The 55,549-nt window shown below is 69.3% G+C and carries 59 protein-coding genes, 1 tRNA gene and 1 riboswitch (2 of these 61 only partly in view); of the genes, 31 read left to right on the forward strand and 29 right to left on the reverse strand.

Translation table 11 applies throughout. From position 1 onward, the window contains the following. On the reverse strand, positions 1–1,227 hold the 5' portion of the coding sequence (gene cysS / locus ASF68_RS05320; protein WP_056007753.1) for a cysteine--tRNA ligase. It extends 228 nt beyond the left edge of the window; the window shows 1,227 of its 1,455 coding nt (coding positions 1–1,227); the start codon lies at positions 1,225–1,227; its stop codon lies off the left edge, out of view. 40 nt (positions 1,228–1,267) lie between these two features. Between cysS and ASF68_RS05325 the strand changes: the two genes are divergently transcribed. Beyond that, entirely contained in the window at positions 1,268–2,380 is a 1,113-nt protein-coding gene (locus ASF68_RS05325) for a winged helix DNA-binding domain-containing protein (protein WP_056007756.1), read from the forward strand. 28 nt (positions 2,381–2,408) lie between these two features. Here the strand turns inward: ASF68_RS05325 and ASF68_RS05330 are convergent, their stop codons facing one another. After that, a complete protein-coding gene (locus ASF68_RS05330; RefSeq protein WP_056007759.1) occupies positions 2,409–3,701 on the reverse strand; it encodes a bifunctional 2-C-methyl-D-erythritol 4-phosphate cytidylyltransferase/2-C-methyl-D-erythritol 2,4-cyclodiphosphate synthase in 1,293 nt (430 codons plus the stop codon). Between the two features lie 46 nt (positions 3,702–3,747). Continuing rightward, entirely contained in the window at positions 3,748–4,230 is a 483-nt protein-coding gene (locus ASF68_RS05335; protein ID WP_056007762.1) for a CarD family transcriptional regulator, read from the reverse strand. 209 nt (positions 4,231–4,439) lie between these two features. Here ASF68_RS05335 and ASF68_RS05340 point away from each other — a divergent pair, with 209 nt between their 5' ends. After that, positions 4,440–4,985 (forward strand): hypothetical protein, encoded by a 546-nt coding sequence (locus ASF68_RS05340; protein WP_056007765.1) that lies wholly within the window; start codon positions 4,440–4,442, stop codon positions 4,983–4,985. A gap of 85 nt (positions 4,986–5,070) precedes the next feature. On the opposite strand, the gene ASF68_RS05345 is transcribed toward ASF68_RS05340, so the two are convergent. Both ASF68_RS05345 and ASF68_RS05350 read right to left on the reverse strand, forming a co-directional pair. Beyond that, positions 5,071–5,754, reverse strand: coding sequence for a response regulator transcription factor (locus ASF68_RS05345; protein ID WP_056007768.1), 684 nt, complete (start codon positions 5,752–5,754; stop codon positions 5,071–5,073). Next, complete coding sequence (locus ASF68_RS05350) at positions 5,751–6,917, reverse strand: cell wall metabolism sensor histidine kinase WalK (protein WP_056007771.1); 1,167 nt, start codon at positions 6,915–6,917, stop codon at positions 5,751–5,753. Before ASF68_RS05350 ends, ASF68_RS05345 begins: the two co-directional genes overlap by 4 nt. A 166-nt stretch (positions 6,918–7,083) precedes the next feature. On the opposite strand from ASF68_RS05350, the gene phoU reads away from it, so the two are divergent. Continuing rightward, positions 7,084–7,752 carry a phosphate signaling complex protein PhoU gene (gene phoU / locus ASF68_RS05355; protein WP_056007773.1) on the forward strand — a complete coding sequence of 223 codons (669 nt, stop codon included), beginning with the start codon at positions 7,084–7,086 and terminating at the stop codon, positions 7,750–7,752. Between the two features lie 76 nt (positions 7,753–7,828). On the opposite strand, the gene ASF68_RS05360 is transcribed toward phoU, so the two are convergent. The 3 genes from ASF68_RS05360 to ASF68_RS05370 all read right to left on the reverse strand — a co-directional run bounded on the left by ASF68_RS05360 (position 7,829) and on the right by ASF68_RS05370 (position 11,211). Beyond that, positions 7,829–9,310 carry a chaplin family protein gene (locus tag ASF68_RS05360; RefSeq protein ID WP_056007776.1) on the reverse strand — a complete coding sequence of 494 codons (1,482 nt, stop codon included), beginning with the start codon at positions 9,308–9,310 and terminating at the stop codon, positions 7,829–7,831. Positions 9,311–9,420: 110 nt separating this feature from the next. Next, positions 9,421–10,299: a hypothetical protein gene (locus tag ASF68_RS05365; protein ID WP_056007778.1), complete on the reverse strand. Its 879-nt coding sequence runs from the start codon at positions 10,297–10,299 to the stop codon at positions 9,421–9,423. A 162-nt stretch (positions 10,300–10,461) separates the two neighbouring features. Further along, positions 10,462–11,211 carry a phosphoglyceromutase gene (locus ASF68_RS05370; RefSeq protein ID WP_056007781.1) on the reverse strand — a complete coding sequence of 250 codons (750 nt, stop codon included), beginning with the start codon at positions 11,209–11,211 and terminating at the stop codon, positions 10,462–10,464. A 72-nt stretch (positions 11,212–11,283) separates the two neighbouring features. On the opposite strand from ASF68_RS05370, the gene ASF68_RS05375 reads away from it, so the two are divergent. After that, positions 11,284–12,108, forward strand: coding sequence for a class I SAM-dependent methyltransferase (locus ASF68_RS05375; protein ID WP_056007784.1), 825 nt, complete (start codon positions 11,284–11,286; stop codon positions 12,106–12,108). Between the two features lie 20 nt (positions 12,109–12,128). Here the strand turns inward: ASF68_RS05375 and ASF68_RS05380 are convergent, their stop codons facing one another. The 4 genes from ASF68_RS05380 to ASF68_RS05395 form a co-directional block, all read right to left on the reverse strand. Continuing rightward, a complete protein-coding gene (locus tag ASF68_RS05380) occupies positions 12,129–13,250 on the reverse strand; it encodes an aromatic acid exporter family protein (RefSeq protein ID WP_056007788.1) in 1,122 nt (373 codons plus the stop codon). A gap of 8 nt (positions 13,251–13,258) precedes the next feature. After that, positions 13,259–14,425: a folate-binding protein YgfZ gene (locus ASF68_RS05385; RefSeq protein WP_235526758.1), complete on the reverse strand. Its 1,167-nt coding sequence runs from the start codon at positions 14,423–14,425 to the stop codon at positions 13,259–13,261. Position 14,426: 1 nt separating this feature from the next. Continuing rightward, positions 14,427–15,128: an FABP family protein gene (locus ASF68_RS05390; protein WP_056007791.1), complete on the reverse strand. Its 702-nt coding sequence runs from the start codon at positions 15,126–15,128 to the stop codon at positions 14,427–14,429. 132 nt (positions 15,129–15,260) lie between these two features. Next, complete coding sequence (locus ASF68_RS05395) at positions 15,261–15,551, reverse strand: hypothetical protein (protein WP_157579818.1); 291 nt, start codon at positions 15,549–15,551, stop codon at positions 15,261–15,263. A gap of 110 nt (positions 15,552–15,661) precedes the next feature. Between ASF68_RS05395 and ASF68_RS05400 the strand changes: the two genes are divergently transcribed. The 8 genes from ASF68_RS05400 (at position 15,662) to pstB (ending at position 24,771) form a co-directional block, all read left to right on the forward strand. Next, on the forward strand, positions 15,662–16,351 hold the full coding sequence (locus ASF68_RS05400; RefSeq protein ID WP_194669391.1) for a response regulator transcription factor: 690 nt from the start codon (positions 15,662–15,664) through the stop codon (positions 16,349–16,351). Continuing rightward, positions 16,323–17,228: a mycothiol synthase gene (mshD, locus tag ASF68_RS05405; RefSeq protein ID WP_056007800.1), complete on the forward strand. Its 906-nt coding sequence runs from the start codon at positions 16,323–16,325 to the stop codon at positions 17,226–17,228. Before ASF68_RS05400 ends, mshD begins: the two co-directional genes overlap by 29 nt. 91 nt (positions 17,229–17,319) lie before the next feature. Next, positions 17,320–19,515: an RNA degradosome polyphosphate kinase gene (locus ASF68_RS05410; protein ID WP_056007803.1), complete on the forward strand. Its 2,196-nt coding sequence runs from the start codon at positions 17,320–17,322 to the stop codon at positions 19,513–19,515. Between the two features lie 52 nt (positions 19,516–19,567). Next, positions 19,568–20,506 carry an NUDIX domain-containing protein gene (locus ASF68_RS05415; protein ID WP_056007805.1) on the forward strand — a complete coding sequence of 313 codons (939 nt, stop codon included), beginning with the start codon at positions 19,568–19,570 and terminating at the stop codon, positions 20,504–20,506. A gap of 199 nt (positions 20,507–20,705) precedes the next feature. Then, on the forward strand, positions 20,706–21,797 hold the full coding sequence (gene pstS / locus ASF68_RS05420) for a phosphate ABC transporter substrate-binding protein PstS (protein ID WP_082456058.1): 1,092 nt from the start codon (positions 20,706–20,708) through the stop codon (positions 21,795–21,797). Positions 21,798–21,926: 129 nt separating this feature from the next. Further along, the gene (gene pstC, locus ASF68_RS05425) at positions 21,927–22,871 is read left to right on the forward strand and encodes a phosphate ABC transporter permease subunit PstC (RefSeq protein ID WP_056007810.1); all 945 of its coding nucleotides are present in this window, start codon (positions 21,927–21,929) and stop codon (positions 22,869–22,871) included. Next, positions 22,871–23,971: a phosphate ABC transporter permease PstA gene (pstA, locus tag ASF68_RS05430; protein ID WP_056007812.1), complete on the forward strand. Its 1,101-nt coding sequence runs from the start codon at positions 22,871–22,873 to the stop codon at positions 23,969–23,971. The genes pstC and pstA overlap by 1 nt, the downstream gene beginning before the upstream one ends. Before the next feature lie 20 nt (positions 23,972–23,991). Then, entirely contained in the window at positions 23,992–24,771 is a 780-nt protein-coding gene (pstB, locus tag ASF68_RS05435; protein WP_056007815.1) for a phosphate ABC transporter ATP-binding protein PstB, read from the forward strand. A gap of 101 nt (positions 24,772–24,872) precedes the next feature. On the opposite strand, the gene ASF68_RS05440 is transcribed toward pstB, so the two are convergent. The 3 genes from ASF68_RS05440 to ASF68_RS05450 all read right to left on the reverse strand — a co-directional run bounded on the left by ASF68_RS05440 (position 24,873) and on the right by ASF68_RS05450 (position 27,288). Then, positions 24,873–25,727, reverse strand: a complete 855-nt coding sequence (locus ASF68_RS05440) for an anti-sigma factor domain-containing protein (protein WP_056007818.1) — start codon at positions 25,725–25,727, stop codon at positions 24,873–24,875. Then, positions 25,724–26,395, reverse strand: a complete 672-nt coding sequence (gene sigK / locus ASF68_RS05445) for an ECF RNA polymerase sigma factor SigK (RefSeq protein WP_082498499.1) — start codon at positions 26,393–26,395, stop codon at positions 25,724–25,726. Before sigK ends, ASF68_RS05440 begins: the two co-directional genes overlap by 4 nt. A 263-nt stretch (positions 26,396–26,658) precedes the next feature. Continuing rightward, positions 26,659–27,288 (reverse strand): hypothetical protein, encoded by a 630-nt coding sequence (locus ASF68_RS05450; RefSeq protein ID WP_056007821.1) that lies wholly within the window; start codon positions 27,286–27,288, stop codon positions 26,659–26,661. A 131-nt stretch (positions 27,289–27,419) separates the two neighbouring features. On the opposite strand from ASF68_RS05450, the gene ASF68_RS05455 reads away from it, so the two are divergent. Further along, positions 27,420–27,492: transfer RNA gene (locus tag ASF68_RS05455), tRNA-Lys, on the forward strand. 85 nt (positions 27,493–27,577) lie between these two features. Here the strand turns inward: ASF68_RS05455 and ASF68_RS05460 are convergent. Beyond that, a complete protein-coding gene (locus ASF68_RS05460; RefSeq protein ID WP_157580205.1) occupies positions 27,578–28,891 on the reverse strand; it encodes a site-specific integrase in 1,314 nt (437 codons plus the stop codon). Beyond that, entirely contained in the window at positions 28,888–29,523 is a 636-nt protein-coding gene (locus ASF68_RS05465) for an RsbRD N-terminal domain-containing protein (RefSeq protein ID WP_056007826.1), read from the reverse strand. The genes ASF68_RS05460 and ASF68_RS05465 overlap by 4 nt, the downstream gene beginning before the upstream one ends. Before the next feature lie 53 nt (positions 29,524–29,576). Between ASF68_RS05465 and ASF68_RS05470 the strand changes: the two genes are divergently transcribed. The 6 genes from ASF68_RS05470 to ASF68_RS05495 all read left to right on the forward strand — a co-directional run bounded on the left by ASF68_RS05470 (position 29,577) and on the right by ASF68_RS05495 (position 32,971). Then, positions 29,577–29,816, forward strand: coding sequence for an AlpA family transcriptional regulator (locus tag ASF68_RS05470; protein WP_056007828.1), 240 nt, complete (start codon positions 29,577–29,579; stop codon positions 29,814–29,816). 123 nt (positions 29,817–29,939) lie between these two features. Next, positions 29,940–30,401, forward strand: coding sequence for a hypothetical protein (locus ASF68_RS05475; protein WP_056007831.1), 462 nt, complete (start codon positions 29,940–29,942; stop codon positions 30,399–30,401). Beyond that, positions 30,386–31,594, forward strand: a complete 1,209-nt coding sequence (locus ASF68_RS05480) for an AAA family ATPase (protein ID WP_056007834.1) — start codon at positions 30,386–30,388, stop codon at positions 31,592–31,594. The genes ASF68_RS05475 and ASF68_RS05480 overlap by 16 nt, the downstream gene beginning before the upstream one ends. Continuing rightward, positions 31,591–31,809, forward strand: a complete 219-nt coding sequence (locus ASF68_RS05485; RefSeq protein ID WP_056007837.1) for a hypothetical protein — start codon at positions 31,591–31,593, stop codon at positions 31,807–31,809. Before ASF68_RS05480 ends, ASF68_RS05485 begins: the two co-directional genes overlap by 4 nt. Next, positions 31,806–32,015: a hypothetical protein gene (locus tag ASF68_RS05490; RefSeq protein WP_056007840.1), complete on the forward strand. Its 210-nt coding sequence runs from the start codon at positions 31,806–31,808 to the stop codon at positions 32,013–32,015. The genes ASF68_RS05485 and ASF68_RS05490 overlap by 4 nt, the downstream gene beginning before the upstream one ends. An 86-nt stretch (positions 32,016–32,101) precedes the next feature. After that, on the forward strand, positions 32,102–32,971 hold the full coding sequence (locus ASF68_RS05495; protein ID WP_157580207.1) for a hypothetical protein: 870 nt from the start codon (positions 32,102–32,104) through the stop codon (positions 32,969–32,971). Between the two features lie 88 nt (positions 32,972–33,059). On the opposite strand, the gene ASF68_RS05500 is transcribed toward ASF68_RS05495, so the two are convergent. The 4 genes from ASF68_RS05500 to ASF68_RS05515 form a co-directional block, all read right to left on the reverse strand. Then, complete coding sequence (locus ASF68_RS05500) at positions 33,060–33,320, reverse strand: hypothetical protein (RefSeq protein WP_056007846.1); 261 nt, start codon at positions 33,318–33,320, stop codon at positions 33,060–33,062. Beyond that, on the reverse strand, positions 33,317–33,565 hold the full coding sequence (locus ASF68_RS05505; RefSeq protein WP_056007849.1) for a hypothetical protein: 249 nt from the start codon (positions 33,563–33,565) through the stop codon (positions 33,317–33,319). The genes ASF68_RS05500 and ASF68_RS05505 overlap by 4 nt, the downstream gene beginning before the upstream one ends. After that, positions 33,552–34,040 (reverse strand): hypothetical protein, encoded by a 489-nt coding sequence (locus tag ASF68_RS05510; RefSeq protein WP_157580209.1) that lies wholly within the window; start codon positions 34,038–34,040, stop codon positions 33,552–33,554. The genes ASF68_RS05505 and ASF68_RS05510 overlap by 14 nt, the downstream gene beginning before the upstream one ends. A gap of 93 nt (positions 34,041–34,133) precedes the next feature. Then, positions 34,134–34,577 carry a hypothetical protein gene (locus ASF68_RS05515; protein ID WP_157580211.1) on the reverse strand — a complete coding sequence of 148 codons (444 nt, stop codon included), beginning with the start codon at positions 34,575–34,577 and terminating at the stop codon, positions 34,134–34,136. Between the two features lie 63 nt (positions 34,578–34,640). Here ASF68_RS05515 and ASF68_RS05520 point away from each other — a divergent pair, with 63 nt between their 5' ends. Continuing rightward, entirely contained in the window at positions 34,641–35,192 is a 552-nt protein-coding gene (locus ASF68_RS05520; RefSeq protein WP_056007858.1) for a hypothetical protein, read from the forward strand. Between the two features lie 323 nt (positions 35,193–35,515). On the opposite strand, the gene ASF68_RS05525 is transcribed toward ASF68_RS05520, so the two are convergent. After that, complete coding sequence (locus ASF68_RS05525) at positions 35,516–36,319, reverse strand: hypothetical protein (RefSeq protein WP_056007861.1); 804 nt, start codon at positions 36,317–36,319, stop codon at positions 35,516–35,518. A gap of 4 nt (positions 36,320–36,323) precedes the next feature. Beyond that, entirely contained in the window at positions 36,324–36,935 is a 612-nt protein-coding gene (locus ASF68_RS05530; protein WP_056007864.1) for a TetR/AcrR family transcriptional regulator, read from the reverse strand. Between the two features lie 106 nt (positions 36,936–37,041). Here ASF68_RS05530 and ASF68_RS05535 point away from each other — a divergent pair, with 106 nt between their 5' ends. After that, positions 37,042–38,538: an MFS transporter gene (locus tag ASF68_RS05535; RefSeq protein WP_082498649.1), complete on the forward strand. Its 1,497-nt coding sequence runs from the start codon at positions 37,042–37,044 to the stop codon at positions 38,536–38,538. A gap of 82 nt (positions 38,539–38,620) precedes the next feature. On the opposite strand, the gene ASF68_RS05540 is transcribed toward ASF68_RS05535, so the two are convergent. Next, on the reverse strand, positions 38,621–38,977 hold the full coding sequence (locus ASF68_RS05540; RefSeq protein ID WP_056007869.1) for a DUF2200 domain-containing protein: 357 nt from the start codon (positions 38,975–38,977) through the stop codon (positions 38,621–38,623). Positions 38,978–39,113: 136 nt separating this feature from the next. On the opposite strand from ASF68_RS05540, the gene ASF68_RS05545 reads away from it, so the two are divergent. Then, positions 39,114–40,202, forward strand: coding sequence for a CPBP family intramembrane glutamic endopeptidase (locus tag ASF68_RS05545; RefSeq protein WP_056007872.1), 1,089 nt, complete (start codon positions 39,114–39,116; stop codon positions 40,200–40,202). Here the strand turns inward: ASF68_RS05545 and ASF68_RS05550 are convergent. Further along, entirely contained in the window at positions 40,144–40,659 is a 516-nt protein-coding gene (locus ASF68_RS05550) for a YbaK/EbsC family protein (RefSeq protein WP_056007875.1), read from the reverse strand. The genes ASF68_RS05545 and ASF68_RS05550 overlap by 59 nt on opposite strands. Positions 40,660–40,724: 65 nt before the next feature. After that, positions 40,725–41,537 carry a DeoR/GlpR family DNA-binding transcription regulator gene (locus tag ASF68_RS05555; RefSeq protein ID WP_056007878.1) on the reverse strand — a complete coding sequence of 271 codons (813 nt, stop codon included), beginning with the start codon at positions 41,535–41,537 and terminating at the stop codon, positions 40,725–40,727. 83 nt (positions 41,538–41,620) lie between these two features. Between ASF68_RS05555 and galT the strand changes: the two genes are divergently transcribed. Beyond that, positions 41,621–42,772 carry a galactose-1-phosphate uridylyltransferase gene (gene galT, locus ASF68_RS05560; protein ID WP_056007881.1) on the forward strand — a complete coding sequence of 384 codons (1,152 nt, stop codon included), beginning with the start codon at positions 41,621–41,623 and terminating at the stop codon, positions 42,770–42,772. Next, entirely contained in the window at positions 42,769–43,929 is a 1,161-nt protein-coding gene (galK, locus tag ASF68_RS05565) for a galactokinase (protein ID WP_056007884.1), read from the forward strand. Before galT ends, galK begins: the two co-directional genes overlap by 4 nt. A gap of 68 nt (positions 43,930–43,997) precedes the next feature. On the opposite strand, the gene ASF68_RS05570 is transcribed toward galK, so the two are convergent. Together ASF68_RS05570 and glyA are read right to left on the reverse strand one after the other, a co-directional pair. After that, a complete protein-coding gene (locus ASF68_RS05570; protein ID WP_056007886.1) occupies positions 43,998–44,876 on the reverse strand; it encodes a bifunctional methylenetetrahydrofolate dehydrogenase/methenyltetrahydrofolate cyclohydrolase in 879 nt (292 codons plus the stop codon). Between the two features lie 11 nt (positions 44,877–44,887). Further along, positions 44,888–46,159 (reverse strand): serine hydroxymethyltransferase, encoded by a 1,272-nt coding sequence (gene glyA / locus ASF68_RS05575; protein WP_056007889.1) that lies wholly within the window; start codon positions 46,157–46,159, stop codon positions 44,888–44,890. Positions 46,160–46,201: 42 nt separating this feature from the next. After that, a riboswitch (ZMP/ZTP riboswitch) is annotated at positions 46,202–46,319 on the reverse strand. Positions 46,320–46,485: 166 nt separating this feature from the next. On the opposite strand from glyA, the gene ASF68_RS05580 reads away from it, so the two are divergent. Together ASF68_RS05580 and ASF68_RS05585 are read left to right on the forward strand one after the other, a co-directional pair. Beyond that, positions 46,486–48,003, forward strand: a complete 1,518-nt coding sequence (locus ASF68_RS05580) for a family 20 glycosylhydrolase (RefSeq protein ID WP_056007892.1) — start codon at positions 46,486–46,488, stop codon at positions 48,001–48,003. Positions 48,004–48,405: 402 nt separating this feature from the next. Beyond that, the gene (locus tag ASF68_RS05585; protein WP_162239341.1) at positions 48,406–50,658 is read left to right on the forward strand and encodes a sigma-70 family RNA polymerase sigma factor; all 2,253 of its coding nucleotides are present in this window, start codon (positions 48,406–48,408) and stop codon (positions 50,656–50,658) included. A 16-nt stretch (positions 50,659–50,674) separates the two neighbouring features. Here ASF68_RS05585 and ASF68_RS05590 read toward each other — a convergent pair whose 3' ends face one another. Then, the gene (locus ASF68_RS05590) at positions 50,675–51,901 is read right to left on the reverse strand and encodes an MFS transporter (protein WP_056007896.1); all 1,227 of its coding nucleotides are present in this window, start codon (positions 51,899–51,901) and stop codon (positions 50,675–50,677) included. Positions 51,902–52,085: 184 nt separating this feature from the next. Between ASF68_RS05590 and ASF68_RS05595 the strand changes: the two genes are divergently transcribed. The 5 genes in view from ASF68_RS05595 to ASF68_RS05615 are tightly spaced (at most 40 nt apart) and all read left to right on the forward strand, a layout consistent with a single transcriptional unit that may run on beyond the window. Continuing rightward, on the forward strand, positions 52,086–52,478 hold the full coding sequence (locus ASF68_RS05595) for a MerR family transcriptional regulator (protein ID WP_056007899.1): 393 nt from the start codon (positions 52,086–52,088) through the stop codon (positions 52,476–52,478). Between the two features lie 27 nt (positions 52,479–52,505). Continuing rightward, positions 52,506–53,402 carry a formyltetrahydrofolate deformylase gene (gene purU, locus ASF68_RS05600; protein ID WP_056007905.1) on the forward strand — a complete coding sequence of 299 codons (897 nt, stop codon included), beginning with the start codon at positions 52,506–52,508 and terminating at the stop codon, positions 53,400–53,402. A 40-nt stretch (positions 53,403–53,442) separates the two neighbouring features. Further along, positions 53,443–53,799, forward strand: coding sequence for a YrdB family protein (locus tag ASF68_RS05605; RefSeq protein WP_235526759.1), 357 nt, complete (start codon positions 53,443–53,445; stop codon positions 53,797–53,799). After that, a complete protein-coding gene (gene nagA / locus ASF68_RS05610; RefSeq protein ID WP_056007911.1) occupies positions 53,796–54,950 on the forward strand; it encodes an N-acetylglucosamine-6-phosphate deacetylase in 1,155 nt (384 codons plus the stop codon). Before ASF68_RS05605 ends, nagA begins: the two co-directional genes overlap by 4 nt. Continuing rightward, positions 54,947–55,549, forward strand: the start of a protein-coding gene (locus tag ASF68_RS05615) for an FAD-binding oxidoreductase (protein ID WP_056007914.1). It continues 759 nt past the right edge of the window; the window shows 603 of its 1,362 coding nt (coding positions 1–603); the start codon lies at positions 54,947–54,949; its stop codon lies beyond the right edge, outside the window. Before nagA ends, ASF68_RS05615 begins: the two co-directional genes overlap by 4 nt.

Below are 55,549 nucleotides of genomic sequence, written 5' to 3' on the forward strand. Positions count from 1 at the left end.
GGTCATGTCGAGCACCGCGACACTGCTCTCCCGGGCGACGTCGTGATCGTCGCCGCGGTCGAGGGCGGCGTTGCCCACGCGGACGGCTTCGTGCAGTGCCGCCAGGGCACGAGGGATGTTGAGGTCGTCGTCCATCGCCTCGACGAACGCGGCCGGGAGCGTCGCGCGATCGGGTGCGCGGTCCGCCTCGTCGAGGAGGCCTGCGCGACGAGACCGGTCCAGGAAGCCCTCGATACGACCGAGCGCCGCCTCCGCTTCGGCGAGTGCGCCGTCGTGGAATTCGAGGGTGGAGCGGTACTGCGCAGCACCCAGGTAGTACCGCACGACCAGAGGCCTCGCCTCGGCGAGGAGGTCGGCCGCGTAGACGGAGTTACCGAGCGACTTGGACATCTTCTGTCCGCCGGACACCGCGACCAGGCCGTTGTGCAACCAGTACCGCGCGAACGGGTCGCCGGCCGCACTCGACTGGGCGAGCTCGTTCTCGTGATGGGGGAAGCGCAGGTCGAGTCCGCCGCCGTGGATGTCGAACTCCTCGCCGAGGTACTTCGTCGACATCGCCGAGCACTCGATGTGCCAGCCGGGTCGGCCTTCACCCCAGGGCGACATCCAGCTCGCCGAGCGTGGCTCGCCGGGCTTTGTGCCCTTCCACAGCGCGAAGTCGCGCGGATCGCGCTTCCCGCGGGGATCCGCGTCGGTCGCGGCCTCCATGTGCTCGGCGCTCTGACGCGTCAGCTCGCCGTACCGGCTCCATGATGCGGTGTCGAAGTAGACGTCTCCGGACTCGTCCGGTGCGGGGTACGCGTGCCCGGCGTCGACGAGTCGCTCGATGAGCTCCTGCATCTCCGGGATGCTCGCGGTGGCGCGCGGCTCGTAGCTCGGCGGCAGGATGCCGAGCGCGCGGTAGGCCGCGGTGAACTCCAGTTCGTACCGGTAGGCGAGCGCCCACCATTCCTCCCCGGGCAGGGCGAAGCCGCCCTCGGAACCCGCGGCGGCGTTCGCCAGGATCTTGTCGTCGATGTCGGTGACGTTGCGGACGAGCGTGACGCGCAGCCCTGAGGCGGTCAGCCAGCGTCGGAGTTGGTCGTAGACGAGCGCGCTGCGCAGGTGGCCGATGTGCGGCGAGGACTGCACCGTGGGTCCGCAGACGTACAGCCCCGCCTCGGCTTCGCGGAGCGGCACGAAGTCCCGGAGGGACTGCGTTTTCGAATCGTAGAGTCGGAGGGCCACGAGACCAGACTAGCCGCCGCCGTCGCGGCATGATGGTCGCATGACGACTGGGCCGAACGAGCCGCGCGTTCTCGAGGCGCGCCTCGGCGCGCAGCTCCTCCAGGGAGGGCCGCGGCGGTCTCCGGCCGCGGTCGTGTCCCGACTGCTCGCCGTCCAGGCGCAGGACCTGGCCTCCGGACTGTGGGCGATCGGCGTCCGCTCGCCCGGTTCGACCCTCGCCGAGGTGCTGACCGCCCTCGAGGACGGGTCGGTGGTCCGGTCCTGGCCCATGCGGGGCACGCTCCACCTCGTCGCCGCCGAAGACCTCGGCTGGATCCTCGGCCTGGGCGTCCCCCGGGTCCGTTCGACGATCGCCGCGCGCCACCGCCAACTGGAACTCGACGCCGAGACGTTCTCGCGATCCCGCGACCTCACCGAGGCGATGCTCGGCGGTGGGCGCCGAGCCGGTCGAGACGAGCTGCTGGCCGCCCACACGGCCGCGGGCATCCCGGTCACGGGGCAGCGCGGCTCCCACCTGCTCATGGAGCTCGCCATGCGTGGCGTCGTCTGTTGGGGACCGCCGGCGGGCAAGCAGCAGTCACTCGTCCTCTCCGAGGAGTGGATCCGCTCACCGCGGGTACTCGAACCCGACGAGGCCCTCGGCGAGTTCGTCGTCCGGTACCTCGCTGGCCATGGACCGGCGACCGTCGCCGACCTCACCTGGTGGTCGAAGCTCACGGTCGCCCAGGTCAACCGCGGGCTGAAGATCGCGGGCGACCGGGTCGAGGAGCGCGAGCAGGAGGGTGTGCTGCGTTGGTCGGCCGTCGAGACCGCGTCGGCCCCGCACCCCACCGGGGCGCCGTCGGTCCTGGCCCTGCCCGGATTCGACGAGCTGCTCCTCGGCTACCGGGATCGTGGACTGTCGCTCCCCGCCGAGCACGCGGAGCGCGTCGTCCCAGGGGCGAACGGGATCTTCCTCCCGATGATCACCGTCGACGGTCGGATCGTCGGCACGTGGCGACGACGGATCGGGCCGAAGACCGTGACGATCACGCCGGAGCCGTTCACCCCGCTCGGCCGACGCGTCGAAGCCGGCTTCCGCCGCGCGGTGACCGCCTACGGACGGTTCCTCGGGCTGCCCGTCGAACTCGTCGGCCAGACGACCTCCGATTGACGCGGTGGCCGCGATCGGTCACCGGTGGTCAGCGGCGCTCGATCAACGCCGTCGCCACGGCGGTGACACCCTCGCCACGACCCGTGAAGCCGAGCGAGTCCGTCGTCGTCGCCGCGATGCTGACGGGTCCGCCGACGAGCGCACCCAGCACCGACTCCGCCTCGAGGCGACGGGGCGCGAAGCGAGGGCGGTTCCCGACGAGCTGCACCGCGACGTTCACGACCTCGTACCCGGCGGCGCGCAGTCGCTCGACCGCCGCCTCCAGGAAGACCGAGCCTCGAGCTCCGGCGAAGCGCGGATCGTCGGTGCCGAACATCGAACCGATGTCGCCGAGCCCCGCCGCGGACAGGAGCGCGTCGACGATCGCGTGGGCGACCGCGTCACCGTCGCTGTGACCGGCGAGCGCCCGCTCCCCCGGCCAGGAGAGGCCTGCGAGGTGCAGCTCGCCCGCCTCAGCGAAGGCGTGGACGTCGATACCGATGCCGGTCCGGATCCGGCCGGGCTGCGGCGTCGGTGACGACGACGGTGACGACGACGGCAAACCGGTGTCGGCGCGGTCGGCGAGGGCATCGGCCGCAGCCGGTTCGGTCAGGAGCCGTTCCGCGCGCTGAGCGTCCCACGGCGTCGTGATCTTGAACGCGGCCTCCGAGCCCTCCACCGTCACGACCGGATGGCCGGCGTCAGCGTAGAGGGCCGCGTCGTCGGTCGCGGCGGCGAGCCGTTCCGCGGCGACGCGGAACGCCGCCACCAGGGCGTCCCTCGGGAACGCCTGCGGCGTCTGGACGGCCCGCAGCTCGGCACGGTCGATCGTCCGCTCGACGACGGCGCTCGCGTCCACCTGTTTGATCGTGTCGGTCACCGGGAGCGCGGGCACGACACCCCAGCCGGTGCGCGCCGCGGCCTCGATCACCCGCTCGAACTGTGCCGTCGGCGTGAGCGCACGGGCCGCGTCGTGGACGAGCACGGTGCGGACCCCGGGCCACAGCGCGGCGAGCCCGTTGAGCACCGACTCCTGTCGCGTGCCACCGCCGACGACCACCCTGAGGTGGTCGGAGGCACGCCCGGCCGCCCTCCGCCCGATCGTCTCGGCCTCGCCCACGCGGTCGGCCGGCACGACGAGGACGAGCTGCACCGGCTCGCGGAGCCGGAAGACCGGTGCGAGCGCGTGCTCGAGCACGGTGCTGCCGGCGAGGGACACGAACGCCTTGGGGATCCCGGCACCGAGACGCGTCCCGCTCCCGGCGGCGACGACGATCACCCCGACGGCGGGACCGTCCAGAGAGGTCTCCGCAGCGGCACTCGGTTCGTAGATCGCAGCCATGTGCCGAGCCTACTTCTCCCGTGCGATCCGCGAGCAGCGGGCCGGCTCAGGACGCGAGGACCTCGTCGAGGACGGAGGACGCCTGTTCCTCGTCCGTCTGCTCCGCGAGCGCCAGCTCGGAGACGAGGATCTGCCGCGCCTTCGCGAGCATGCGCTTCTCGCCCGCGGAGAGACCGCGGTCCTGGTCGCGACGCCAGAGGTCGCGGACGACCTCGGACACCTTGATGACGTCTCCCGACGCGAGCTTCTCGAGGTTCGCCTTGTATCGACGGGACCAGTTCGTCGGCTCCTCGGTGAACGGCGCGCGGAGCACGTCGAACACGCGGTCCACACCCTCCTGGCCGATGACGTCGCGTACCCCGACCAGGTCGACGTTCTCGGCCGGGACCTCGATGACGAGGTCTCCCTGGGTGACACGGAGCTTCAGGTAGAGCTTCTCCTCGCCCTTGACGACGCGGGTCTTCACCTCGGTGATGGTCGCGGCACCGTGGTGCGGGTAGACGACGGTCTCGCCAACTTCGAAGATCATGGGTGTCGGTCCCTTCGGCGTCTCCCAGAATACCATAGGACCCCTGGTCAGAGCCGGGTACGGTGCCCGCGGCAGCACCGACAGACAGCGCCTAGATCGGTACTCCGCACCGACCGCGTCCCTGTGCGGGGGTGGGCTAGACTCGAATCCGGATCCCGGGACACCTGTCACTCGTCTGCGCCCGGGGCCACCACATCTTGGAGGGTTCTGTGAAGGCGCGTCTCATCGCTTCCATCGTCGTCGCCGGTGCTGTCGCACTCGGCATGAGCGGGTGCAACCTGATCGCCCCGCAGGCGACCCTGAAGCAGTACGACGCCTCGGACGGCGTCGGTGTCACCGTCGGCTCGGTCGCGGTCCGCAACGCGATCGTCATCTCCGACGACGGCGAGACCGGCAACCTGGTGTTCAGCGTCGCGAACCGCGACGACCGCGCACACACCGTGCTCGTCGAGGTCGAGGGCATCGACGAGCAGTTCCAGGTCCTCGCCGAACCCGGTCTCACGAGCTTCGACGGCACCGGGGCGAACGACCCCCTGCGCATCGAGTCGCTCGGTGTGCAGCCGGGCGCGATCCTCGACGTCTTCTTCCAGTACGGCGAGGAGACCGGCGCCACTGCGAGCGTCCCGGTCCTCACCGGCGAGCTGCTCGAGTATTCGACGCTCGTCCCCACGCCGCAGCCGACCGAGGAGCCGACGGTGGAGCCGACCGACATCCCGACCCCGCTCGCGACGCCCACGACGGAGCCGACCGAATAGTCGAGCGACGATCACCGCTGGCACGACCGAACGCCCCGCCTCTCCTGAGAGGCGGGGCGTTCGTCGGTGTTGCCGGACGACGCGGTCAGGCCTCGAACCGGTAGCCGAGTCCGCGGACGGTGACGAGCATCACCGGCTCCGACGGGTTCGCCTCGATGCGCGAACGGATGCGCTTGATGTGGACGTCGAGCGTCTTGGTGTCGCCGTAGTAGTCACTCCCCCACACGCGGTCGATCAGCTGTCCGCGGGTGAGCACGCGCCCGGCGTTCCGCAGCAGCAGCTCGAGCAGCTCGTACTCCTTGAGCGGCATGGGGATCGGTGCACCGTTGACCTCGACGACATGGCGCTCGGTGTCCATCCGGACCGTGCCGGCCTCGAGCAGCACCTCCTCCTGGGCCTGGTCCGCATCGACACGGCGGCGCAGGACCGCACGGATCCGTGCGAGCAGCTCGCGGGTGGAGTACGGCTTCGTGACGTAGTCGTCGGCTCCCAGTTCGAGACCCACGACGATGTCGACCTCGGAGTCCTTCGCGGTCAGCATGATGATCGGCGTGCTCGACACCGCGCGGATCTGCCGGCAGACCTCCGTGCCCGGAATGCCGGGCAGCATGAGGTCGAGCAGTACGAGATCGGCGCCGCGAGCGGTGAACGACTGGACCGCCGACGGACCGTCCTCGGCCACCTCGACCTCGTAGCCCTCCCGCTCGAGCAGATAGCTCAACGGTTCACTCAACGATGCTTCGTCTTCGACGAGCAGGATGCGGGTCACAGGGTACTCCTTGCCGTGCCGGTGGAGAGATCCTCCGGCGGGGTCGTTGCTCTGGGCAGGCGGATGGTGAAAGTCGAACCGCGGCCGAGTTGCGACCAGACCTTGACCTCCCCGCCATGGTTGTGGACGGTGTGCTTGACGATACTCAGCCCGAGGCCGGTGCCGCCGGTGTGCCGGGACCGAGCCTGGTCGACGCGGAAGAACCGTTCGAACACGCGGTCGCGGTCCTCCTCGGCGATCCCGACCCCCTGATCGGTGACGGCGATCTCGACGACGTCGTCGACCGCGCGGACCCCGACCCCCACCTGGGCGCCGGTCGGCGAGTAGTGGATCGCGTTCGAGATGAGGTTGTGCACGGCGACGACGAGCATCGCCTCGTCGCCGTAGACCTCGAGGTTCTTGCCCCCGCGGACCGACAGGCCGACGCCAGTGGCGTCCGCCGGGACGCGGTTCTGGTCGACCGCGGCGGCGATCACGCGGTCGAGCCGCACGAGCTCCGGCTGATGGAGCGCGTCGGCCGCCTGCAGCCGGGACAGGTCGATGATCTCCGCCGTCATCCGCGTGAGTCGATGGGACTCGGTCGCGAGTCGGCTGGCGAACCGCTTGACCCGTTCCGGGTCGTCGGCCGCGGTGTCGAGCGCCTCGGAGAGGAGGCCGATGGCACCGATCGGCGTCTTCAGCTCGTGGCTGATGTTCGCGATGAAGTCCCGACGGACCTCGTCCAGGCGGCGCGCCTCGGTGTGGTCTTCGGCGAGCAACAGGATGAAGCGGGAGCCGAGCGGCGCAGCGCGCACCCGGAGGTGTCTCGTCGCCTCACCGAACCGGCCGAGGGCCAGTTCCAGGTCGCTCGTCACGGCGTCTCCGGTGCGGCGGACCTCGAGCGCGAGGTCGATGAGTTCCTGATTGTCAAGCACGCGGTCGCGGACCAGGCCGAGCGCGAAGGCTCCAGGCGACGCCTTGAGCACGTTGTTCGACGGGTCGACGACGATACCGGCGCTGTCGAGGGCCTCGAGCACCTGGTCGACCCCATCCGGCACGACCGGGTTCACGACCGTCGCAGCGCGCTCGCCACGGCGGAGGGCGAGGGTGATGAGGGCGACGAAACCGCCCCCGACGATGAGGCCGAGTGCCAACGCGATCAGCACCAACCACATGGTGTCCATGGGTACTACGTTACTCAGTCCGCTGGAGGCCGAACTCGCGAATACCCCGCCACTTCGACGACTGTTCACGCGCGGGGCCCCAACTGTTAACCTTGGTTCGGCATCATCGGCGGAGCGGGCATCTGCCTGCCCACCGCCAGGTCACGGAAGGACGGCACCCAGAGCCATGCGCGAGGTATTCCAGCAGTCACTGCGAGAGGTCCAGGATCGCCTGGTCGAGATCGCCGAGCTCGTCACGATCTCCATCGAGAAGGCGACGCAGTCCTTCGGCAACTCGGACGTCGCCGTGGCCGAAGAGGTCATCGCCAACGACAACCGCATCGACCAGCTCGCCATCGAACTCGACGAACTCGCGATCGACATCCTCGCCCGCCAGCAGCCGGTGGCCCGCGACCTGCGCATCGTCGTCAGTGCCCTGCGGATCAGCGCCTCGCTCGAGCGGATGGGCGACATGGCCGAGCACATCGCCCAGCTGTCGCGCTACCGCTTCCCCGACAAGGCCGTCCCGAAGGGGCTGCGCACGACGTTCGCCGAGATGGGCCGCCTCGACGTGTCCATCGCGCGCAAGCTCACCGAACTGCTCCGCACGCAGGACCCCCGCATCGCGGACGAGATCCGGAACGACGACGACGACGTGGACGAACTCCACGCGAGCGTCTTCGAGAAGGTGCTCGGCGACACGTGGAAGGGTGAGCCGGTCGCGACCGTCGACGCCACCCTCGCTTCGCGGTACCACGAGCGCTTCGCCGACCACGCAGTGTCCATCGCCAAGAAGGTGCAGTACCTGGCCACCGGCGACTGGATCCCCGAGACCACGACGCCGGTCCACCACTGAGCGACGTCCACCGGACACCCCGACGAGCGGTGTCGACCCGGATCCGGGTCGGCACCGCTCGTCCGTTGTCGCGGGACTAGCCGATCTGACGGCGACGGACGATCGCGCCGCCGGCCAGGAGCAGCAGACCCAGGACGGTCGCCAGTCCGGCGAGCGGCAGGAGTCCGGCCGCAGCGCTTCCGGTGTCGGCCAGGGCCGGCTCAGTCGAGCGCGGCGCCGAAGCCGTCACACCCGAGCCGGACTGCGACGGCGTGGCGGCACTGACGACGACGGTCGTCGGGCTGCTCGGCGTACCGGGGACCACCGGGATGGTGGGGTCCGTCGGGTCGGTCGGGTCCGTCGGGTCGGTCGGGTCGGTCGGATCGGTCGGATCGGTCGGATCGGTCGGGTCGGTCGGGTCGGTCGGGTCGGTGACCCCGGGGCCACCGGTCTCGCTGTCACCGATCACCGCGATGGCGTTGCCGCCCACCGTGACGGGCAGGCCCAGATCCAGGATCACCTGGTTCCCACCGGCGACGCTGCCGTCGCCGACCGTCGTGGACGTCCCGTTCCCGGACGTGGCCGGGGTCGTGGTCGCTCCGCCCGTCGACTCGGCGTCACCGATCACGCTGACGGCATTGTCGACCAGCGAGACGGGGAGCTCGACGTCTCCGATGATCTGATTCCCACCGGCGACACTGTCGTCACCGGTCGTCGTCGACGACCCCGCCGGAGCAACCGCTCCACCGGGAGCAGCCGCAGGCTGACCCGCCTGCTCACTGCTCGAGTCGCCGATCACGGAGATGGCGTTCCCACCGACCGTCACCGGTACGGTCACCACGGGCGACACCTGGTTCCCACCGGCGACACTGTCGTCACCGGTCGTCGTCGACGACCCCGCCGGAGCGACCGCTCCACCGGGAGCAGCCGCAGGCTGACCCGCCTGCTCACTGCTCGAGTCGCCGATCACCGAGATGGCGTTCCCACCGACCGTCACCGGTACGGTGACGGGCAGCTGGACCTGGTTCCCACCGGCGACGCTGTCGTCACCGGTCGTGGCCTGACCACCCGTGGGAGCCGTGGTCGACTCCCCGGCCGGCGCAGCCGCACCGCTCGACTGCTCGGCGTCGCCGATGATCGAGATGGCGTTGTCCTCGACCGTCACCGGGATGGTGACGGGCAGCTGGACCTGGTTGCCGCCGGCGATGCTGTCGTCACCACTGGTGCTGGTGGCTTCCGGCTCCGGGGCGGGAACCGGTGCCGGGTCAGGTGCCGGTGCCGGGTCAGGTGCCGGTGCCGGGTCAGGTGCCGGTGCCGGGTCAGGTGCCGGTGCCGGGTCAGGTGCCGGTGCCGGGTCCGCTGGCGCGGGCTCCGGCACGCTGGTCGCCGACGAGTCGCCGATGACGGTCACCGCGGTGTCGACGATCTCGACCGGCGCTTCGAGGACCACGTCGACGAGGTTCCCGCCGAGGATGCTGTCCTCACCCGAGGTGTCGGCGTTGGCCGCCGTGGCTCCGAGGAACGTGAGTCCCGCGACGAACAGGCCGCAATAGAGGCCTTTCTTGACATACGAATTCATGATTCCTGCTCCTTGCAGAATGACTGGTGTGCTCCCGGTGCCGGGAGACTTCGGACTGTCGAACCACCCGATGGGTGGGCCTCCGCCGTCAAGGGCGGAGTCGTCCGTCGTCAGTCAGGAGCAGTGTCTGCAGGGAAGGTGGGGGAGGCTGGTAGGTCGTCGTCTCGAGCGATGGCGCGTCGATCCACACCGGGTGCGGGGATCGCGACCTCGGCGGACTGCTCACCGCTGACCGGGCCGTTGGCCGCCGCGCCCGAGCCGGACGAGCTGGACCCGCTCGGCGAGACCGCCCAGTGATCGTCAGCGGCCGGCAGCGCCGGCAGACCGCCGGGTGTCGCGGGAAGCGTGGTGGTGCTCGGCGCGACGGCGTCGGTCGAGGGGTGGACGGAGGCACGCTCGCGATCCGTACCGGCGTCCGAGGAGACGAGGTCTCCGAGCGGTGCGGATGGCGGCCCGAACACCGGAGCCGGAGCGCTCGTCGGCGCTGGAGCGGTCGGCGTGTCGCCGGCCTGCTCGGGCGCGGGCCCCACCGGGGCCGGGCTCGACGGGACTGGAACGGTGGGTACGACGACGGGAGCACTGGGAACCGGGACGGCCGCGACCACGTCGCCGAGTCCATCGACGGTGTCCTCGACCGTCTGCACGACCGGTTCGACGATCGTCGCCACCGGCTCCGGGCCAACGGTCTCCTCGACCACCGTGTTCACGACCGGGACAGCCGCCACCGTGTCGTCGACGACGTCCACCACGGGCTCGACGACAGTGGTGTCCACGACGTCGACCACCGCTGCGACGGCGTCGATCGGTCGATCGAGCGAGTCCACGACCTCGGTGACCGCTCCGAGGAGTGACGGGTCCGCACCGTCGTCGGCGTGTGCGGACGACGGAGTCCCGAAGAGGGCGACGGCCGTGAACGCCGCAGCGGCGAACCCGCCGAGGGCGAGGGCGCGCCACAGGGGGAAACGGGTGCCGTCGGTCGACTGCTCCATGCGTATCCCCCCAATCGGGTTACAGTGCAGTCACTGTACGCCCAACTCGGAACGCGTTCAAGCCCTTTTTCGCGCAAGGGAAAACCCCGGCCAGAGGCGCATTCACCGCAGATGCGGTTGAGTCGTCCTCGTGGCCGGGGCGCTGGTTTGGTGGGGTTTCCGCTACTTCTTGCCCTGCGCTGCGACGGCCGCGGCACCGGCGGCGGCGGCCTCCGGGTCGAGGTAGCGGGCCGGTGCGATCGGACGGAAGTCCGCGTCGAGCTCATAGACGAGCGGGATGCCGGTCGGGATGTTCAGCTCCGCGATCTCGTCGTCCGAGATGTCGTCGAGGTGCTTGACGAGGGCGCGGAGCGAGTTCCCGTGCGCCGTGACGAGCACCGTCTTGCCGGCGGCGAGGTCGACCGTGATGTCGGACTCCCAGTACGGCAGCATGCGGTCGATGACGTCCTTCAGGCATTCGGTGCGCGGCAGCTCGCCGTCGATGCCGACGTACCGCGGGTCGTCCGCCTGCGACCACTGGTCGTCGTCCGCGATCGGCGGCGGCGGGACGTCGAAGGACCGACGCCAGGTCTGGAACTGCTCCGGACCGTACTCGGCGAGCGTCTGCGCCTTGTCCTTGCCCTGCAGTGCGCCGTAGTGACGTTCGTTGAGACGCCAGCTGCGCTTCACCGGGATCCACATGCGGTCGGCGGTCTCGAGGGCCAGGTTGGCCGTCTGGATCGCGCGGGAGAGGACCGAGGTGTAGAGCACATCGGGGGTGATGCCGGAGTCGGCGAGCAGCTCACCCGCGCGCTTGGCCTCGGTGACACCGAGTTCGCTGAGTCGGACGTCGACCCAACCGGTGAACAGGTTCTTCTGATTCCAGTCGCTGTTGCCGTGGCGCAGCAGGACGAGGGTGTAAGTCTCAGGCATGCCTCCAGCATACCGACGGCGCGTGGCCGCGAGGTGGACCCGGAGGTCTCGTCGGTGAGGGAGAATAGGCCCATGCCCGTCGGATCGATCACTCGCGGGACGACGAACACGAACCGACTCCGTCGGGTGGACCGCTGGATCTCGACCCTCCCCGCGCTCAGACGGACGACGAACCCCCTGGTGGTGGACCTCGGCTACGGCGCGAGCGGGATCACGACCCTGGAGTTGCACGAACGGCTCCTCGCCGTCCGACCCGAGCTGCGGGTCATCGGTCTCGAGATCGAGCCGGGCCGCGTCCGCACCGCCGATGCGCAACTGCGACTGGTCCGCGACGGTGCGACCCGCTTCTCCCCCGCCGCTCGGGTGTCCTTCGCGCTCGGCGGCTTCGAGGTCCCGACCGGTGAGGACCGCCCGGTCGTCATCCGCGCGTTCAACGTGCTCCGCCAGTACGACGAGTCGGAGGTGGCGGACGCCTGGCACCTGATGGCGAAGCGACTCCAGCCGGGCGGGACACTCGTCGAGGGGACGTGTGACGAGATCGGACGCGTGTCCAGCTGGGTCGCCGTCGACGACCAGGGTCACCCGGAGTCGTTCTCGATCAGTCTGCGGCTGGCCGACCTGGAGCTCCCGTCCATCGTGGCGGAACGGCTGCCGAAGGCGCTGATCCACCGCAACGTCCCCGGGGAACGGATCCACGCACTCATGACGGACCTCGACCGTGCCTGGCGCGTGCACGCACCCCTGGCGGTCTACGGTCCCGTGCAGCGCTGGTTGGCGACCGTCGGCACGCTCGTCGACACCGGGTGGCCCGTGACGGCGGGGCGCTCCCGCTGGCGTCTCGGTGAGCTGACGCTGCCGTGGTCGGCCGTCGCCCCCGCTCCGACGCCGGTCGCCTGAGCAGCGTCTCGCGTCGCGGATCAGACCGGGGGAAGCTTCGCCTGGGCGTCCGCCGTCGGCAATTCGGTCGCCGTGAGCAGATCGACGAGGTACGGACGGAGGACGAGGACGAGCGCCTGCTCCGACACCGAGGCCTCCGGCAACACGGCGACCGGGTCGAGGTGCTTGGCGATCTCGAGGAGAGACTGCCTCGCGACCGGCTGCTGCGCGATGTCCCCGATCGACTGCGACAGGATGCCGAGCGCGACGGAGGTGCGAGCGAGCAGGTCCGCGAGCTCGGGCCGGCTCGTGGCATCGCGAGACACGTAGTCGATGCGCCGGGCGATCACCCGGAGGTTGCGGGTCGCGAGGTCCATGCCGTCGAGCATGGTCCGCTGTCGCTCGAGGTCGAAGACGGCCTTCCTGAGGAACGGGGAGATGCGCGCGATGGCGAGCCCCGAGTCGAGGGTGCCGCGCCACGCGTCCAGTGCCGGCTGGGTGGCCCTCGCCCGGGCGAGCGCACGGTCCGCCTGCTCCAGATCGCCGAGGCGGAGGGCCGCCACGAGGGATGCCAGCGTCCGGACGTGTTCGTCGATGAGCCGCTGGCCGTCCCGGCGAGCGCTCCGGCGCGGGTCGCGCGGGATGAGTGCCGTCGCGAGGAGGGCGAAGACCCCGCCGATCAATCCGTCGAGCGTCCGGACGAACGGTCCGCCGTCGGGGACGGGCAGGAGCATGACGAGGACGGACTGCACCGCCGCCGCGATCGCGAACGATGCCGCCGGCGACAGGAACCGGGCGACGAGCAGCGTGAGCACGAGCGCGACCGCGAGTTGCCACGTGCCCTGGCCGAAGCCGAGGAGCAGGATCTCGGCCAGCGCGATCCCGACGCTCATCCCCACGGCCGTCTCGAGGACCCGGATCGGGCGGGCGTCGCGAACGAACCCGAGACTCGAGATCGTCACGGTCAAGGCGAGGAGTGGGACGGCGTGCCCGAGCACGTAGTGGGAGAAGGCATAGGCGGCGATCGCGGTGAGGCTGACCTGCAGCACCGCCGGAACGGAGGCGACCAGGCGGTGCCAGGCGTCACCGAGGGCGATGCGCCGCAGGAGCGCCGCCGTCCAACGGTCGCGACCCGGTTGCTCCTCGGACGCGTTCTGCCTCACCACTCCGGTCAGCGCCGGACGGCGCCGAGTCGCGGGAGTCGGGGGACGTTCGCCGTCGCGCCGGCATCTGCCGGGACCACGATCTCCTGCGACGCCGCGACGTCGACACCCTCGGCTTCGACCGTCAGCACGGCGGCCGGATCCGTGGAGCGTTTGACGACCGCCAGAGCGACCGGGCCGAGCTCGTGGTGGATCGCGCTCGAGGTGATGCTCCCGACGGTCTTGCGGACCGGCTCGTCGCCACCGGTGACGAGTACGACGTCCGACCCGGCACGCGGGAGGACCGCGTCGGAGCCGTCGAGAAGGAGCATGACGAGCCGGCGTGGCGGGTGCCCGAGGTTGTGCACCTTCGCGACCGTCTCCTGTCCCCGGTAGCACCCTTTGTTCAGGTGCACGGCGGAGCGGAGCCAATCGAGCTCGTGCGGGATGCTCCGCTCGTCGACCTCGGCCTGCAGCCGTGGACGCCAGGCGGCGATCCGCAGCGCCTCGGCGGCCAGGGAACCTGCGGCGGAGAACGCGCCCGCACGGACCTGCTGCGCGAGCGCGTCGAGGGTGGCGCGCTCGACGATGGTCTCGGTCCACGTCCAGGTGGCACCCGGGTGCTCGCCCGTCGCGTACTGGTGACCGCCGACGGCGACCTCCGACCACGGGTCGTGCCAGACGAGCGGCAGCCCGTTGGGGGCTGCGGCGTCGATGGCGAGCCCCGCCGCTGCGCCGATCACCGCGTACTGCTCCGTCGCGATGGCCACCTCGACGCGCAACATGAACCGCATGCGGTCCAGCCAGGCGTGGAGTGGAGCCGCATCGTCAGCCTCGGTGATGATCCAGGTGGTCGTTCCGTCGTCGAGCAGCTTGGCCGCGTGCTCGATCCGCCCGCTCTGGTCGAGGAAGAGCGTCTCGGTGGAGGTGCCGGCCGGCAGGGAGCGGAGGTCCTGGCTCGTGATGGAGTGCAGCCAACTCAATCGGTCCGGCCCCGTGATCGTCACGACGCCACGGTTGGAGAGGTCGACGATCGCCGTGCCACGGGAGATCAGTCGCTGCTCGATGTTCGGGCTGCCGTAGTGCGAGGGGACGCCGTGGTCGAACGCGTCCGCCTGTTCGACGGCGCCGGGGAGGGTGAGGAAGGGTGAGCCGGGAACCGCGCTCGGAACGGCCGATCCGATGGATGTCGACACGTCAGTCGGCTTTGGCCAGGCGCGCCGAGGCGTGCGTGCGGAGATCCTGGCCGAGCGCGGCGATGTCCCACGCCCACAGCAGGTGGTTCTCGACGAGCCCGTACAGGCGCGTGGCTGCGGCGTACTCCTTGGCACCCGCAGTGCGCACCACGGCGTCGGTCGCGAGGTCGATGCGCGGGCCGTCGATCTGCCCCAGGTAGAGCTCGCTCACGCCGTTCGGGTGGACGATCGACACCTGCAGCGGGAAGGCGCCGGTCGAGGTACGCAGTGCCTCCACCGACTGGGCTGTGCCGAACGGCCTCGGCCCCTGGCCGGGGAGCATGCCCGGGCCCGGATCGCCTTCGATGAGGGGTCGTTCCAGACGCCAGTAGCCGGTCTCGGTGACGAGCGGTTCAGGGGCGGCCAGCGGATCGAGCGGGGCTTCCGTCGCCTCCGGACCGGCGTCGTCGTCGGAGAGGCTGTCGGCGTCCGTCGTCGAGCCACCCTCGGCATCGGCCGCAGGCTGCTCCGGGAGGAGCCAGGTGTACGAGTTGTAGTTCAGGTAGGGCAGGCCGTCGTGGCTGAAACTGACGCGCTGACCGAACTCGCGGGTGACGGTCTCTTCACCGATCTTGTAGTCGATGACCCCGGTGCCCTCCCAGACACCGATCAGCCAGGACAGCGGGACCAGTTCGCTCGGCAGGCCGCTCGGGATCTCGATCATCGAGGAGCCCGACTAGCGCTGTCCGCGGTACAGGTTCTTCAGCACCACGACCGCGGTGAACGCGATGGCGAGGCTGGCGAGGACGAGCAAGCCGATGAAGAAGATTTCGAGAGCGAGCAGCATGGGGAAAGTCTACCCCGCAGCCAGTGCGATGAGGCCATACACGGCGCCTCCGAGCGCGAGGATCAGCACCGAGCCGGTCACGCTCGTCGACATGCGGTCGACGAACCCGATCTTCTGGCGGGTCAGCAACTGAGCCGAGAACGCGGCGAGGGTGCAGAGACCGAGCGTCGCGGACAGCCCGTAGTAGGTCTCCCCCGGGCTCCAGAGCAGGCCGGACACGACGACACCGACGAGCGCGAGCGCCCAGATGGAGACGACGCTGATCCAGCGCAGCCGGGGAGAGAGGGTGGTTTCGCTCACGGACCCATTGTCACAGAGCATGGAGCATGCGGACCACCTCCGGTCGCCGGTGCGACGGCGGGCGCAGTCGTTCGCCTAATATGGTTCCAAACTCAGTCGGGAGGATGCGCGTGGCGCAAATTTTGGTCTTGACCTCCATGGTCGGCACCGAGGTCCTCCCATCCCTCGGACTCCTCAGCCACCGCACCCGGCAGATCCCGGCCGATCCGTCGCAGCTCGTGAACGCGCCGAGTTCGGACCTGGTGCTGGTCGACGCCCGGCAGGATCTGGCGAGCGCGAAGTCGCTGTGCAAGATCCTCGGGGCGTCCGGCCTGTCCGTCCCCCTGCTCCTGATCCTCACCGAGGGCGGGCTCACCGCCGTCAGCGCCGACTGGGGCGTGAACGACGTCATCCTCGAGTCGGCCGGGCCGGCGGAGGTCGACGCACGGATCCGGCTCGCCATCGGCCGTGCCTCGCAGGAACACTCGGCGAGCAAGATCCAGGCCTCGGGCGTGGTCATCGACGAGGCCAGCTACTCCGCGAAGGTCCACGGCAAACCGCTCGACCTCACCTTCAAGGAGTTCGAGCTGCTCCGGTTCTTCGCGACCCATCCCTCCCGGGTGTTCACGCGCGAGCAGCTGCTCAGCGAGGTCTGGGGCTACGACTACTTCGGCGGCACCCGCACCGTCGACGTGCACGTCCGTCGGTTGCGCGCGAAGCTCGGAGACCTCGAGCAGCTCATCGGCACCGTGCGGAACGTCGGCTACCGATTCAACGTCTACGAGGATGATCATGCCCCGGCTGACGCTGTCGGTTCGTAACGTCGAGGACGCGCCGACGCGCGCCGCGCTCGACCGCCTCGTCCGGACGGCGTCGCTCGTCGACGGCCAGCCGCCGTTCAGCGACCAGTCGCTCATCGACGTCGCCTCGGGCGCCCGCACCCTGATCCTCGCGGTCGAGCCCCAGGATCCGCCCGTCGACCCGGACGACTTCGCCGTCGTCGGCGCGGCCATCGTCGGGCACGGGGAACTCGAGTTCGTGATCGAGCCCGAGTGGCGAGGGCACGGGTACGGCCGCGCGGCACTCCGCGGAGTCCTCTCGAACTGCCCGCCGAACGTCCGCATCTGGGCGCACGGCGACCACCCCTCCTCCCGGGCGCTCGCCGAGGAGTTCGGATTCTCGTCCGTCAGGACGCTCCTGCAGCTGCGCTTGACGAAGGCGCCGTCGAACCGCGCCCGATCGGCGACCGCCGCGCACGCGGACGTCACGATCGAGACCTTCCGGCCGGGTGTCGACGAACAGGAATGGCTCGAGGTGAACGCGCTCGCGTTCGTCGGCCATCCCGAGCAGGGGCGGATGACCCTCGACGACCTCCGCGCGCGCGAGGCCGAGTCGTGGTTCGACGCCGGCGACTTCCTCCTGGCCCGCGGCTCAGACGGCGACCTGCTCGGGTTCATCTGGCTCAAGATCGAGGAGACGGTCGGCGAGGTGTACGCGGTGGGCGTGCACCCGGCGGCAGGCGGCCGCGGACTCGGAAGACTCCTGATGGAAGCCGGGATGGCGCGGCTGCGCGACCGTGCGGTCGACGCCGTCACGCTCTACGTCGAAGCGGACAACGTGCCGGCGGTCTCGCTGTACCGATCCCTCGGATTCACCGACCACACGATCGACGTCCAGTACGCGAGAACCGACGCCTGATCCCGCTCCACAGCACGCCAGGGTGACCGCATTTACAGAGTGTTCACCGCAGTCGTCGCGACCACCGCCGTCACGGTGTCATGATGAAGACATGCCAGCAGACCCAACCGTGCTCGACGTCGGCCTCGATGGAGACGACGAGGACTTCGATCCCGCGTTCGAGCGCAACGATCCGGCGCTCCCCGAGCACCGCTACCTCGACCGCGAACTCAGCTGGCTCGCCTTCAACCAGCGCGTGCTCGAGCTCGCAGAGGACCCGGCGCTCCCCGTCCTCGAGCGCGCCAACTTCCTCGCGATCTTCGCGTCGAACCTCGACGAGTTCTTCATGGTCCGGGTCGCGGGTCTGAAGCGACGCATCCTCACCGGCCTGGCCGTCCCCACGAACGTGGGCAACGCCCCGGCCGACGTCCTCTCCGAGATCTCGCAGCAGGCCCACATCCTCCAGGAGCGGCACGCCCGCGCCTGGCACGACCTCGTGCGTCCCGACCTCGCGGAACGCGGCGTCACCGTCGTCACCTGGGACTCGCTCGACGCCGCAGACCGCGACTACCTGAGCGAGTACTTCAGCAACCAGGTCTTCCCCGTCCTCATGCCGCTCGCGGTCGACCCGGCCCACCCCTTCCCCTACATCTCGGGGCTCTCGCTGAACCTCGCGGTGCGGGTGCGGAACACGCGCAGCGGGCGCGAGGAGTTCGCCCGGCTCAAGGTGCCCCAGATGATGCCGCGCTTCGTCCGCGTCGGCCCGGCCGAGCGTCGCTCCGCGGCACTCGACACCGCCCCGAGCGTCCGCTACATCGCGCTCGAGGAGGTCATCGCCAACCACCTGGGCCATCTGTTCCCCGGCATGGAGATCGTCGATCACCACGTGTTCCGCGTCACCCGCAACGAGGACATGGTGATCGAGGAGGACGAGACCGAGAACCTCATCCAGGCACTCGAGAAGGAGCTGCTGCGTCGTCGGTTCGGCCCGCCGATCCGCCTCGAGATCACCGACGACATGGACGACGTCACGCTCGGCCTGCTCGTCCGCGAACTCGACATCACGGAGCAGGAGGTCTACCGCCTCCCGTCGCCGCTCGACCTCGGTGGGCTCTTCAGCCTCGCCGGTATCGACCGTCCCGACCTCCAGTACCCGAAGCGGGTGCCCACGACCGCGCTGCAGTTCCAGCCCGACGAGCCGAACGGCAAGCCCGACCTCTTCCGGTCGATCGCGAGGGAGGACGTCCTGGTCCACCACCCCTACGAGTCCTTCGCCACGAGCGTGCAGGCCTTCATCGAGCAGGCGGCGGCCGACCCGCACGTCCTGGCCATCAAGCAGACCCTGTACCGGACCTCCGGAGACAGCCCCATCGTCGAAGCACTGATCGACGCCGCGGAAGCGGGCAAGCAGGTCCTCGCCCTCGTCGAGATCAAGGCGCGCTTCGACGAGCAGAACAACATCTCCTGGGCCCGAAAGCTCGAGAAGGCAGGCGTGCACGTCGTCTACGGGCTCGTCGGCTTGAAGACCCATTGCAAGCTCGCCCTCGTCGTCCGTCAGGAGCGGGGCGTGCTGCGCCACTACAGCCACATCGGCACGGGTAACTACAACCCGAAGACGAGCCGGATCTACGAGGACCTCGGCCTGTTCACGGCCGACGACCAAGTAGGCAAGGACCTCACGCGGCTCTTCAACGAGCTGTCCGGCTACGCCATCGAGAAGAAGTTCAAGCGCCTCCTCGTCGCGCCCCGCCACCTCCGCAAGGGACTGCTCAAGCACATCGAGCAGGAACGGACGAACGCAGAGGAGGGCAAGCCCTCCGGCATCCGCATCAAGGTCAACTCCATGGTGGACGAGGCGATCATCGACGCCCTGTACCGCGCGAGCCAGGCGGGCGTGCCCGTCGACCTCTGGGTGCGCGGCATCTGCGCGCTGAAGCCCGGCCAGCCGGGCATGAGCGAGACGATCCGCGTGCGGTCCATCCTCGGGCGGTACCTCGAGCACTCCCGCATCTTCTCGTTCCACAACGACGGCGATCCGCACGTGTTCATCGGCAGCGCCGACATGATGCACCGCAACCTCGACCGCCGGGTCGAGGCACTCGTGCGCCTCACCGATCCGAAGCATCTCGCCGCGACCGCCGCCATGTTCGAGCAGGCCCTCGACGAGCGGACCTCGTCGTGGTGGCTCGACGCCGACGGGGTGTGGACACGCCACGCGGTCGACGCTGATGGCCAGCCGCTCACGGATCTGCAAGACTCCCTCATGCTCGAGACCGCGGCGCGCCGGCGCCCGAGGAGTCGTCGCTGACGAAGCGGCACCGCGACCTGGACGAGCACCACCACACGACGAGGTAGAGACCATGACGACGACGGCAATCTATGCAGCCGGTGCGGTGTGCTGGCGTCTCATCGACGGGAAGGTCCACCTCCTCGTCATCCACCGCACGGTGTACGGCGACATCACGATCCCCAAGGGGAAGGTCGACCCGGGCGAGACCCTCGCGGAGACGGCCGTCCGGGAGATCAAGGAGGAGACGGGCCTGAGCGTCCACCTCGGGGTCCCCCTCGGTGTCTCCACCTACCCGCTGTCCAGCGGTCGCGAGAAGATCGTCCACTACTGGTCCGCCGAGGTCACCGAGCAGGCCGTCCGCGAGAGCACGTTCATCCCCAACGGGGAAGTCGCCGCCCTGGAGTGGGTCAGCATCAAGCGTGCACGGAGCTACCTCAGCTACGAGCGCGACGTCGAGATCCTCGAGACGTTCGCCGCGCTCGTCGAAGAGGGCGTTACCGCGACCTTCGCCCTCATCGCCATGCGGCACGGCAAAGCCACGTCCCCCTCCGAATGGCCTGGCGAGGACGCGACCCGGCCACTCGCCGCCCGAGGCGTCAAACAGGCCGCCGGCAACGTCGCGACCCTGCTCGCCTTCGGTCCGCGCAAGATCGTCACCAGCACGGCCGTGCGCTGCGTCTGCACCGTGAGCCCCATCGCCGCCGCCGCGGGCATCGAGCCCAAACGCTCCGAGCTGATCAGCCAGGACGCGTACGAACGAGGAGAGGCCGACGTCCGCCGGGTCGTCGGGCGCCGCGTGCGCGCACTGAAGACCGCCATCCTCTGCAGCCACGGTCCCGTCCTCCCCGAGATCCTCCGCGAGATCGCCCTGGCGACCGGCTCGACCCGCGGGTCCTACCTCGGCAGCGCGGCAGCACTCGAGACGGGTGCGTTCTCGATCGTGCACCTCTCACGGACCAACCCGAGCTCCGGCATCATCGCGATCGAGACCCACGAACCACGCGTCTGAGCGGTCCGCGCACCCAGAGCGACCGGAGCGGCCCCCGAACGGGGGCCGTTTCGTGCGTATTCCCGGCGTCGCGCAAGGAAGCCGTCGATCTCCGTTCACCCGTTGTTTACCAGCGCGGGGGATGCTCGTCATGCCGCATGGTTAGCGTCACTGACGAGCCAGCACCGGCTCGCACCCACACCAATGAATGGACATCCCTGTGAAGTTCTCACGTTTCGGCCGCGTCGCGGTCGTAGCAGCAGTCGCAGCCGTCGCACTGACCTCCTGTGCGGCCAACGAAGGCGGCGCCACCGCCACGAGCGCAGCCGCCAGCGACCTCAAGGGCAGCCTGGCCGGCAGCGGCGCTTCGTCGCAGGGCAGCGCCCAGGAAGCCTGGGTCGCCGCCTTCCAGACGGCCAACCCGGACGTCACCATCAACTACTCCCCCGACGGCTCCGGCGCCGGCCGTAAGGCGTTCATCGCCGGCGGCGTGCAGTTCGCCGGTTCGGACTCGGCCCTCTCCGACGAGGAGCTCTCGAGCACCTTCGCCGCGTGTGCAGCCGACTCCAAGGCGATCGACCTCCCGGTCTACATCTCCCCGATCGCGGTCATCTTCAACGTCGAGGGCGTCGACGAGCTGAACCTCGACGCAGCGACCATCGCGAAGATCTTCGCCGGTCAGATCACCAGCTGGGACGACCCGGCGATCGTCGCCCTGAACCCTGAGGCGAAGCTGCCGTCGACGGCCATCACCGCCGTCCACCGTTCGGACGACTCGGGTACGACGAAGAACTTCGCCGACTACCTGAACAAGAACGCACCGGACGTCTGGACCGCAGAGCCGGCCGACACCTTCCCGTTCCAGTCGGGTGAGGGCGCCAAGGGCACCTCGGGTGTCGTCGACACCGTCAAGGGCGGCACCGGCACCATCGGCTACGCCGACGCGTCGAAGGCCGGCGACCTCGGTGTCGCGAAGATCAAGGTCGGCGAGGAGTTCGTCGAGTACAGCGCCGAGGGTGCTGCCGCCGTCGTCGAGGGCTCGCCGCTCGTCGAGGGCCGTGAGGCGAACGACATCGCGATCAAGCTCGACCGCGAGACCACGGACGCGACCCACTACCCGATCGTGCTCGTGAGCTACCTCATCACCTGCCAGGAGTACGCGGACCCCAAGGCCGCCGACCTCGTCAAGGCGTACGCCGGCTACATCGCCAGCGACGCCGGCCAGGAAGAGGCTGCGAAGTCGGCCGGTGCTGCGCCGCTCTCCGCCGACCTCGCCAAGAAGGTTCAGGACGCGATCGCGTCCATCAAGTAGTCCGACGGTCGAGCGTGCCGGGTCCTGCCCGGCACGCTCGTCCTGCGTCACCAGCACCCGCAGTACCCGCAGTACCCGCTCCCCGAACTGTCGAGGGGCACCACCATCGCATCGAGAGAACGGGAACCCATGGCTGTCGAGGCCCTAGCTGCGAGACCCAAAGCCAAGCAACGAGTCGGCGACCGCGTCTTCTCCACGCTGTCCGTCGTCTCCGGATCACTCATCCTCGTCATCCTGGCGGCGGTCGCGATCTTCCTCATCGTCCAGGCGTTCCCGGCCCTCACGGCCGACTCCTCGTCGTTCACCGGCGCACCGACGAGCTTCTGGGCCTATGTCGGCCCCTTCGTCTTCGGCACCATCTGGGCCGCGGTCCTGGCCCTGGCGATCGCCGTGCCGCTCTCCCTCGGGATCGCGCTCTTCATCACCCACTACGCGCCGCGCCGCCTCGCGGTCGCCCTCGGCTACGTGATCGACCTCCTGGCCGCCGTGCCGTCGGTCGTGTACGGCCTCTGGGGCGCGCTCGTCCTCGCCCCCTTCGTCCAGCCCTTCTTCGCCTGGCTGTCCGAGAACCTCGGTTGGATCCCGCTCTTCGGCGGCACCGTCTCGGGCACCGGCCGGACGATTTTGACGGTCGCCCTCGTCCTCGCCGTCATGATCATCCCGATCATCACGGCCATCTCCCGCGAGATCTTCCTCCAGACCCCGAAGCTCCACGAGGAGGCCGCCCTGGCCCTCGGCGCCACGCGCTGGGAGATGATCCAGATGGCCGTCCTGCCCTTCGGCCGCCCTGGCATCGTGTCCGCGTCCATGCTCGGCCTCGGCCGCGCGCTCGGCGAGACCATGGCCGTCGCCCTCGTGCTCTCGCCGGCGGCCGTCTACTCGTTCTTCCTGCTCACCTCGAGCAACCCGAACACCATCGCGGCGAACATCGCCCTCAACTTCCCCGAGTCCTTCGGCATCGACGTGAACAAGCTCATCGCCACCGGCCTGATCCTGTTCATCATCACCTTCGTGGTGAACTTCATCGCCAGACTCATCGTCAACCGTCGTAAAGAATTCTCGGGAGCGAACTGATGACCGCCACGACCGACCGCCGTCAGGCGACCATCGCCACACCGTTCTCCAACTCGCTCACCGCGGGCAAGCTGCCGAAGTTCGCTCCGCTCACCATCCTCGGCGGCAGCCTGATCGTCAGCGGACTCATCTTCCTGCTGGTGCAGCAGTCCAGCACCGACAAGAGCTACAACGTGCCCGGAGCCGTCGTGCTCGGTGCCGCGCTCTACGCGGTGACCGTGTACGTCGCCTCGCTCCTCGTCGAGGGCCGCCGGAAGGCGAAGGACCGTCTGCTCACCACGCTCGTCACCGCGGCGTTCGTGATCGCACTCCTGCCACTCATCTCCGTCGCCATCACCGTCATCTCCGCCGGCGCGGCCCGCTTCGACATCAACTACTTCAGCCTGTCGATGCGGAACGTGGTCGGCGAAGGCGGTGGAGCCCTGCACGCCATCACCGGAACGCTGCTCATCACCCTGGCGACGTCGGTCATCTCCATCCCGATCGGCATCCTGACCGCCATCTACCTCGTCGAGTACGGCCGCGGCCGACTGGCGCAGGGCATCACCTTCCTCGTGGACGTGATGACCGGCATCCCCTCGATCGTCGCCGGCCTGTTCGCCTTCGCGCTCCTCGCGATCTTCTTCGGCCCCGGCGTCCGACTCGGCATCGGCGGCGCGATCGCCCTGTCGCTGCTCATGATCCCCGTCGTGGTGCGATCCAGCGAGGAGATGCTGAAGCTCGTCCCCAACGAACTCCGTGAGGCCTCCTACGCCCTCGGTGTGCCGAAGTGGCTGACCATCCTGAAGATCGTGCTCCCCACCTCGATCGCCGGCATCATCACCGGTGTGACGCTCGCCGTCGCCCGCGTGATCGGTGAGACCGCCCCGCTCCTCATCATCGCCGGGTTCACGCAGAGCATGAACTACAACCTCTTCGACGGCCCCATGATGACCCTGCCGGTCTTCGTGTACACCCAGTACGCGAACCAGGGCACCGACGGAGCCTCCTACGTCGACCGCGCCTGGACCGGCGCGCTCGTCCTCATCCTCATCGTCATGGCGCTGAACCTCATCGCCCGCCTCATCGCCAAGATCTTCGCCCCCAAGTTCGGCCGCTAGGCCGCGAGCAAAGGAACCCCGTGTCCAAGAGCATCGAAGTCAACGACCTCAACGTCTTCTACGGCAGCTTCATGGCCGTCGAGGGTGTCTCCCTCCAGATCCAGCCCCGCACGGTCACCGCGTTCATCGGCCCCTCCGGGTGCGGCAAGTCGACGTTCCTCCGGACGCTCAACCGCATGCACGAGGTCATCCCCGGTGCGCGCGTCGAGGGTGAGGTCCTGATCGACGGCAACAACCTCTACGGACCAGGCGTCGACCCCGTCCTCGTTCGCCGCCAGGTGGGCATGGTCTTCCAGCGCCCGAACCCGTTCCCGACGATGAGCATCAAGGAGAACGTCCTCGCCGGTGTGAAGCTCAACAACCGGAAGATGTCGAAGTCTGACCAGGACGCGCTCGTCGAGCGCTCCCTGCAGGGCGCCAACCTGTGGAACGAGGTCAAGGACCGCCTCGACAAGCCCGGTTCCGGGCTCTCCGGCGGTCAGCAGCAGCGTCTTTGCATCGCTCGCGCCATCGCGGTGTCCCCCGACGTGGTGCTGATGGACGAGCCGTGCTCGGCGCTCGACCCGATCTCCACCCTCGCCATCGAGGACCTCATCGAGGAGCTCAAGCAGGAGTACACGATCGTCATCGTCACGCACAACATGCAGCAGGCGAGCCGCGTGAGCGACAAGACGGCGTTCTTCAACATCGCCGGCACCGGGAAGCCGGGCAAGCTCATCGAGTACGACGACACCACCACGATGTTCTCGAAGCCGTCGGTCCAGGCGACCGAGGACTACGTCTCGGGTCGCTTCGGCTGATCCGACGCTGACATGACGAAGGCCCCGCCCGGGATTCCCGGGTGGGGCCTTCGTCATGTCAGTGCGGTCGGCGGACGGTCCCGCGACCTGCGTGCAACGGGCTACGCCGTGTCGATGACCATGATCGGGTCGGTGGTCGGCTGCTCGGAGCCGCCCTGCGGTTCGACGGTCACGCCGACCTTGTCCCCCGCGCTCATCGCGCCGTCGAGGACCCGCCAGGTGGTGCCGTTCGCCGCGGAGAACGTTCCGGCGGACACCGGACCCTGTTCGCCGATGTACCAGAGTTCGTACACCTTGTCGGCCGGCAGCGAACCGAGCCCGTCGACGAGGAGCGCGGACTTCCCGAGCTCACCGGACCACACGAGGGTCGCGGTCGCGTCGTCCATGGACACCTTGGCGCGCTGGACGTCGGACGCCGCGTTGATCTCCGCGAGGGCGACGGTCTGCGTGAGGGATCCGCCGCCGAAGGTGTTCGCCAGTCCGACGCCACCGAAGATGAGTCCGACGGCCGCTGCGGCACCGACGACCATGCCGACGGCACCTCGCCGCCACCGAGAGGCGGCCTTGCGCTCCGCAGCTCCCGCGATCGGCGTCGGGGTGGCGGGAGACGAGGTCGTCTCCGGCGCGACGTCGGCCTCAGGGGCCGTCGTCTGTTCGACCCGCGGGATGGTCGGGATCGCATCGTCCTGCACGACCGGGGTCGTGACCGGGGCGTCCACGGGGAGCTGCGGCAGGTTCTGGATCGCCGCCATGAGGGAGTTCTTGAGCGCGGCCGACGGCTGCACCGGTGGTGCTGCGAGGTCGAGCATGGCTACGGTCTCCTCGAATTCCGCCGCTTCCTCGCGGACGGACTGGTGTTCGGCGCGCAGGCGGTCGAACCGCTCCTGCTCGCGCGGGGTCAGGGTGTGCAGCGCATTGCCGGCTGCCAGGTCTGCTGCATCGTCTCGCTCGGTCATGTACGCACCCCCAACTCGTCTCGAAGTCTGATCATTCCGTCCCGCAACCTGGTCTTGACCGTACCGATCGGTACGCCGAGCAGGTTCGAGATCTCGCTGTGACTGTAACCGCCGTAGTACGCGAGCGTCACCGCTTCGCGCTGCAGCTCGCTCAACCGCACGAACGCGCGCTTGACCCGCTCATGTTCGATGCGGATCTCGACCGTCTCCTGGACGTCGTCGACACGCTCGTCGAAGTCGCGGATACCGATCTTGAGGTCGCGGTCGCGGCCGGCCTGCGAGGCACGGACGCGGTCGATCGCCCGACGGTGGGCCATGGTGAGCACCCAGGTGGTCGCCGTGCCTTTACCCGCCTCGAACTTCGTGGCGTTCTGCCAGACCTCGAGGAACACCTCCTGGGTGACCTCCTCGGACTGGGCGTGGTCGACGAGCACCCGTTTGACGAGTCCGAGGACCCGCGGAGCGATGTGGTCGTACAACTCACTGAAGGCGACCTGGTCGCCGCCGGCGACGCGGACGAGGAGGGCATCGAGGACGTTCGCCAAGGACGGCTGCGGTGCAGCGTCGGCTTCCGGTCCCGTGGTCACAAGTCTTAGCTTCTCACGGACACCGACGGTTTGCGCGACGCCCGCCCGAGGACGGGTCTGCGTGTACAGTGCGGTGGTCATGCACGTAGTTCGACGCGGAGCCGGGATCCGATTGGAGCAATCGGCACGACGCACCACCCCAGTTCCGGTGTCATCACGGAGCCAGGGTCTCGGGGACGAGCCCGAGGGAAAGAAGTGCCAGGCCGCAGGAACGCCTCTCGGCGCAAGGCCGCTCGAAGCGGCGATTTTTGGAGCCCGGGGTTACTGCGGCCCGGCTGAATCAGTGTAGCAAGCGATCGCCTGTGTGTATTCCCAGGTGCAGGAGCTTGACCCGACGCTGAGGTTCAGTCAAGCGAGTCGGTACGCCAGAGGCGGGCGCACCCGGCGAGTTCCTCGGCGATGGTGCCGAACCGGGCGGCCTTCGTCGTGAGCCGCGCGGCGTCGGCCGGATCGACCGCGTCGCGGTCGTCCGCCAGCGAGGAGCATCCGACGGCGTTGATGCGGCAGAAGGACGCCGCCCGCTCGAGCGCGATCGCGAAGTCGCCGGTGTAGAGGCCACGGAGGATCTGGTCGGCGAGCACGATGATCTCCTCCGGACCGGTGGGCTCGGCAGCACCGGCGATCACCGGGTCCACCGTCGTGATGAGTTCGGTCCCCCGCTGGAAGCTGTAGCTCGTGGCGACCGGGTCCTGACGGATGAGGAGGCGCAACAGGTAGATCCGCCAGAGCGCTCCGGGCAGACTCCTCGGACTCGCATGTGACCAGAGTTCGGCGATGGCGTCGATCCCGTGCTCGTCCGTGTAGGTGACGAGGCGGTCGACCACCGCGGGGTCGGGGTCCGCCCGCACGCGGGTGAGCAGCGCGACCGCGGTCTCGTGGGTGATCCTCGACACCGCCTCGGGGTCGAGGCCGCCCTGGATGGCCTCGAGCATCGACGGCGGTAGCTTCGTCGGACGGTGGAATCCCTCGGTCATGCGTCCTCCTCCCGTGCGCCACGCTCCGCGCACCCGACCACGGTACCCGCCTCGAGCGGGCGCGGCTCCCCGAGACGATCACGCGACGCGTCAACGTCGCGCGCCCGGATCTCGTAGAGTAGAACCCGTATGGGCCTGTAGCTCAGTTGGCAGAGCATCGGACTTTTAATCCGCGGGTCGTGGGTTCGAGCCCCACCGGGCCCACTTCGTTTCACCGCATGATTCCGGGCATCTGGCCCAGCGTCGGGGACCGCCCATCAACGCGATCGGCCCCGATGCTAGGGAATTGCTAGGAAACGCCAGCCGAACGCCTCGGAATGAGGGCAGCGGCAGCGGTCGCAGCCTGAGCCCCCACGCCGTCGAGCATGTGGGTGTAGGTGTCCGTCGTGAGCACGATGGAGCTGTGCCCGAGGCGCTTCGACACGAGGGCCATGGGCGCGCCCGAGGCAAGCATGAGCGACGCTTGCAGGTGGCGCAGCGCGTGGAACTTCTGCTTCGACAGGGGTGGACCCGCGAGCGCTTCGCACTGAGCGATGAGCGCCATGCGCGCCGAGTCCTTCACCATCATGGTCATGCGCTCAGGAGCGTCGGCCGCGAGCAGGCTGAGCCGACGGTCCTCGTTGAAGCGCTCGATGAGCTTCGGGAACCGCTTCGTGAGGTCGTCGGCGTTGAGGGGCCGTCCGTCCTGCCACGTGAACACCAGCCCGAAGTCCTGCCACGCGTCACCGAACTCGGCTCGCTCGGCCTCCTGCCGTGTACGCCACGTCCTGAGCCTCGCCACCGTCCCCGCGTCGAGGTCCACCACGCGCTGCTCACCTGCTGCTGTCTTCGGCGCGCCCACCAGCACCTCCGCGCCGACGCGGATCGCCTGCTGAGCGACCACCAGACGGGCACGATCGAGGTCTACGTCCACCCAACGGAGTCCCAGCACCTCACCACGACGAAGGCCTGACATGGCGGTGAACTCGACGACCGGGGCCAAGCGCTCCCCCTTCATCTCGGCCCAGTCGAGGAACCGTCCGAGGTCGGCAGGTTGCCACACCTCGAAGCGCGGACGGGTCGTCTTGATTCGCTCCATGCGCCTCGTGGGATCGTCCGTGATCTCGCCACGGCGGAACGCATCACGCAGCGCGCTTCGCAGGGTGGCGAACACCCTCGTGGTCGTCGCGGCGCTCATGTCGGGGCGCGTCCGACGCAGCTCGTCGCGCAGGTGGTCGAGGTGGCTCACGTTCAGGTCAGCGAGCTTCACGGCCCCAAGGATCGGCACGAGGTAGAGCGTGACGTGCGAGCCGTAAGCGCGCGCCGTGGAGGGCCGAAGCGAGCCGGTGGCCTCCTTGCGTTCCAGCCATGCGGCGAGGTACCCCGCGACCGTCTGGCCGCGCTTGGCGACGGGGTGACGTTGCAGGTCGGCGAGCGCCACAGCACGAGCCTTCGACGCCTCGCGTGCGCTACTGAATCCCGAGCCCGTGGCCTGCACGCGACGCCCCGCGTGTACGGCTTCGGCGACGAACGCCCATTTGCACTTGCAGGCCTGAGCCTGCGCGCAGCCCTTGCTGTGACGCTGACGGACGCCCGTGTAACGACGTGGTGTGCTCTCGGTCACTTCTGGTCCTCCGACCCGGTAGGAGCGCTCGTGCGCGTGGGCGTCGAGCGGGCTCGACCGGTGTTCCTCTTGATCGGTTCAGGGAAGGCGCGAAGCTGATCGGCGGTGACCGGTACCGGCGGCAGGGGTTCCCCGTCTGGGCCCAACTTGCGTCCCGCATGCTTCGGCCAGGCGTAGCGCGCCTTCTCGTCGGCGTAGCTACCCAGGTATCCCTCCTTGCGAGCTTGTGCGATCCACCGGCCCGCCGAAGAGTCCTCAGTCTGGAAGTGCTCGACGATCACCTCACGAGGCGAAAGCCCCTGCGACAGAGCCGCCCGGTACACGCGCGAGACGCGCTCCAAGTGCTGTCGCTTGCCACCTCGCGAGCTGCGAGTAGGGTCTTCGCCGTCAGACGCCAGCATCGTGAGCAGGCTCGACACGAGGTCGCCGGTCTGGACACCTTCAGCAGCGCGCAGGACCGCGGCGAGGGGGACCATGCGCCACTCTTTGCTCGTCACGGCGCTACCTGGTGGCGGTACGAGCGTCACGGCACCTGTCGCGGCATCGGTCTCAACGGCCCATCCGTCCATACCTCGCAGCCCAGAGACGCGTGCGCCGGTGAGCGTGGCTTCCACCATCATCTTCATGATCATTAAGTTAGCAAGTGATCGTTTACTTGTCCATATAGCGATCATAACGTTGAGGCATGCAAACGACCTATACCAACCCCCTCACAGCCCTTAGGCGACTGCCAGCGACGGTCTCGCTCCCGACGGCCGGTGCCTTCTTCGGCCTCAGCCGAGCACACAGCTACTCGCTCAATGCCCGGGGTGAGTTCCCGGTGCCCGTCCGTCAGATTGGTGCTCGGTTCGTCGTGACTCAGGCAGACCTCGCCCGCGCACTCGGAATCGACGTGGCCGACCTCCTCGACACCGCACCCGCCTGACACGTGCGCAACACGCGACGAAGGCCCCACGCCGCGAAACGTGAGGCCCTCAACACCAGACGACCTGAGCCGGGTCGGTACCCACCCAGGGTATCGCCTCACGAGCACCCTAGGAAGAGCCCCATGAGCATCACCCCCAGCCCCGGCACACCCGCCCAGCGTGTGAAGCGCTCGCTGCAAGGGCGACACCCACGGTCCATCGTGAGCCGCGTCGCGACAGCTGTCCCCGCCGACCGCCTCGCCTTGACCACCACGATCGCGACGCTTCCCGACGAAGCCGTTCACCGCGTGCACGACTTCGTACGAGCCCTGATCGACGAGCAGACTCGATACCCCCTGTGGGACCTGGCCGAGCCGTTCACCTACGCCGGTCCCCTGTGGGTCGACCGTGATGAGGCAGTTCGTCGCCTCCTCCATGTGCGGGCCATGGTCGCCCTCGGAGGCGGGGTGAACGTCGACGCTCTCGACGCCCTCGACCACTACGGTCGACAGCTCGGCATGACCGACGAGGAAATTCTGTCGGTCCTCACCCCGGTCACTTTCGCCGCGACCACCGGGAAGGGGCTGACGTGGACGAGGAGCTGAGCCCGGTCACGGCGCGGCTGAGTGCCATGATCCCCGACACGGCGAAGCCCGAGCGCGGAGACGGCCGCACGGTGCGTCTCACGAAGGCCAGCGCGATCCGCACGGAGAAGCAGCTCGAGTTGAAGCGCGGGCAGGTGCCCCTTGGCACCCTGACCGTGGTCGCTGGGCGCGGTGGTGAAGGGAAGAGCACGTGGGTGCTCGGGTGGATCGCCGAAGGGACGCATGGCCGACTTGAAGGTGACCTGCACGGCACGCCGATCACCGCGCTGATCGTGTCGATCGAAGACAGCTGGTCGGCGGTCATGGTTCCGCGTCTGCAAGCAGCGGGGGCCGACCTGGACCGCGTGGTGCAGGTGAACGTTGACCTGACGGTCGACGGTGTGACGCGGGAGACGACACCGACGCTTCCCCTGGACACCGAGCAGCTGCGAAGAGCAGTACGTGAGAGCGGGGCTCAGGTCATCGTGCTCGATCCGGCATCGTCCTTCATGTCTGGTGACATGAACAAGCGAGGCGACGTACGCGAGTCCCTGGACCCACTTGCGACCCTCGCGCAGGAGGAAGGGATCGCGGTGGTGCTCATCATGCACTTCAACAAGGGGGCCGGATCACCGTCGGACAAGCTGTCGGGATCACATGCCCTGCGGGATGCCACCCGCTCCCTGCTCCTGGTAGCTCGCGACGACAACACCGACGAACGGGTGCTGACTGTAGACAAGAGCAACTACAGCGCTGCCGGCGGACAGTCCTACGCCTTCCGGATCGACTCGGTGACGGTGAAGACCGACGATGGGCACACCGTCGAGGTGGGGCGGTCGGTCGAACTCGGAGAGACCACCACGTCGGTTGGCGAGATCCTGAACCGAGCGTATGGCGAGGTCGAGTCCAGCGACGGCAACGCAGCGCAGGCGTTCATCTACCAGTACCTCTATGACAGCCCTGGTTGGGAGGCTCACGCACGCGATGTCATCGACGCTGGCGGCGACGCGGGATTCAGCGAACAGCAGCTCACGAAGGCAAGGTTCCGTGCGAAAAATCCGGTCGTGCAGTCCAGCAAGGTCGGCGCGGGTCGAGTGTGGAGCATCCGGTCAGACGCCCCTCAAGATTCCAACATTCCCAAGATGCCAGGGGTGGAAACGCAGGAATCTTGGAATCTTGCGCAGGACTCAGAGTCTGAGCGGAGCGCGTCATGACCCCCTCGACGACCGAGCACATCGTCACCACCACCATCGCCAACTCAGGGACCAAGGGCATGACGTACCACGCCCTCCGCGACGCCCTGAGCTACCCGACGAACCTCGCCGAGATCATCCACAGGCTCGCCCGGCTCGGAGCCCTCAGCATCGGCTCCCATGGCCGCTGGCGCGTCACCCCTCCCCCACGCACCACTGAAAGGAACGAACCATGATCCACCCCGACCTGTGCCGCGCATGCGGTGCACCCTACGACGAGCACGACCCTCGTCAGTTGACCCTCCGTCGACACCTGAGCTGCCCCAGCGGCCTGACCGCCTCGGCGAACGTGAACCGGTCCACTCGGGTCGCGAAGGCGTTGACCACCATCGCCGACGCGCTCCGCCGACGCCGTGGGTCCATCCCCCGGGTGAACTCGTGAGCCGGGCGGATCGCCTCGCCGAGGCGCGCAGTAGGATCGAGCGCGCATCTTGGCCCCGGGCCGTCTGCCGGGTCTGTGGAGGCGTCGTGAAGGCGGGAGCAGGGCGCCGCTTGCCGCTGTCACCGTGGCGGAACCATGGTGATGATCTCACCGAGGATCGCAACGATAGCGTCCGTGCCAGTCAGGGCATGCCGGTTGTCGATGCCTGGCGTCGCGAACACGACGGCTGCACCCCAGATGCAGCCCAGATCATCCGGAAGGTCACGAAACGCGAGGTGACGCCCAGCGTGGCGAGTCGGGTCGCCGAGGTCTCAGCGCAGCCGCTCATCGCCGTTCATCACTGGGCAACGTTCGACCCCAAGCGGAAGCCGTTCGACCTGTCGTCGAAGCCCTTCGCCTGGCTGAACCCCGCCGATCTCGACGCCGCCGTGCAGACCGTCTGGACTGAGGTTCGCCCGACCGTAGTATCCGAGGGCGGGTGCGGGATGTGCGGCGTCCGAGCGTCCATTGGCTGGTGGGAGTCACCGCTCAGATGGACGGACGGCACGAAAGCAGCCATGTGCAGCACGTGTGGCGATGCGTGGGTGACCGCAGGCCGGCCGGTAGACATGATGACCGGCGATCCCCTGCGCCCCGGTCTCCGCAGGGTCGCTCTTCGGGTCCTGGCGGGCGCGACCTCTGTCCCCGAAACCGACTTCGGCCTGCGCTTGTTCGCCGAGATCGCGAGCCCGTCTGAGCGTGCTGGGTACGCGACTGCGTGGACGTACCGCCCGACTCAGCTTGACGCCGTGAGGGACCGCGTGTGGCTCTACGCGCCGCGCTACGCCCCCGCCGACCGTGTAGATGAGTACACCGCTCGTCAGGCAGCAGCCGAAGAGGAACGGGCTCGCGAACTCCACGGTCAGACCGAGGCATCGCGAGGCGAGTGGGACCGATCCGACTGGGCCACCGGCTGACCTTCGACGGCACGCGCGTCCGCTTCGGATCGGAGCACGTGAGGCATCGGGGAAGGGGACTCCCGTGGATGCCACGAGGGGTCTGGGTCTACAGCTCAGGCCCCTCACCCATGTCAGGGAAGACCACCGCATCCTCACCACGGAACAGATCGCCCGTAGCCTCGATCACCTGCATCGCGTCATCGAGCTCAAGATGGAGCAGACCACCTGTGTGCATGGCGAGCAGCATGGTGCTGTAGTTGAACCCCTCGCGCTCGTACGCGTCCTGCACCACCTCGTGGAGCATCCTGCGCCGTGACGCCAAGCTCAGCTCGGACACGGCCAGCGGCAGGGCATCGAACGGCATCATCGGTGGCCCCGTTCATCGGCAACGTCCTCGGCAGCTCCGCGAAGGATCGCCGCCGCTTCCATGAAGTCCACCCCGAAGGTCCGGCCGACGCTCGTGATCGCGTGCGCAGAGTCGAGGTTCATGCCGTTGGACTCGACCACCTCACGAGCCAGCTGATACAGCACTCGGCGACGCTTCACGTCGTCCCAAGTCTGAAGCTCCTCGACGATCGCCTGCGCGGTCGCTTCGTCCTCAGGCGTCAACACGGCTGGCCTCGATCCCGACCGGCTCGTCCTCGACGACCTCGGCGAAGATGTCGCCCTCCTCCGCCTCAGCGGGAAGCTCCCCCGCGAGCCGCTTCAGACGCGCGTAGTCGTCGATCCATGCGTCGATCTCGGCGTCGCTCGTCACGCTCACTCGGGTTGGTGCATCGAGACCGTCGAGAGCCGCGGCGCGCTGAGCTACGGTCGTCGCGGCTCGGATCGCTCCCGCACGACCCTCTTGCACGTCACGCAGTGCGGGACCCCACAGCGCTTCAAGCCGCTGTCGCCACATCTCGATGCGGAAGGACTTGTCTGGCTGCGGGACGGTCCCGAAGTAGTTCATGCATGCCCGGTAGACGTTCGACGGACTCACGTAGCCGAGCTGGTCGGCGATCTCCTGCCACGTGGACCCGCTGACTCGCAGCTGCCACGCCCTCGACGCTCTCTCGGCGGCGTCCGCCCGTTGCTTTCTTGACATGACAATATTTTACTCATGTACAACACCTGTCGGCAGTGTTTCAGAGGATCACATGCGTGCTCGACCACATGAGGTCCAGTTGTCATCTACGTGTCATATCCAGATGGACCAGACCGAGGCGACCGTGGAGATCGCGAGGCCGATCCCAACGGTCACGAGGTCACCGCGAACCTGCTTGAGCGCGTGACCGAGGATGGAGCGCCCCACCGTCGTCGGCAGTATCTCGATCTCGGTGTAGGTGGTCATGGGGAGGTCCAGCAAGCGCCACTCGGCCCACTTGCGTTCCTCTGAGGCTCGATACACCGGGTCGGTTGAGGACAGGCCTGCGACTTCCCTGGCCCATCGATTCTCGAGCCGTCTCATGTGTGCTTCCTGCCTGAGCACTCGCAGATACTCACGCTGCCCCTGGACGAGCGCGTTCACGAGGCCCCACCCGGTCACAACTGCTCCCACGACCGTCAGGATGACCAACAACCATCGAACGTCCATCGTCTCCCCCTTGGGCATCCAAGTGCCGCTGTCGTCATCATGGAGCACGGATAGGACACTGGCGCGAACGCCGCTCGACATAGGGCAGTTCGCATCCGTGGAGTCGCTAGGGTGACGATCATGATCCAGTGGACAGACCCGATCAACGGCGCGGAGCTGGTGGCGAGCATCATCGTGTCGATCGGCCTCGCCCTTGCCGCCTCCTATCTCGGAGCGCGCCGGGCACTGCGAAAGCAGCGTGTCATCGACAAGCGCGCTGCGGAGGCACTTCGCAAGCAGGAGACGGAGCAGGGAATCCCGAAGCTCATCGACGCGATCGTGCGCGCTTCCATGCCCTACTGGTTCTACGCGCCAGAGCCGATGCCCTCGGGTCAGCGCCTCGCCGACGTCAAGCGGCACCCACGAGTGTCCGAGGCGATCACAGTCTTCATGGAAGGGCATCCCCATTTCGACCCGACGGTGGCAGCGTGGTTCAGGCACGTCGTACGCCCCCTGGACGCGATCCGGGATGCCGCACTACCTATCCGCGGTTCTGACATCCACGACACGGCAGGCCGGGTTGAGGCTGAGTTGAACCGAGCAAAGTCCGAGGCAGTGGGCCCCTACTCCGTTCGCCTGCAATGGTTCCACGACGAGATGGACCGGATCAACCGAGAGTCCTAGCCGATTTTTTCCAAGTGAGACCTATCCACCAGGCCGGTGAGCGTCACGTAGACGCCGCCCGTTTTCCGACCGACAGGGGTGTGGGGGTGCTAGGGCAATGCTAGGGAACGTTGCGACACCATCCATGCATCGCCGATGACGCTCCATCGAAATGATCCCGCGTCCCGACTACGATCCAGGGACCATCGAGGACGTTCAATCACTGCGCTAAACTCCCCTCCGAAGACTTTTAATCCGCGGGTCGTGGGTTCGAGCCCCACCGGGCCCACCAGCGCGACACCATTCGTCCGCCGCAGCACCGTCGGCCTGAGGACTGCCGCCCCTCAGCGGGCAAGGAGCCCAGGAAGGCCGGTCACCGTCGCCTCGTCCGCGAGGCTCGCCTCGACCGAGACGAAGGCCAGAACCGTCACCGCGACACCGAGCCTCGCCGCAGCCTCCAGCTTGTGGTGACCGTCGAGCACGACATGCACGAGCCCGGTGTGGGCATCGACGCTGTCGGACGGCTGCGTCCGATCGAGGACGGAGACGGCGAGCACGGTCGCCGCTCCCCCGGCGCGGAACGCGGTCTCGTAAGCGTCCACGCGGGCACGATCGTTCCGGCTCGGCGGCAGCATCGGCACCAGGAACTCGAACAGGGTCTCGTGCGCACCCGTCGTCCGCGTCGAACCACGGTAGTACTCGGTCGCCGGGTCCTCCGGCGCACCCAGGTTCGGATCGATCCCGCGGTGCACCACCTGTTCATGCGAGAAGTAGTCGAGGTCGCCGCCCGGAGCGACGAGGACCGGCTCGACGGACAGCAGGAGCGGGAGGTAGGTCCCGGCAGGGAGGACGGTCGACACGAGATCACGCAAGGACGGGTCGTCGATCGCCGGCACATGCTCGTCGAGGTGGTCGTGGAGCGCTGCCTCGGCGAGCGCCCGGGCGGCCGCGTCCAGACGACGGAAGAGCATGGCACAGGTGCCGCACGGGAAGCTCAGCTCGAACGCCGGTACGCCGTCGACGATGAGGTGACGTCCGCCCGGCTCACGGGGGCCGGAGAACCGCAGCGGGGCGTCCACCGTTCCGAGTCGGACCGGTGGAGCGTGATCGATCAGCTCGGTACGAGGTCTGATCGGCCCTTCGGTCATCGGGCTACTTCCGGACGGCCGGCATGATGACGCCGTCGATCACCGACACGAGGAAGTCCCGCGTGACCGGCTCGCGCAACATCAGCACCCGGTAGCTGACCATCGCCTGACTGATGAGCGACAGCGTCTCGACGTCCGCGTCCTCACGGATCTCCCCGCGGTCGATCGCGCGCCGCAACAGGAACCGGTTGACGGCCATGCGCGGCTCCACGATGGCGGAGTGCACGGACTCGGTGAGCTCTGGAGCGTCCGAGATCATCGACATGACCCCGGCGAAGACGCGCATCTTGCGTTCACCGTCGGCGATGGACGGCGCCTTGATGAGCGCGACGAGGTCGCCCCGGAGCGAGCCGGTGTCGGGCAGCTTCGAGAAGTCCGGATCGATCTGCTTCATGCAGGCGACGGCGTCGATCACGAGTTCGGACTTGGACGCCCAGCGCCGGTACAGCGTCGCCTTGCCCGCTTTGGCGCGGGACGCGACCATGTCGACCGTCATCCCGGCGTAGCCCGTCTCGGCCAGGACGTCGAGTGCCGCCTCGAGGATCTCGGCGTCGCGGGAGTGGTCACGCTTGCGTCCGAGCTTCGGGGCGTCTGGCGGAGTCTCGAGCTGCGTCATCGCGGCTCACCTCCCTTTCGTCTCGAGGAACAGCATAGTTCAGGAACTCGTGCGTTCTGGAACTTATCGGTTCCGAAACTGTTCGGTTCCGTATATGCTCCTCAGCATGACCTCGACTCTCACCGCCGGAACCCCGGCCGTCTCCTCACGTCGCTGGTGGACGCTCGTCACCGTCGGCCTCGCGCAACTCATGGTCGTGCTCGACGCCACGGTCGTGAACATCGCGATGCCCGCAGCCCAAGCCGACCTCGGCTTCTCGGACGGCGACCGCCAGTGGATCGTCACCGCCTACTCGCTCGCCTTCGGCAGCCTCCTGCTGCTCGGTGGACGCCTCTCCGACCTCATGGGCCGCAAGCGGGCGTTCATCATCGGACTCATCGGCTTCGCGGTCGCCTCGGCGCTCGGCGGCGCCGCCGACTCGTTCGGGATGCTCGTCGCCGCACGGGCACTCCAGGGCGTCTTCGCCGCACTCCTCGCCCCGACCGCACTCGCCATGCTCACCACCACCTTCACGATCCCGAAGGAACGCGCCAGGGCCTTCGGCGTCTTCGGCGCGATCGCCGGTGCGGGTGGCGCCGTCGGACTCCTCCTCGGCGGGTTCCTGACCGAACAGTTCGACTGGCGTTGGAACCTCTCCATCAACGTGTTCATCGCCGTGATCGCGATCGTCGGCGCCGTCGTCTTCATCACCACGCCGAAGGCTACCGGTCCGCGTCCGAAGCTCGACGTCCCCGGCACCGTGCTCGTCTCAGGTGCGCTGTTCAGCCTGGTGTACGGCTTCGCGAACGCGGAGACCGACGGCTGGGACTCGCCGCTCAGCTGGGGGTTCCTCACCGCTGCCGGCGTGCTGCTCATCGCCTTCGTCCTCTGGCAGCGACGAGCCGCCCACCCGCTCCTCCCCCTGTCGATCGTCCTCGACCGCAACCGCGGAGCGGCGTTCATCTCGGTGATGATCGCCGGAGCAGGGATGTTCGGCATCTTCCTGTTCGTCACGTACTACCTGCAGGCCTCGCTCGGCTACTCCCCGCAGCAGACGGGCTTCGCCTTCCTGCCGATGATCGCGATGCTCGTGCTCGCCGCCCAGCTCGGGACGAACCTCCTCGTCCCGCGCTTCGGACCGAAGGTGATGGTGCCGTTCGGCATGACCCTCGGAGCGGTCGGGATGCTCCTGCTCACCCGACTCGACCTCGACAGCTCCTACCTGGGCGACGTGATGCCCGCGCTCATGGTGCTCGGCTTCGCGATGGGGTCGATCATGCCCGCCTCGATGCAGACCGCGACCCTCGGCGTGGATCGCGCGTTCGCCGGCGTCGCCTCGGCGACGGTCAACACGAGCCAGCAGGTGGGCGGCTCGATCGGTGTGGCGCTGCTCAACACCCTCGCGGCGAGCGCCGCCACGGCCTACATCACGGACAACGCCCCACCGACGGCCGAGGTGCTCGCCCAGGCGGCCATCCGCAGCTACCAGACGGCGTACTTCTGGGGTGCCGGCTTCTTCGCGGTCGGCGCTGTGACCGCGGCGCTGCTGTTCCGCCGACGCAACCAGGGACTCGCCTTGCACCACGCCCCAGAGGCGTCGACGGAGCCGGTGCTCGCGCACTGAGCCGTCGTCGCAGCACCGCCGGCCGTCACGCGAACGTGTGGCGGCCGGCGGTGTCGGGGCGGGGCGGGTGCGTGCTCTCGGGTCAGGCGGGTTCGCGGAGGATCGAGGTCATCTTCTTGCCCTTCGCGACCTCGTCCACCAACTTGTCGAGCTGGCGGATCCGCTGCATGAGCGGATCCTCGATCTCCTCGACGCGGATGCCGCAGATGAGGCCCGTGATGAGCGAGGCGCTGGGGTGCATCGCCGGGGCTTCGGCGAAGAAGGTCTCCATGTCGGTTCCGTCGGCCACCACCCGCTCGATCCCGGCGGCGTCGTAGCCCGTGAGCCACGTGACGACCTGATCGACCTCGGCCTTCGTGTGCCCCTTCCGCTCCGCCTTCGCCACGTAGTGCGGGTAGATGCTGCCGAAGCTCGTCGTGAAGATGCGGTGTCCTGCCATAGCGGCCAGTCTCCCACCGGCGGTCGCCTTGGGCCAGACCGCCCGCTCGATCCGTCGCGGGTCGTCCGCCGTCCGTCGCTGGTCGTCCGCCGCTCGGGGGACGCGTCGGGCCGGAGGGGCTGCCTACGCTGGCTGCATGACGGATCCCGGACAGCTCCCGCAGACGACTTCGCCGTCCTTCTCGACGGCGCCTCCCGCACAGGCCGACACGGTCGAGCCCCCGCGGCGGACGGCGACGTACGACCACGCCCTCCGAGCCGCGCCCGCCTGGTGGCGAGGTGCGCTCGCCCTCCTCCTGCTCGTGGTGGGTTTCCTCATTTTCTCCGTCGCCTTCGGAAGCGTCGCCCTGATCATCGACGTCGCCACCGGGGCGTACACGCTCGACGACGTCGCGAACGGCCTGATGACGTTGACGCCGGTCACGATGCTCGCGAACAACCTGTCGCTCGCAGCGCTCATCCCCGCGTCGATGCTCATCCAGTGGGCGCTCTTCGGCGTTCGGCCACGGTGGCTGTCCTCGGTGGAGGGGCGGTTCCGTTGGCGCTGGTTCGGGCGGCTCGCCCTCATCATCATCCCGGTCTGGGTGGTGTACGTCGGAGGTTCGTTCCTCCTGTCCCCGTTGGAACCCGTCGTGCTCGACGGCACCGTGATCGCCATGCTCGCCGTCGTCGTCCTCACCACACCCCTGCAGTCGGCCGGGGAGGAGTACGGTGCGCGCGGTCTCATCCAGCGCTCCGTCGGCTCCTGGTTCAGCCGCCCGATGACCGCCTTCGTCGTCGGCACGATCGCCTCCGGCGCCGTCTTCGCCTCGGTGCACTTCGCGGGCGACCCGTGGCTCATCGCCTACTACTTCGTGTTCGGCGCCTCGATGTCCTTCGCCGCCCGGGGCACGGGCGGCCTGGAGGCGCCGGTGCTGATCCACGCGACGAACAACCTCCTCCTGCTCGTGCCCACGGCGCTGATGTCGCAGACCGACCAGGTCTTCGAGCGGGGCGACGGGGCCGGCGGACCGTTCATGCTCATCCCGATGGCGTTGTGCGTCGCCGCAGCCGTGGTGAGCACCTGGTGGGGCCGCAGGAACGGCGTCGTCGCGACCGCTCCGCTGCCGCCGAGCCGGGTGACGAAGCAGCACGGCACGCCGCCGACCGCGACGGCCGCTCCGATGGCTACGCCGACGGTGCGCCCGACGACGACGCAGGATCCGTCGGAGGCTCCACCGCGATGACCTGCCCGCCGGTCACGCGCACGAGCTCCTCGAACGTCGTGGGGAAGACCGTGTGCGCGTGGCCGGCCGCGGCCCAGACCTCCGGGTACGCGGCGAGTGCCTCGTCCACGTAGGTGCGGATCGGCTCGGGGTGACCGACCGGCGCCACACCACCGATGACCTGCCCGGTCGCCGCCTTGACGACCTCGGCGTCGGCGCGCTTGAGCCGTCCGCCCAGCCGCTCGCCGAGCCAGGCCGTGTCGACCCGGTGCGCGCCGCTCGTCAGGATCAAGGTCGGTTCACCGTCGAGGGTGAACACAAGGGAGTTCGCGATGGCGCCGGCGGCGACCCCGAGGGCCTCCGCTGCGAGAGCCGCCGTTCGAGCGGCGTCGTCGAGCCACGTGACCTCCCCCTGAGCGCCGCGATCCCGGAGCGTGCGCTCGACGATGGACACGGCCGGGTGCGTTCGATCACTCATACGACCATGGTGCCGCATCGGGTCGCGCGTGCGCGAGGGTCGGTGATCCGGAGCCGCTCGGCGCGTCAGTCCCCGAGCGGCACCAGGGTGACCGGCAGCCCGGCCTCCCTGAGGCTCGCCACGATCTCGGGTGAGGCACCGTCGTCGGTCAACAGGGCGTCGAAGGCGTCGAGTCCGGCGATCCGGCCGAGCTGTCGCACCCCGAGCTTCGAAGCGTCGGCGACCACGACCACGCGTTCGGCCGCGCGGACCATCCTGGCCTTCACCTCGGCTTCGGGCAGGTTGACGTTGGTGACGCCATGCTCGGCGTCGACCCCGTTGCACCCGATGAAGGCGAAGTCGGCGTGGACCTGCCCGAGCAACGACCCGGCGAGGGGGTCGACGAGCGAATGCTGGAGTGGCCGCAGCGATCCGCCGGTCACGATCACCGAGAACCTCGGTATCTCCGACTCGAGCTCGAGGGCGATGGTCAGGCCGTTGGTGATCACGACGAGGTCGGAGAGGTCCCGTCGGGCTTTGAGTGCTCGGGCGAGGGCGAGACCGGTGCTGCCGACGTCGACGATCACGCTCTGTCCGGAGCGCACCATCGCCGCGGCGGCCTCACCGATGCGCTGCTTCGCGTGCGCCGAGGTCGCGGTCGCGAGTTCGATGGGCGACTCGACGGCTCCACGGCCCAACACCGGCATCGCGCCACCGTGCACACGGACGGCGTCGCCCTGGTCGACGAGGGTGTCGAGGTCGGTCCGTGCGGTCACCCGGGAGACACCGAAGTCCTCGGAGATGTCGGCCACGCGGACGAAACCGCGCTCGTCCAGGAGCTCACGGATGCGGTCGCGGCGCAGCGGCGCAGGCAGCTGGATCGGATCATCGACGGACATGCTTGAATCTTCGCCGACTTGCCTATACTTTTCAAGACGAAACGTTGCACGTTTCCGTTCGACAACCCGTTCAGAGGATCCCCATGCCCCAACTCGACGACAGCTTCGTCATCGACCCGGCGATCGCGAGCAGCACCCAGCGCCTCGCCGACGGCCGCGAACTCATCTACTTCGACGACGTCGACACGACGTTGCCCGCGGAACGGCTGCCGGACACCCGCGACCTCGCGGCACGCCCCCCGACCGCGTCCATGCGCCAGGATCCGCTGACCGGCGAATGGATCTCGATCGCCGCGGCACGCCAGAACCGCGTGATGCTGCCGCCCGCCAACCTCGACCCGCTCGCCCCCGCGAGCCCGTCGAACCCCTCCGAGATCCCCGATCAGTACGACGTCGCGGTCTTCGAGAACAAGTCGCCGTCCTTCGGCCCGCTCCTCGAGGACGAGAACGCCCCCGTCGACCTCGCCGACCTCGCGACCATCGGCATCGGGCGGACCCGCACCTCGGTCGGCCGCTGCGAGGTCGTGAGCTTCAGCCCGTCGAGCACCGGCTCCTTCGGCTCCCTCTCCCGCACCCGTGCACGCACGGTGATCGAGGCCTGGGCGCGCCGCACGCACGCGCTGTCGCAGATCGACTCGATCCAGCAGGTGTTCCCGTTCGAGAACCGCGGTGAGCAGATCGGCGTCACCCTCCTCCACCCGCACGGCCAGATCTACTCCTACCCGTACGTGACGCCGCGTACCCAGCGGCTCATCGCGGCGAGCGAGGCGTACGGCCCCGGCCTCTTCGCCGACATCCTCGCGTCGGAGCAGGCCGACGAGCGCGTCGTCCTCGCGGGCGAGCACTGGACAGCCTTCGTCCCCTTCGCCGCCCGTTGGCCCGTCGAGGTGCACCTCATGCCGCACCGGCACGTCCCGGACTTCGCCGCCACCTCCCTCGCGGAGCGCGACGAACTCGCCGTCCTCTACCTGCGGCTGCTCCGCGGCGTCGACGCCCTCTACGACACCCCGACCCCGTACATCGCCGCCTGGCATCAGGCACCCACGCGCGTCCACCGCGACGAGCTCCGACTCCACCTGCAGCTCACCTCGCCGCGCCGTGGCGCCGACCGCCTGAAGTACCTGGCCGGCTCCGAAGCCGCCATGGGTGCGTGGATCGGCGACGTGCCGCCCGAGTCCACCGCCACCGCCCTGCGCGCCGCGATCGCCGCAGCCGACGAGGAGAACCCCGTATGACCGACCTCCAGCAGACCGCCACGAGCGGATTCGAGCGCACCTTCGGCAGCGAACCGAACGGCCTCTGGTCGGCGCCCGGCCGGGTGAACATCATCGGCGAGCACACCGACTACAACGACGGCTTCGTGTTCCCGATGGCGATCGACCGCCGCACGGTCGCGGCCGTCCGCCGACGCGACGACGACCGCATCCGGGTGTCCAGCAGCTTCTCGCCCGAGGTCGTCGAGGCCTCCCTGCGCACGCTCGACCCCGACGCGCTGCAGGGCTGGTCGGCCTACCCGCTCGGCGTCGTGTGGGCGCTCGGGCAGTTCGGCGCGCCCCTTGCGGAGTTGTCCGGCGTCGACATCTACCTCGACTCCGACGTCCCGGTCGGAGCGGGCCTCTCCTCCTCCGCGGCGATCGAAGCGTCGGTCGCCGTCGCCCTCGACGAGATCTGGCACCTGGACCACGACCGCAAGACGCTCGCGAAGATCTGTCAGCTCGCGGAGAACCGCGCCGTCGGAGCACCGACGGGCATCATGGACCAGTCGGCGTCCCTGCTCGGTCGTCCGGACTGCGGGGTCTTCCTCGACTGCCGCTCGCTCGAGACCGACGTCATCCCCCTCGGCTTCGACGAACACGACCTCGAACTGCTGGTCATCGACACGCGCGTGGAGCACGCCCACGTCTCCGGCGGCTACGCGGCGCGACGGGCGTCCTGCGAGGCCGGAGCGGCGGCCCTCGGCGCCGACTCGCTCCGCGACGTCACGGTCGGCGACCTCGATCGAGCCCGCGAGCTCCTCGACGACGAGACGTTCCGCCGCGTCCGCCACGTCGTCACCGAGAACCAGCGCGTGCTCGACACCGTCCGCACGCTGCGCGAGCACGGTCCGACCGCGATCGGCGAGCTGCTCGTCGCCTCGCACGCCTCCATGCGCGACGACTTCGAGATCTCGGTGCCCGAGCTCGACCTCGCCGTCGAGACGGCCATGGCGGCCGGCGCGATCGGTTCGCGGATGACGGGTGGCGGCTTCGGCGGCGCGGCGATCGCCCTCGTCCCGGTGACGCTCGCAGCGACCGTGTCGGAGGCGGTCGGGGCCGCGTTCGCCGAGGCGTCGTTCACGGCCCCGACGATCTTCGCCGTGCGACCCGCGGCCGGCGCGACCCGCGAGGTCTGAGCCCCGACGACGACGGCCCGGTCCCATCAGCGCGAGCTGACGGGACCGGGCCGTTCCAATGCGGAGCGCTACTCGGCGGGCGTCGCCATGCGGACCACGTTCGCGAGGAGACCCACGCGGGTCATGGGTCCGACCCCGCCGGGGTTCGGACTCATCCACGAAGCGACCTCGGCGACGTCCGGTGCGACGTCGCCGACGACGCGGGACTTGCCCGTCTCCGGGTCGGTCTCGCGGCTCACGCCGACGTCGAGGACGATGACGCCCGGCTTGACGGCGTCGCGCGTGACGATGCCGGGGACACCGGCCGCCGCGACGATGACGTCGGCCGTGCGCAGGATGTCGTCGAGACCGACCGTGCCGGTGTGGGTCAACGTCACGGTGGCGTTGACATCACGGCGCGTCAGCAGCGGGCCGATGGCCCGACCGACGGTGACCCCGCGGCCCACGACGACGACGTGCTTCCCGGCCCAGCTGAGCCCGTGGCGCTCGACCAGCTCGACGACGCCCTTCGGCGTGCACGGCAGCGGGGTGTGGATCGGCCGGTTGACGTTGAGCACGAGCCGCCCGAGGTTCGTCGGGTGGAGCCCGTCGGCGTCCTTCTCGGGATCGATACGCTCGAGGATCGCATCGGTGTCGATGTGCTTCGGCAACGGCAGCTGCACGATGTAGCCCGTGCAGCTCTCGTCGGCGTTGAGCTCGTCGATGACGGCCTCGAGATCCTCCTGGGACACCGTCTCCGGCAGGTCGCGACGGATGGACTCCATGCCCACCTCGGCGCAGTCGCGGTGCTTCCCGGCGACGTACCACTGCGAACCCGGGTCGGAACCGACGAGGACGGTTCCGAGGCCGACCGAGATGCCGCGCTCCTTGAGCGCGGCCACCTCGATCGCGATCTCGGACTTGATGACGGAGGCCTTGGCCTTGCCGTCGAGGATCTGTGCGGTCATGCTCCGGGGCCCTACTGCTGCAGGCCGGCGTAGAGCGGGAAACGCTCGGCGAGCGCCGTGACGCGCTCGCGGAGCGCACCGGACTCGGCACCGTTGCGGAGCGCGAGGGCGATGATGTCGGCGACCTCGGCGAACTCGGCGTCGCCGAAGCCACGCGTCGCGAGCGCCGGCGTACCGATCCGGAGCCCCGAGGTGACCATCGGCGGTCGCGGGTCGAACGGCACCGAGTTGCGGTTGACCGTGATGCCGACCTCGTGGAGGAGGTCTTCGGCCTGCTGCCCGTCGAGTTCCGAGGTCCGGAGGTCGGCGAGCACCATGTGCACGTCGGTGCCACCGGTGAGGACGTCGATGCCGGCGGCCTTCGACGCGTCAGTGGTGAGCGCCTCGGCGAGGAGCTTGGCGCCACGGAGTGTGCGCTCCTGACGGTCCTTGAACTCGGCCGTCGCGGCGAGCTTGAACGCCGTGGCCTTCGCGGCGATGACGTGCATGAGCGGCCCACCCTGCTGGCCGGGGAACACGTTGGAGTTGAGCTTCTTGGCGAGTTCCATGTCGCGGCTGACGATGAAGCCGGAGCGCGGTCCGCCGATCGTCTTGTGCACGGTCGAGGAGACGACGTCGGCGAACGGCACGGGCGAGGGGTGCACGCCTGCGGCGACGAGTCCGGCGAAGTGCGCCATGTCCACCCAGAGCTTCGCGCCGACCTCGTCGGCGATCGCACGGAAGGCGGCGAAGTCGAGCTGACGCGGGTAGGCGGACCACCCGGCGATGATGACCTGCGGCTTGTGCTCGAGCGCCTTGTCGCGCACGACGTCCATGTCGACGAGGAAGGTCTCGGGGTCGACGCCGTACGAGACGGCGTTGTAGAGCTTGCCCGAGAAGTTGAGCTTCATGCCGTGGGTGAGGTGGCCACCGTGGGCCAGCTCGAGCCCGAGGATGGTGTCGCCCGGGGTGGCGATGGCCGAGAGCACCGCGGCGTTCGCGGTCGCTCCCGAGTGGGGCTGGACGTTCGCGTACGCGGCACCGAAGAGGCTCTTGGCGCGCTCGATCGCGAGCGACTCGGCGATGTCGACGAACTCGCATCCGCCGTAGTACCGGCGGCCGGGGTATCCCTCCGCGTACTTGTTCGTCAGCACGCTGCCCTGCGACTGCAGGACGGAGACGGGCACGAAGTTCTCGCTCGCGATCATCTCGAGGGTGTTGCGCTGGCGACCGAGCTCCTGCTCGAGGACCGCGGCGATCTCGGGATCGACCTCGGAGAGTGGCGCGTTGAAGGTGTCGGACAAGACTGGCTCCCTTTTGTGACAGAACGGATGTCGGTGATGTGCCGTTTCGGCCCAGGCGTGCGGCCGAATCCGCCCTTGTCTTCAAGGTGCAGGGTCGCTCCCCGATGGTGAACCATCTGAGGCGGAGCGGGCTCCGTCTATACGCCAGTTGCGACTGCTAGCAGCATAGCAACGGGACGGCTGTCGCGCACCGTTCCGGACCGGGTCCCGACGCCGCTGCGACACCCTCCGCACGGGCTGTGACAGGATGGTTCGACTTGTGTTCACCGTCCGAACAAACCCGCTCGGACGGACGCGCACGACGGTCAGCCAGCGAAGGAACCTGCATGAGTCTGCTCCCCCGCCCCCGCTCGCAGCGCTCGGATCCGTCCGCCGAACCGTTCGTGCTCGAGTCGGGGACCAGGGTGATCACCAGCCCCGAAGCCGCCACGCCGGCCCGGCTGCTGGCCGAGGCGCTGCGGACGTCGACGGGGTACGCGATCCCGGTCGACACGGTCGCGGCGGACGAGCGCGGTGCGGATCACCTCGCGACCGGCGGGTGTCCTGCGATCACCCTCAGCATCGACGAACGGCTCACTCCGACACCTGAGGCCTATCGACTGACGGTGACGGCGGAGGGCGTCGACCTGGTCGGTTCCGACGCGGCGGGCGTCCTCTATGCCACACAGACCCTCCGCCAGTTACTCCCGCCCGCCACCTGGGCGCCGCAGGCCAGCGCGCAGGTGTGGGAGGCGGCCGCCGTCGTCGTCGACGATGCGCCGCGCTTCGCCTACCGCGGCGTCATGCTCGACGTCGCACGGCACTTCTTCACGGTCGCGCAGGTGCAGCGGTTCATCGACCAGCTGGCGAGTCTCAAGCTCAACCACCTGCACCTGCACCTCAGCGACGACCAGGGCTGGCGGCTCGAGATCGCCGGCTGGCCGGAGCTGACCGGCATCGGGGCGGCGACGGCCGTGGGCGGTGGCGAGGGCGGCTTCTACACCGCCGCGGACTACCGCGCCATCGTCGACTACGCCGCCGACCGCGCGATCACGATCGTCCCGGAGATCGACGTGCCCGGCCACACCAACGCGGCCCTCGCGGCCTACCCCGAGCTCAATGCGGACGGGGTCGCGCGCGAGCCCTACACCGGCACCGAGGTCGGCTTCTCGAGTCTCGCCATCCGTTCCGAGACCACGTACGCGTTCCTCGAGGACGTCTTCGGCCAGCTCGCGGCGCTCACACCGGGACCGTACCTCCACCTCGGCGGCGACGAGGCACTCGCGACCCCGGAGGCCGACTTCCGCTGGTTCGCCCGACGGGTGTCCGAGCTGGTCGCCGCCACCGGCAAGACCGCCGTCGCCTGGCATGAGTTCGGCGCATCCGGCGAGCTCGCGCCGGGCACCGTCGGCCAGTACTGGAACTACGTCGCACCCGAACCGGGTCACTCCGAGCAGCTGCGGTCGTTCGTGCGACAGGGCGGGCGGGTGATCATGTCGCCGGCCGACGCCGCCTACCTCGACATGCAGTACCCCGACGACGACTCGGCCGGACTCACCTGGGCGGACGGGCCGACGAGTGTGGAACGCTCGGCGGCCTGGGAACCGACCGACGTCGTCGCGGGTGTCGGCGAAGAGGACATCCTCGGTGTGGAGGCGCCGCTCTGGACCGAGACCGTGGGCGACGTCGAGACACTGGAGTTCCTGGTGTTCCCGCGCATCGCCTCGGTCGCCGAGATCGGTTGGTCCGAGCGTCGCGCCGCCGACTGGCCCGACTTCCGGGATCGTCTGGCGGAGATCGCCCGCGGCTGGTCGGCATCGGGGATCGCGTTCCACCGCTCGCCCGAGGTCGACTGGCTCAGCTGAACGGATCGGATCAACGGAAGGTGGCCGGGAGTGGCGCTCGCCCCCGAGCACCACTCCCGGCCGATCGACGGGTTCGCACGATGGCGCCCCCTCCCGTCGAGATCTGCAGCGGTTCGGGTCCGCCGCCCGATGCGCACCGGCCGCGGCACGCATCGTGGCCGTCCGAGGACGACCCGGCCGAGCCCCCGAGGTCGGGAACCCTGCCGTTCACCCTGAGAGAGCGACCCGGCAGCACTTCATGACGCGGGTTCCCGACCCGATCCGTGGATGAGGTCCATCCGGGACGGTCGCGCCGCCGCTCCCCCGTGCGAAGATGAGGATTCCGCGTCATGATCCCGCCCCACCCGACTCTCTCGGGCGGGCATGGTGCCCGGCAGTGCGCAGCATGCAGACGGAGGCATCATGAGCGTGGACGTGACCCCGGCGGTGCCGCTCGCCGAGCGCTCGGACGCGGAGCTGATCGACGGCACGCGCGCGGGCTCGCAGGACGCGTACGGCGAGCTGTGGCGCAGGCACGCGAACGCCGGGCGGACGGTCGCGCGGTCGATCACCTCGAGCCTCGACCCGGACGACCTCGTCTCGGAGTCGTTCGCCCGCATCTATCAGGCGGTCGGTCGCGGGAAGGGCCCGACGGGTGCGTTCCGCCCCTACCTGTTCACCACCATCCGGAACACCGCGGCAGCGTGGGGTCGCTCGCGCCGGGAGACCTCACTCGACACCCTCGACTCGTTCGAGGACCCCGACACGAACGAGGCCTCGTCGATGGAGGCCCTCGACCGCAGTCTGAGTGCTCGGGCGTTCCGGAGCCTGCCCACGCGCTGGCAGGAGGTCCTCTGGTACACGGAGATCGAGGGCATGACGCCCGCCGAAGTGGCGCCCTTGCTCGGCATGAAGCCCAACTCGGTGTCCGCGCTCGCCTACCGGGCTCGTGAGGGGTTGCGGGAGGCCTGGATCCAAGCGCACCTGCAGGCCGTCGACGACGACTCCGAGCACGCCTTCACCATCAGCCGACTCGGCTCCTACGCGCGCGGCAACCTGAGCGCCCGCGACACGGCGAAGGTCGAAGCACACCTCGACGCGTGTCAGCGGTGCACGATCGTCGCCGCTGAGGCGAAGGACGTCGGGTCCCGCATGGCGCTCGTCCTCCTCCCTCTCGTCGCCGGGGCCGCCGGAGCGACCGGCTATCTGGCCTGGTTGCAGACGGACGGACCGGCGTCGACGGCGGTCGTCGCGATGCCGGCGACGGTCACGGGCGGGGCTGCCCTGACCGCGCACCTCGGTGGCCATGCCGCGTCCGGTGCCGCAGTCGGCGGATCCGGTGGGGCCGGGGTCGCCGCCGTGGGTACCGTCGGGGCGGCCACGGCCGCCGGCTCGGCAGGCCTCTCGGGCGGACTCGTCGCGGCGATCGGAGTGGGGGTCGTCGCGGCCGTCACTGCCGCAGCCCTCGTCCTCAGCCCGCTCGTGTTCCCATCCGCCGACCCGGGCACCTCGGTGGCCGCCGGCGAGACCGTGGATCCGCCTGCTGCGGCACCGAACGCACCGTCGTCCACCGGCCCGACCACGCCGGCCACCCCGCTCCCCATGCCGCAGCCGACACCGGACCAGGATGAGACGACCGATCCGACGCCGACGCCCGTGCCGGTGATCCCGGCGACGCCACCGGCGACCACGCCGCCGACTGCTCCCCCGACCGACCCCGTCGATCCGACCGACCCCGTCGACCCGACCGATCCCGTCGATCCGGTGGGCCCCACCGAGCCCGTGCCGCCGACGATGCTCGCGGATTCCGGCGGAGGGTTCCTCTGGCCAGCGTTCACCGGCACCGGAGCACCCGGCGCCACCATCGACATCCTGGAGGGTGACACGGTCCTCGCCTCGACGACCGTCGCGGCCTCGGAGACGCAACGGGCGTCCGAGAGCGGCTGGTCGACCGGGCCGGTCGACCTCGGGCGCACCGGGACGTTCGTGCTGACCGTCCGACAGACCCTCGGCGACGTCGTGACCGTCGGGGCGGAGCCGGTCACGGTGACCGTGGCCGGTCCCGACGTCACGGGCCTCCTCGACCTCCGCGTGCTGCGTGTCCTCGAACTGGGGGCGTCGCTCGTCGTCGTCGGCGCTCCGAACGGCTCCATCGGCTACACCGTCGATGGTGGCGACGAGCAACGCGTCACGCTCGACGCCGCGGGTCGGGCGGTGCTCTCCGGAGACGCGGTCGCGATCGGGCTCCACGAGCTGAGCGTCTGGGGAGCCGACCCCGCCGATCCGTCCCGGCGAGGTCCGTCGGTCTCGGTCGACTACCTCTCGATCGCAGGACTCCTGACGACGGACGTCGCCCTCGCCCTGGACGCCGCTCCGCTGGACGCCGCCCGACTGTCGGCCGTGGCAGCATCCGCCGCCGATCCCGCATCGCCGGCGACCCCGGTTCCGGCAGCGACCGATCCGGCACTCCCCGCTGCGCCCGACGCAGCGCCCACCGCAGAGACCACGGCGGATCCGGCAGCGACGGACACCACCGCGGCGCCTGGGGGAAGCACGACTCAGGAGCCGACGGAGGCGACGCCGGGTCCGGAGGCCGCCCCGGCCGAGTCGGGCATCGCCGTCGAGCCGCCGTCGGACGACCCTCCCACAGCGACGGACACGCCCACCGCGCCCTGACGCCCGCGCCGGGTGATCAGACGGTGACGCGCTTGCGGGTGCGGAGCACGTCCGCGGCCAGGAGCGAGGTCGCGACCACCGCCAGCACGACGTAGACCCAGGGCAGCACGCCGAGTCCGACCTCGGCGAGGAGCAGTGCGCCGAGCGCGGATCCCCCACCGATACCCGTGTTGAACGCCGTCGTGTAGAACGCGTTCGCCGTGTCACGGATGCGCGGGCTCGCGGCATGCAGGAGTCGGGTCTGCATGAGCGGCGGCAACATCCCGAACGCCGTGCCCCAGAGGAAGAACGCGACGAGCGCACCGGGCAGCCAGTCCGTCGAGAGGGTGAGGGCGCTCACCATGGCCGCCGACACCGTCAGCGCGACGAAGAGTCCTGTCGTCGCCCGCTTCGCGAAGACGCTGCCGGTCAGGATCAGGCCGATCGCACCCGCGACACCGTAGACGAGGAGGAGGAGACTCAGCTGGCCCGACGGGACACCCACCTCGCCGATGAGGAAGGGGGCGATGTAGGTGTAGAACGCGTAGTGTCCGGCCATGATCACGCCGACGGCGATGCACACGATCGCGACGGGGACGACGCTCGGATCGCGACCCGTGGCACCGGCGGAAGCCGCATGCGACTCCTCCCGTCCGACGGGCGGCAGTTTCCACCAGACCACGAGGGCACCGAGGAGCATCGCCACGGCCAGGACGCCGAATGCGAGCCGCCAACCGAGGGCGTGCCCGAGCGCCGTGCTGAGCGGGACGCCGAGGACGAAGGCGAGCGTGCCACCGGCGATCGTCACGGACACGGCCCGGGCGAGCTGCTCCTTGGGCACGAGGTGGCCCGCGTAGGCACCGACGACCGCCCAGAAGACGCCGTGGGCCAGTCCGCCGAGGACACGCGTCGCCACGAGGAGCTCGTAGTTCGGCGCCAGCGCGCCGAGGCCGGTGCTGACACCGAGGACGGCGATGACGGCGACGAGCAGCGCATGCCGTGGGACGCGCTTGGTCAGATGGATGAGGGCGGCACTCGACAGCACGACCGTGAACGCGAACACGCTCACGAGGAGTCCGATCTGGGACTCGGTGACGCCGAGCGACGTGCTCATCTCCGGGAGGAGCCCGGTCGGGATCATCTCCCCGGTGACCGAGAGGAAGGTCCCGGCCGCGAGCGCGATCAATCCCACCCACGGGAACGGGGGCGAGGTCGGCTTGGTCGGTTCGGCGGGGCGCGCCGAGGAGGGAGGAGAGGAGGTCATCGGATCGCTCCAACGATGGCGTTCACCCGTCGGCCGACACGGCGGACGAGTTCGTCTACGCGCTGATGTGCGCGCCCAGGGCCGACCGACATCCGGCGACCGCGGACGAGTCTACCCGAGGCCGGGAATGCGACGGCCTCGGTCCGACGTTGCACGTGAGGTGAAGGTGACAGAGAGGCCGCACATGCGCATCGCAGAACTCGCTGAACGGACGGGCGTCCCGGCGTCCCGGCTCCACTCCTACGAGCAGGAGGGCCTGCTGGCCCCGGTGCGGGCCCCGCACGCGCTCGACGAGTACGGGCCGTCCGCGGTCGACCACGTGATCACGGTCGACAACCTGGTCGACGCGGGTCTCACGACCCGACTCGTCCGCGTGGTCCTCGACCTCGACGACACCCGTGCCGCGCGGCCCGTGGCGGACTGCTCACGGGCGACCGCCGAATCCCTCAGGACGCAGATCGCCTCGATCGACGACCGCATCGACTGCCTGCAGCGCAGCCGCGAGACCGTCCGGTCCTACCTGCGGCAGTCCTCGCACGCCGACCTCGTCGACGAACGGTCCGTCCCGGCGGCCTGAGCCTCCCCCGGCCGGTACCCTGGGGCGGTGACGAACTCGACCGACCCCACCGCCGCGCCCGCCGCTCCGCACGAGCGCTCCGTCCACTGGGTCCTCTCCATCATCTGCGAGGACCGCCCGGGCATCGTGCACGCCATCAGCGGCGCGATCGTCGAGGCCGACGGGAACATCACCGAGAGCCAGCAGTTCTCGAGCGACGACACCGGGCGGTTCTTCATGCGCTTGCAGGTCGAAGCGGCGGTCACCAGGGACCGGTTCGAGGCGGCCATCGCCCCGGTCGTCGAGCATTACGCGCTGGACTGGCGACTCGATGTGGTCGGGCGCCCGCTGCGGACGCTCGTCCTGGCGTCGACGGCCGCGCACTGCGTCAACGACCTCCTGTTCCGCCAGCGCGCCGGCCAGCTCCCCGTCGAGATCCCGCTCGTCCTCAGCAACCACGGCTCGCTCCGCGACCTCGCCTCGTTCTACGGCGTGCCGTTCGAGTCGCTGCCCGTCACGGACGCCGCTTCCAAGGCGGCGTTCGAGGCCCGGGTCATCGCCGCGGTCGAGGAGTACGACATCGAGCTCGTCGTCCTCGCCCGGTACATGCAGATCCTCTCCCCCGAGCTGTGCGAACGCCTCGCCGGGCGGGCCATCAACATCCACCACTCGTTCCTCCCCGGGTTCAAGGGCGCGAACCCGTACAAGCAGGCGCACGCGCGTGGGGTGAAGCTCATCGGGGCGACCGCCCACTTCGTGACGAGCGACCTCGACGAGGGGCCGATCATCGAGCAGAACGTCGTCCGCGTGGACCACTCGCGTTCGCCGGCGGAACTCGTCGCGATCGGGCAGGACGAGGAGAGCCGCACCCTGACGCAGGCGGTGAAGTGGTTCGCCGAGGACCGCGTCCTGCTCGACGGCGCTCGGACCATCATCTTCCGCTGAGGCGGGCCGGGACTCCCACCACGCGCCGTAGAATCGTGTGGTGTCTGAACGAACTCCCGCCGACGTGAAGATCGGCCCCACCGAGATCCTGCGCTTCTTCCTCGACCTCTTCGCCTTCTTCTCGCTCGGGTTCTGGGGCGTCGCGGTCTGGCCGTTCCCCCTCAACGTCGTCGTCGGCATCGCCGCACCGGTGGTCGCGATCATCCTGTGGGCGCTGTTCCTGTCGCCCCGCGCGGTCATCCGGATCGACCTCTACGGCCAAGCCGTCGTCGAACTGCTCATCTTCGCCGCGGCGGCCCTCGCCTGGCTGCACCTCGGGCAGCCGATCATCGCGGCGGTCTTCGCCGTGATCGCGGTCGCGAGCGGCGTCATCCGCGGACGGAGGCAGCTCGCATGACGGACCTCCTGATCCACTCGGCCACCAAGATCGACGTCGACGGCCAGGTCGACGCCTTCTGGTTGCACGCGGTCGACGGGGTCATCCGCGCGACCGGATCCGGCGACGACTGGCGGTCACTCCCCCTCGGCGCCGGTGCCCTCGTGCACGATGCCGACGGAGGCCACCTGACGCCCGGGTTCATCGACCTCCACGTGCACGGTGGTGGCGGGGCGTCGTTCGACGACGGTCGCGACGCCATCGAGCGCGCCCTCGCCGTCCACCGAGCGCACGGCACGACCCGGTCGCTCATCAGCCTGGTGTCCAACCCGGTCGACGCGCTCGTCGCGAGTCTCGACGGGATCGCGGACCTCGTCGCCGAGGACCCCCTCGTGCTCGGCTCCCACCTCGAGGGGCCGTTCCTGTCCCCCGTCAAGAAGGGCGCACACGACCCAACCGCCCTCATCGACCCGAGCCCGGCCATCGTCGAGCGGCTCATCGATGCGAGCCGCGGCACCCTGCGCCAGATCACGATCGCCCCGGAGCTGCCGAACGCGCTCGAAGCGATCCAGGTGCTCGTCGAGGCCGGTGTCATCGTCGCCGTCGGGCACACGGACGCCGACGAGGCCCTGACGAAGACGGCCTTCGACCTCGGTGCACGTCTCGTCACCCACGTGTTCAACGCGATGAACGGGATCCACCACCGCGCGCCTGGGCCGATCATCGCCTCCTTCGCCGACGAGCGGGTGACGGTCGAACTCATCCTCGACGGAGAACACGTGCACCCCGACGTGGCCAAGCTCGCGTTCGAGCAGGCTCCAGGCCGCGTCGCCCTCATCACCGACGCGATGGCGGCGGCCGGGTCCTCCGACGGCCGCTACCTCCTCGGCGCCCTCGAGGTCCAGGTGACGGACGGCCTCGCGAGGCTCGTCGAAGGCGACTCGATCGCCGGCTCCACCCTGACCCTCGACCGCGCGCTCCGCCTGGCGATCGGAAGCGGGATCCCCGCCGCGGAGGCCGTCGGAGCCCTCACCAGCACCCCCGCCCGCGTCCTGGGCCTCGGCGAGCGCTTCGGACGCCTGGCCGTGGGATACGCCGCGGACGCGGTCCTCCTCGACCACCGCTGGTCCGTCCAAGCGGTCTGGGCCGACGGAACCGCCCTGCCGCGATGACCGCACCGAACGTCCTCGACGCCCTCCGCGACGCCCTCGGCGACGCGGTGTCGACGACGGATGTCGACCTGGCGGCGGCACGGACCGACAAGTCCGGGCACGTGTCGGACGCAGCGCCCATCGCCGTGGTCTCCGCGCGTTCCATCGAGGACGTCCAGACCGTCATGCGGATCGCGACGGCGACCGGGACGCCGGTCGTGACGCGGGGCGCCGGCACAGGACTCGCGGGCGGCGCCCTCGGCGGGGCGGGCGAGATCGTGCTGTCGACCCTCGGGATGACGCGGATCCACGAGATCAACGAACCCGATCTGCTCGCGGTCGTGGATCCCGGCGTGATCAACGGCGCCTTCAACGATCTCCTGCTCACCCGTGGGCTCTGGTTCGCCCCGGATCCCGCGAGCCGGGCGATCTCGACTGTGGGCGGCAACATCGCCACCGGCGCCGGCGGCCTCCTGTGTGCGAAGTACGGGGTGACCCGGGACGCCGTCCTGGCGCTCAAGGTCGTCTTGGCCGACGGCCGACTCATCAGCGTCGGTCACCGAAGTGTCAAGGGCGTGACCGGGCTCGACCTCACGAGCCTCATGGTCGGATCCGAGGGT

It is taken from the genome of Plantibacter sp. Leaf314, from assembly GCF_001423185.1.
GTDB lineage: Bacteria > Actinomycetota > Actinomycetes > Actinomycetales > Microbacteriaceae > Plantibacter.

Coding starts and splice junctions, on each gene's coding strand:
- ASF68_RS05330 (WP_056007759.1), bottom strand. CDS start 3,701: ATGGCTGCGATCTACGAACCGAGTGCCGCTGCGGAGACCTCTCTGGAC.
- ASF68_RS05440 (WP_056007818.1), bottom strand. CDS start 25,727: ATGACCGAGCGAGACGATGCAGCAGACCTGGCAGCCGGCAATGCGCTG.
- galT (WP_056007881.1), top strand. CDS start 41,621: ATGCCCCAACTCGACGACAGCTTCGTCATCGACCCGGCGATCGCGAGC.
- ASF68_RS05540 (WP_056007869.1), bottom strand. CDS start 38,977: ATGGCAGGACACCGCATCTTCACGACGAGCTTCGGCAGCATCTACCCG.
- ASF68_RS05530 (WP_056007864.1), bottom strand. CDS start 36,935: ATGACGCAGCTCGAGACTCCGCCAGACGCCCCGAAGCTCGGACGCAAG.
- ASF68_RS05535 (WP_082498649.1), top strand. CDS start 37,042: ATGACCTCGACTCTCACCGCCGGAACCCCGGCCGTCTCCTCACGTCGC.
- ASF68_RS05375 (WP_056007784.1), top strand. CDS start 11,284: ATGCCCGTCGGATCGATCACTCGCGGGACGACGAACACGAACCGACTC.
- ASF68_RS05580 (WP_056007892.1), top strand. CDS start 46,486: ATGAGTCTGCTCCCCCGCCCCCGCTCGCAGCGCTCGGATCCGTCCGCC.
- sigK (WP_082498499.1), bottom strand. CDS start 26,395: ATGACCACCGCACTGTACACGCAGACCCGTCCTCGGGCGGGCGTCGCG.
- ASF68_RS05360 (WP_056007776.1), bottom strand. CDS start 9,310: ATGAATTCGTATGTCAAGAAAGGCCTCTATTGCGGCCTGTTCGTCGCG.
- galK (WP_056007884.1), top strand. CDS start 42,769: ATGACCGACCTCCAGCAGACCGCCACGAGCGGATTCGAGCGCACCTTC.
- ASF68_RS05570 (WP_056007886.1), bottom strand. CDS start 44,876: ATGACCGCACAGATCCTCGACGGCAAGGCCAAGGCCTCCGTCATCAAG.
- ASF68_RS05500 (WP_056007846.1), bottom strand. CDS start 33,320: ATGATGCCGTTCGATGCCCTGCCGCTGGCCGTGTCCGAGCTGAGCTTG.
- ASF68_RS05335 (WP_056007762.1), bottom strand. CDS start 4,230: ATGATCTTCGAAGTTGGCGAGACCGTCGTCTACCCGCACCACGGTGCC.
- ASF68_RS05415 (WP_056007805.1), top strand. CDS start 19,568: ATGACGACGACGGCAATCTATGCAGCCGGTGCGGTGTGCTGGCGTCTC.
- ASF68_RS05590 (WP_056007896.1), bottom strand. CDS start 51,901: ATGACCTCCTCTCCTCCCTCCTCGGCGCGCCCCGCCGAACCGACCAAG.
- ASF68_RS05350 (WP_056007771.1), bottom strand. CDS start 6,917: ATGGACACCATGTGGTTGGTGCTGATCGCGTTGGCACTCGGCCTCATC.
- ASF68_RS05390 (WP_056007791.1), bottom strand. CDS start 15,128: ATGATCGAGATCCCGAGCGGCCTGCCGAGCGAACTGGTCCCGCTGTCC.
- ASF68_RS05450 (WP_056007821.1), bottom strand. CDS start 27,288: ATGACCGAGGGATTCCACCGTCCGACGAAGCTACCGCCGTCGATGCTC.
- ASF68_RS05485 (WP_056007837.1), top strand. CDS start 31,591: ATGACCCCCTCGACGACCGAGCACATCGTCACCACCACCATCGCCAAC.
- ASF68_RS05545 (WP_056007872.1), top strand. CDS start 39,114: ATGACGGATCCCGGACAGCTCCCGCAGACGACTTCGCCGTCCTTCTCG.
- ASF68_RS05410 (WP_056007803.1), top strand. CDS start 17,320: ATGCCAGCAGACCCAACCGTGCTCGACGTCGGCCTCGATGGAGACGAC.
- ASF68_RS05475 (WP_056007831.1), top strand. CDS start 29,940: ATGAGCATCACCCCCAGCCCCGGCACACCCGCCCAGCGTGTGAAGCGC.
- nagA (WP_056007911.1), top strand. CDS start 53,796: ATGACGGACCTCCTGATCCACTCGGCCACCAAGATCGACGTCGACGGC.
- pstA (WP_056007812.1), top strand. CDS start 22,871: ATGACCGCCACGACCGACCGCCGTCAGGCGACCATCGCCACACCGTTC.
- ASF68_RS05470 (WP_056007828.1), top strand. CDS start 29,577: ATGCAAACGACCTATACCAACCCCCTCACAGCCCTTAGGCGACTGCCA.
- phoU (WP_056007773.1), top strand. CDS start 7,084: ATGCGCGAGGTATTCCAGCAGTCACTGCGAGAGGTCCAGGATCGCCTG.
- ASF68_RS05365 (WP_056007778.1), bottom strand. CDS start 10,299: ATGGAGCAGTCGACCGACGGCACCCGTTTCCCCCTGTGGCGCGCCCTC.
- ASF68_RS05490 (WP_056007840.1), top strand. CDS start 31,806: ATGATCCACCCCGACCTGTGCCGCGCATGCGGTGCACCCTACGACGAG.
- ASF68_RS05585 (WP_162239341.1), top strand. CDS start 48,406: ATGAGCGTGGACGTGACCCCGGCGGTGCCGCTCGCCGAGCGCTCGGAC.
- ASF68_RS05595 (WP_056007899.1), top strand. CDS start 52,086: ATGCGCATCGCAGAACTCGCTGAACGGACGGGCGTCCCGGCGTCCCGG.
- ASF68_RS05465 (WP_056007826.1), bottom strand. CDS start 29,523: ATGATCATGAAGATGATGGTGGAAGCCACGCTCACCGGCGCACGCGTC.
- ASF68_RS05525 (WP_056007861.1), bottom strand. CDS start 36,319: ATGACCGAAGGGCCGATCAGACCTCGTACCGAGCTGATCGATCACGCT.
- ASF68_RS05370 (WP_056007781.1), bottom strand. CDS start 11,211: ATGCCTGAGACTTACACCCTCGTCCTGCTGCGCCACGGCAACAGCGAC.
- mshD (WP_056007800.1), top strand. CDS start 16,323: ATGCCCCGGCTGACGCTGTCGGTTCGTAACGTCGAGGACGCGCCGACG.
- pstC (WP_056007810.1), top strand. CDS start 21,927: ATGGCTGTCGAGGCCCTAGCTGCGAGACCCAAAGCCAAGCAACGAGTC.
- ASF68_RS05550 (WP_056007875.1), bottom strand. CDS start 40,659: ATGAGTGATCGAACGCACCCGGCCGTGTCCATCGTCGAGCGCACGCTC.
- ASF68_RS05555 (WP_056007878.1), bottom strand. CDS start 41,537: ATGTCCGTCGATGATCCGATCCAGCTGCCTGCGCCGCTGCGCCGCGAC.
- ASF68_RS05325 (WP_056007756.1), top strand. CDS start 1,268: ATGACGACTGGGCCGAACGAGCCGCGCGTTCTCGAGGCGCGCCTCGGC.
- ASF68_RS05510 (WP_157580209.1), bottom strand. CDS start 34,040: ATGTCAAGAAAGCAACGGGCGGACGCCGCCGAGAGAGCGTCGAGGGCG.